Source organism: Paenibacillus barcinonensis, from assembly GCF_003217495.1.
Classification (GTDB): domain Bacteria; phylum Bacillota; class Bacilli; order Paenibacillales; family Paenibacillaceae; genus Paenibacillus; species Paenibacillus barcinonensis.
The window spans coordinates 1-57,671 of the sequence record NZ_QJSW01000011.1 but is presented as its reverse complement, the minus strand read 5'-3'; the positions used below and the strand labels follow the sequence as shown (position 1 = coordinate 57,671).

Below are 57,671 nucleotides of genomic sequence, written 5' to 3'. Positions count from 1 at the left end.
GATGGATGTGCCTGAAAATAACAGCTTGAGGGGAGTTGTTTATTTTATTCAAGGGTTAGAAACGTGGTATATTGGAAAATAGCAATGAAAAGCGAGACTGTTGGTCATGAGTAAGAGAGGGCTGAGTTGAGGAGGAATGCTGTGCATTACGAGGAACAGCTGGTCAGAATGCTACGGCAGCAGGAGCAGATCATGCAGGATTTGAGCCTTGTGCGTGAGCTTCAGTTGCCCGACAGTTATATTGGTGCGGGTTATATTCGCAATTACATATGGGATGAGCTTCATGGGTATGCGAGACGAGAGCTGCACAGTGATATTGATGTGGTCTATTATGATGCGGGTAACTTGTCCGAGGAGCGGGACATCCAGCTTGAGCATAGGCTGCGTGCTGCTACAGGCAATCACAAGTGGTCGGTTAAAAATCAAGCGAGAATGCATCTGCGCAACGGCGATGCACCATATCATTCTACAGAGGATGCGCTGCGCTACTGGCCTGAGCGTGTTACGGCTATTGCTGTGCAGTTGGATGCACAAGACCATATCAGCATTTGTGCTCCTTATGGGCTGGAGGATTTATACACATTGGTTGTGCGCAAAAGCCCGTCTTTCAAGGATGCAGCCTATTATAATAAACGTGTTCTTCAAAAAAATTGGCAGGAACACTGGCCTAAACTGACGATTGTATGTGCATAAGTATTAGGAAGGAGTGGTACTGCATTGATTCTGAAATTTTTACGGGAGAAGGGACGAATTGTTGACTGGATTCTGCTGGCATGTCTAGGATTTTTACTGGTATTCTGGGGCTGGAACTTTGCCGTGCAATTTGTTGCCTTGATTACGGTGACTTTTATGATATTAAGACGGATTGATTATGAGAAACATATCTGGCTCCGGCGCATATTGTTGACCGGGTTCGGCGTTATTGCAGTTTCCTTTGTTGTTATTGAAGCACTTGTGTTCACCCAGCTGGGAGCGAAGGATGTAGAGCAAGCCGACTATGTCATTATTCTGGGCTCGGGCATCAAAGGCACGGAATTAACGTTGACCTTGCAACAGCGTCTTGATGCCAGTCTCGAATACATTCGAAGTCATCCGCAGATCCCGGTGATTGTTTCAGGGGGACAGGGACCTGGTGAATCCATTCCCGAAGCGCTTGCTATGAGAAATTATCTGGTGGATCAGGGCATCGACCCTGCTCAGATCACGATGGAGGATCGCTCGACCACGACACAGGAGAATCTGGCTTTTTCCAAAACAATAATGGATGCTGCGGGTATCGAGCACCCCCGAATTATGATTGTGACGAGTGACTATCATATGTTCAGAGCAAAGTATATCGCCGCCAAAAACGGCTACGCCGCTGAATACGGCATATCCGCTCCTTCGCCCGGCTATTTGAAGCCAATTAATATGATCCGAGAATATTTTGGGACGGTAAAGGCGCTGATTTACTTGTTTGTCCGATAAACGCGCAAGCGGAATGATTCATTTTCTTCATGTATGTAAAGGCAATGCCTGCTTGCAAGTAAGCGGAGCATTGCTTTTTTTCATGTTATACTTACGACATAAATACAAGAGTAAGGCAGGAGTGAACGATGATTACAGCATATCAATTACCCGCTTTGGCGGAGCAAAAGAACGTTTCCAACGACGAGATGCAGGATATTATACGTGTGTTGGCCCAGGCGCCTTTATTATACGATGATGGGCAGCATATTATGGCTCAGGATTACCTGGAGGGTCTGGAGATCGTGCTGATGCATGACACTCGCCGCGCCGCAATGGAGCTGTACGAGCTGGGTGTCAAGGCGTGTCGCCGTTTCCCGGATTCACTGCAATATGAGCAGTTGCAGGATGTGCTTGGACTACAAGCAGAATTATGGCAGGAAGGCATTCTTACGCTGAACGACTGGATGAACTGGCTGAAGCAGATTGGTGAGGGGCAGCGAGCGTTGCCGGTGTATGATTTTGCTGCCATGCTGGGCGAGCTGCCTGAAGGGTACATGATTCATGACTTCCATGATGAGCTTCAATATCGGCTTGAGCAGGATGTTACGAATGCATGGGCAAAGGAAGAGCGAAAGAAGCTGTATGATTCGCTTGGTGTAAGATAAGGTGTCTCAATGCCCCTTAATAGATGGTTAAGGGAGAAGAATGTTTCAAACGGCACCCGAGTGTCTGAATAAAGCTTAGACGTATGATGGTTGAAGCGTTATAGCAAAAAATGTGTGGGCCACGTCAAACGAAATGTTTCATTGTAGTGTTTAATCTGATATAGAGGCAAGATGATGTGATTCATTAGGTAATGGAAGCGACACCTCTACAGAAAGTGAGGGGATACCATGAAAAAGATTGTGCTTGCAGGCGGAACCGGATTTGTAGGTCAGGATTTTGCGTCTAGATTTCAAAAGCTGGGATATGACGTGCTGATCATCTCACGTCAGCCGGGGCATATATCCTGGGAGGATCGAGGAGCGATCACTCAGGCTCTTGAAGGAGCAGCGCTGCTAATTAATCTGGCCGGCAAGTCGGTGAACTGTCGTTATACAGATGAAAACCGCAAAATCATTATGGATTCCAGAACGGAAACGACGCATATTCTTGGAGAAGCATTGCTGGCTTGTGTTCATGCTCCTGAATTGTGGATTAACTCCAGTACAGCAACGATCTACAGACATGCAGAGGATCGTCCGATGACGGAGCAGGATGGTGAGATCGGTTCAGGATTTTCAGTAGAGGTAGCCAAGGCGTGGGAGAAGGCATTCTTCGAATTTCATTTGCCGTCTACACGTCAGGTTGCGCTACGCATTGCGATTGTGCTTGGCAAAGGCGGGGTGATGGAGCCCTTAACGAATCTGGTTCGTTTTGGACTTGGAGGCGCACAGGGCACAGGAACCCAGCAGTTCAGCTGGATTCATATCGAGGATTTGTTTCGTATGGTGTTGTTTTTACAGGAGCATCATCAGTTGCAGGGGGTGTTCAACGCATCATCGCCGCATCCAGTGACGAATCGAGAACTGATGGCAAGCCTCAGGCAGCAGATGGGAGTGCGTGTTGGATTGCCTTCCCCGCGCTGGATGCTTGAGCTGGGAGCGATGTTTATTCGAACGGAAACGGAACTGGTGCTCAAAAGTCGCTGGGTTATCCCCGACAGACTGGAAAGGGAAGGCTTTACCTTTACTTATGCTTCGCTGGACTCCGCGCTCGCTGACATTCTCCAACCGTCAAAGTAGTGTGTGTGCAACAAAATACAAGCACTCGTTCTTTTAAAGACAACTAACACAGGTAAATCCAAAGGGCTACGCAGCGGCATCGTTCAGAACCGTACCAGCGTGAGGGGATGACGGTTGTTTATGTAGTACCGGGAGGGCAGAGCAATCTGCCCTTCTGTTGATTGTGATGATTGACGACAGAGAAGAGGTTGGGCATATGCAGCTTAGAAGAGTAAGAATTGCAGGTACGGGGAAATACCTGCCTCAGATGAAAGTAACTGATGAGGAACTGGATGAGCGTCTCCATGTCCCGGCAGGCTGGGTCAGCAAAGCGACAGGTGTAGGATATCGTTACTATGCCTCGGAAGAGGAGACATCTTCTTATATGGGGGCAAGGGCCGCAGAAGCTGCTCTTGCAGATGCGGGATTATCCTTTGAAGAGATGGATTGTCTGGTATGTACAAGCGGTACGAAGGAACAGCCGCTCCCAAGTACAGCAGTCTTTATCCAGCAGGCGATGGGACAGGAGGACTCGGGTGTGCCTGCATTTGATATGGATGCGACCTGTCTGAGCTTCCTGAATGGACTGGATGTCATCTCTTATATGGTGGATGCAGGACGTTACCGACGTGTTCTGCTCGTAGCTACCGAGATTGCCTCGGTCGGATTGAACTGGAAAGAGCCGGAAAGTGCCGCTTTGTTTGGAGATGGAGCGGCTGCCGTGATCATCGAGCGTGCAACGGAAGATTCAGGTTCAAGGATTGTGCACGCGTCACTGCGCACCTTCAGCCGTGGAGCACGTTTATCAGAAATTGCAGGTGGAGGTACAAGGCAACACGCTGTTAAATATAATGACGAGCAGTCAGCACCTTACCTCTTTCATATGGATGGGCAGGCGATTTTCCGTATGGCGTCCAAGCTGTTGCCGGGTTTCATGGATGAAATGCTTCGTGCCTCCGGGAATCAGATGAAGGATTTCCAGATGGTTATACCGCATCAGGGCAGTGCCATGGCCATGCGTTTGATTCGTAAGAAGCTGGGCATTCCTGAGGATCGGTTCATGGATATTACACGAGGTCATGGCAATACCATTGCCGCTTCCATTCCGATGGGCTTACATGAGGCGATTCGCCAGCAGCGTATCCAGCGCGGTGATCGTGTACTCATGATCGGAACAGCCGCGGGGTTATCTCTGGGAGGACTTATCCTTGACTACTAGATCAATAGAGCATCAGAATCCGTCACTTACACCTGGCAGGGTGCTGCTTACTGGGGGCAGGGCTCCGGTGACACTGGATCTGGCACGTATGCTGCAGAGGTCGGGTCATCAGGTGTATGTTGCCGAGAGCGTGGAACGGCATCTCTGCAGAGCATCCAGCGCGGTGGAGCAGTGTGCTCTTGTTCCATCGCCGCGCCATCAGACCGAGGCCTACCTGTCTGCACTGGAGACGTGGGTGCAGACCTGGCAGATTGATCTGCTTATTCCGATGTGTGAGGAAGTTTTTTATGTGGCTCAGCGTGCTGATCGTTTAAGACAACATTGCCGTGTTCTGGTATCCAGCCCGGAGCAGCTACACGTCCTGCATCATAAGTATGATTTTATTCAGCTTGCGAAGTCTATGGGGCTGTCTGTTCCAGATACCTACCTGATCCAAAGTTCGCAGGAACGTCTGAACATTCAGCATGTTCTGGACAGGTCAGGGGAGTGGGTATGGAAGCCGGTGTATTCCCGTTTTGCAGCCAAAGTGCGCATGCCAACACACGAGCCATATGATCTGCCAGTAGAAGAATGGGTATCTCCAGTTTCTCCTTGGGTAGCACAGCAGTACATTCATGGGCGAGGACTGTGCACATATAGTGTCGTGCATGAAGGGCGATTGGTTGCTCATGCCACCTACGAGAGCAAGTTTCGTACAGGTGACGTAGGCGCCAGCGTTTCTTTTGAGCAGGTGGATCATACAGGTGCTTATGCGTGGGTCAAACAGTTTGTGCAGGAGATAACTTTTACCGGACAGATCGGTTTTGACTTTATTGAAGATATGGAGGGCCAACTGTACGCGATAGAGTGTAATCCGAGAGCGACCAGCGGCATTCATCTGTTTCATCCGGGCGATGGCTTGGTGCGTGCTCTGCTTGAACCAGAGAGGCTCTTGAGCGAAAAGAAAGAGGTTATTCCCGAGTCGCCTGTTAAAGCGATGCTTGCACTACCCATGCTCGGATGTGGCATCCGGCAGATCAGCCGCAGAGTGAACCTGCGGGAATGGATGACGGCCTGGCGTGGTTCAAGAGATGTGGTGTATGCACAGCAGGATACGCGGCCCTTCTTCGAACAGATTGCAGTGGTGCTGGCAGCTTGGCGTAATGCGCGCTCGTTGCGGATCACACTGACCGAGGCGTTGACCCATGACATAGAATGGAACGGTGAACAACAATGAAGAGAGCATTGGTAACGGGAGCTACGGGCTGTCTGGGCAGACATCTGGCTGTTCGGCTTGCCGAGGACGGCTGGGACGTGACGGGGCTGGGGCGTCAGCAAGCGACGGGTGATGCTTTAGTTGCGGCAGGAGTTCGTTTTCATAAGGGAGATATAAGGGACCAGCAGATCGTAGATGAAGTCTGTACAGGTCAGGAGGTTATATTTCACTGTGCGGCGTTGTCGTCGCCATGGGGGAAGTATAGGGACTTTTTCAGCAGTAACGTTCAGGGAACGCGGAATTTGATTAATGCGGCCCTGCGCAGTCAAGTGCAGCGTTTCGTGCATGTATCGACGCCAAGTCTGTATTTTAACTTCATGCCGCGTTATGAGGTTCATGAACATGATCCGCTGCCGACCAGACCAGCCAATCACTATGCGGCTACCAAATATCTGGCTGAACAGATAATTATGGATGCACATCTTCAAGGCTTGCCGTCGATTATGATTCGTCCACGGGCTATCTTTGGCCCGTATGACCAGACGTTGTTTCCGCGTATTGTGGCAGCGAATAACAAACGTGGAGTACCGATGATTGATGGTGGACAGGCACTTATTGACCTGACATGTGTGGATAATGTTGTAGACGCCTTGTTATTATGCCAAAGTGCTCCGGCAGATGCGCTCGGGAGAGCCTACAACATATCCAATGGAGACCCGCGTCCTTTTGCCGAACTGGTGAGCAGGCTGTTTGACATGCTGGATATGCCACTGAGGCATTTGCATATTCCATACAAGGCGGCCTACGGGGTCGCTGCTTTGCTGGAAGGGGTGCATCGGTTCGTACCCGCTCTGGGTGAGCCTTCACTCACCAGATACACGGTTGGGTCCTTGAGTGTGCCGCAGACATTATGCATTAGAGATGCAAAAGAACAGCTGGGGTACATACCTCGGGTGTCTATTGAGACAGGTTTACAGCAATTTGCAGATTGGTGGAGGGATACATCATGCTGACTTCAGCTCCAGTCGAGTTATATTTGGGCGCGGCGGGGTATTGTACACATCCCGAGGTGCTCACGCTGAAGGGGGGGAGCATCAGGCCCGTGCGGTTTCCCGCAGGCTTTGCCTGTATCATTCACCCGGTACATGGCGCGATGCTGCTGGATACAGGCTATAGCTCCCGTTTTTTCGATGAGACTGCCCGGCTGCCTAATGCACTGTATCGTTATATCACCCCTGTTGTGTATCAGGAGGAGGACAGTGCGGTTCATTTTCTAAAACGAATCGGGCTGTGTGCGGCAGACATTCGTTATGTCATTCTTTCGCATTTTCACGGGGATCATATCGCAGGCGCGCGGGATTTCCCGGAAGCGCAGTTTATTTATTTGCCTAAGTCTTATGATGCAGTCCGCTCGCTTGGTCCGATTGCGGCGGTAAAGGCCGGATTTCTGGCTGGCTTGCTGCCGGATGATTTTATCTGGCGGTCTCTTCCGCTGACGGGACAGCCCAAACGGTGGCCTGACATGACCCGAGGTGCAGGAGTCGACACAACTGGAGGGACAGGAACAGAAGCAGCTTCACCGCCAGTATTCCCTTGGGATGAGGTATACGATATTTTCGGGGATGGCAGTCTGTTAGGTGTAGATGTATCGGGTCATGCTGCGGGCATGATGGGAATTTTGCTGCGTACAGAGCAGCATGAATATTTTCTGTGTGCAGATGCGGTGTGGTCGAGCCGGGCTTTTCGTGAACAGCGCAGACCGCATGCCCTTGCGGGCATTATTATGTCCGATCGGCAGGAATACAGGCGGAACTTTGACAAGCTGATTCAGCTGCATCAGCAGTTTCCTTCGCTGCGGATTGTGCCAAGTCACTGCCAGGAGGTGCTAAGCGAATGGGGCGCAGGAGGCACAGTTCTATGAGCAATGCCTTTCGCATTGTAGCTCATTATGCACTTGCACGAGGCCTGCGCAGATGGAGTACACGAGCGCAGCTTGAACGCTGGCAGGAACGCCGAATCAAACGGCATGTAGAGCGTGTTCGGGTGCAATCTCCTTTTTATCAAACATGGTGGAGCGGCATAAGTTCATCAGAGTGGAGACGATTTCCACAGATTGACAAGCCCATTATGATGCAGCATTTTGATACGCTTAATACCGTAGGGATTTCGAAGGAAGAGGCGTTAATTCTTGCAGGAGAGAGTGAGCATACTCGTGATTTCAAGCAGTCTTCCATTCAAGGAATAACCGTAGGGTTATCCTCGGGCACATCCGGCAACCGGGGCATATTTCTGGTAAGTGATCGGGAGCAGGATGCTTGGACGGGCACGGTTCTGGCCAAACTGCTGCCAGGAGGACTGTGGAAGCCGGCCAAAATTGCTTTTTTCCTGCGTGCAAATAGTAAGCTGTATGAATCTGTGAAGCGAGGCAAGCTGCAATTTCAATATTTTGATCTGCTGGAGCAAGTGGATGTGCTTGTTGAACGTTTGCAGCAATACCGGGGTACCGTGTGGGTGGCACCGCCCTCCATGCTTCGCATGCTGGCTGATGCTTATGTGCAAGGCCGCTTGACTCATGTACCGGACAAAATCATCTCCGTTGCCGAGGTGCTGGACCCTCTGGATCGCAACGTGCTGGAGCGTGTCTTCCGGCAGACGATTCATCAGGTATACCAGTGTACAGAGGGCTTTCTGGGTGCGACGTGTGAGCAGGGTACGTTACATCTGAATGAAGACATTGTGCATATTGAAAAAGAGTACCTCGATCCTGCCACCCGGCGGTTTGTGCCTGTGATTACAGATTTCTCCAGAACGTCACAGCCGATTATCCGATATCGGCTGAATGATATCTTGACCGAGGCGGCAGAGCCGTGCGCCTGTGGTTCGTTGTTTACTGCCATTGAGCGGATCGAAGGTCGCTGTGATGATACGCTTTATTTTACACATCAACATGGAGGTAGGGCGGTTACGGTCTTTCCTGATTTTATCAGTCGTGCGGTGATTGCGGCTTCGCCGTTGATTGAGCACTATCGCGTAGTACAGCATGGTAGCGGAAGGCTTGAAGTATCGTTGCAGGTTGGCGAAGAAGCTGAGCAGGTGCAGGTCGCTGTGATGCAAGAATTGAATATATTAGCTGAGCGAATGCAATGTATGCCGCCAGAGGTAGACTTTGTGCCGTACACATTTGAGGCCGGAGTCACTAAGCTGCGGCGGGTGGAGAGACGTGTGGATTAACCGTTGAAGGAATACATTGGGGAGTTGGTGATAATATGACCGCATGGGCCTATAAAATAGGAGAGGATTCCCTGCCAAACAACGCGGATGGCATAGATAAGACAACGGACAGCAAGGCAACGGAGTCCGGGCAAACCATCGGACTACCAGCAAAAAGAGCACATAATTACGGACAACAGCATCCAGTAGCGTTAATTACAGGCACATCCAGCGGCTTCGGTATGTTGACGGCGATCACGCTGGCGAAGCAAGGATACCACGTTGTAGCTACGATGCGTGATCTGAGCCGCAAGGGTGAATTGTCTGACCGGGCAGAGAAAGCGGGGCTTACCGACCGTCTCCATTATGTTCAACTCGATGTGACGGATGCAGAATCAGTCCAGACTGCTGTGGATACTGTAATGCAGCAATATGGACGTATTGACGTGCTGGTGAATAATGCAGGTTTTGCGGTGGGCGGGTTCATTGAGGAGGTGGCGATGGAGGACTGGCGGCGGCAGATGGAGACAAATCTGTTTGGACTTATTGACGTCACACGTACCGTCCTGCCTCTGATGCGCAAACAGCAGAGTGGACTGATTATTAATCTTTCGAGTGTGAGTGGTTTGTCGGGTTTTCCGGGGTATGCGCCTTATGCTGCTTCGAAGTTTGCCGTGGAAGGATTCACGGAAAGTCTGCGCCATGAGATGTCCTCCTTCGGTATCCGGGTGGTGCTGGTGGAACCAGGGGCGTATCGTACACCTATCTGGAATAAAGGTCTTGGTGATATTCATCGGCATGAAGATTCACCTTACAAGCATAAGCTGGACGCAGTCCTGCGGTATTCCAGACAAGCGAGTGAGACGGCACCTGACCCGCAGGAGGTCGCTGATCTGATCGCGCGGATCACCGGGATGCGTGCTCCAAGACTGCGGTATGCGCTGGGCAAGGGCTCGCGACTACTGATTATCGGCAAGGCACTGCTTCCATGGAAGTGGCTGGAGCGGCTCATTGCGCGTGGACTTCAATAGCCGAAGGTGAGCAAACATGTGATGTACGGGAGGCTTTGGAACGAGACCGTAATCGGAAAGACAACGAGAATCACAACTAGAAACATAGTTAACCAGACATATAACAACTTAACCTTGGGGGCGTTCAGGTGAAAATGGCATTTATTTTGTTTGATGGTCTGACATTTCTCGATTTTGCCGGGTTTTATGACGTGGTTAACCGACTTAATGGCTACGAACAAACTAAGGGAACGACATGGGACACCTGTGCGATGACGGATCAGGTTACGGATGAATCCGGTCTGACGTTGAAGGTGGATCGGGTGAAGCCTGATCTGGCGGAGTATGATCTGCTTTTTATCCCTGGAGGTATGGGAACACGTAAGCTCAGATATGATGAGGCTTTTGTCGGGTGGCTGAGACAGGCTGAACCGATACCCGTGAAGGTATCGGTGTGCACAGGCTCTTTATTGCTGGGAGCCGCCGGATTTTTAACAGGTAAACGAGCGACAACGCATCCCTACGCTTATGATCTGCTAGAGCCATATGTTGCTGAAGTTGTACCCAAGCGGATTGTCAAAGATGGTCAAGTTATTACCGCCGGGGGAGTAGCCACTTCGATTGATCTGGGGGTGTACATTGTTGGTCTGTTAGCCGGGCAGGATGCGGCAGCCCATGTCAAAATGCAAATTGATTATCCGTATGACGTGCAGGGAGTGGATGAAGGATGAGTACAAATGCTGAACAAGATGGTTACATCCTGCGCAACATCCTAAGGGACGAATCCGATTTATATTGGCCTTTGCGGCTCAAAGCGCTGAAGATGCATCCCGAAGCTTTTGGCGCATCATATGAATTATCCAGGCAGCTATCTATGAGTGAAGTGCAAGATCGCATACATAACGAGCCTGATGACTATATCCTAGGAGCTTTTACACCTGACGGTACACTTGCAGGCATTATGGGATTTAAAAGGGAATACGGCCTCAAGCTCAGACATAAAGGCTTCATCTGGGGTGTCTATGTGGCACCGAATTATCGGGGGGAGGGGCTGGCATCTCTTTTATTATCGGAAGTGCTGGAACGGGGCAGACATCTGGAACATCTCAAACAGATTAATCTGAGTGTGGTTACCACGAATGCTGCTGCAAGAAGGTTATATGAGCGGCATGGATTTGAGGTGTACGGGATCGAGCGCAATGCGCTGGAGGTAGCCGGGCAAGGATACGATGAGGCGCATATGACGTATGTTTACAGCGGGAGCTCAGAACCGAAGCAGAGTAGGGCGTGATTTGAAACCTACTGAAGTGTATCTTCTACTGCCTGTTCTCCCTCTGCTGTTGTCCGGCATGGCGGAAGTTGTGGTTAACATGGAGCAGCATATCATCCGCCGGAGTGAAGAGAGGTCCCGGATGATCTGGTGCAGTGAGCGGTCAAGCGGAGAAACTGCTGAATAGGTTGATGAAATAGGGGGAAAAGCAGTCATGATCCGTACTTTCATACAAAAAGACCTGCAATATGTCATTGAAGCGCATATCCGTATTTATCGGGACGAGTATAATTATGATGATAGCTTTGCTGCCTTTATCTCTAGTGCGGTACAGACCTTTGCTGATAAGGGAGATTACACAAAAGAAATGTTGTGGATTGTGGAGCTGAACCATAGAACATATGGGTCGATAGGACTGACACGAGTAAACGACACCACTGCTCAGCTACGCTGGTTTCTGCTTGAACCTGAAGCCCGAGGTGCGGGCTGGGGCAGGAGGCTTATTGAGCACGTGATTGCGTATGCGACTCAGCAGGGATATCGTTCTATTTTATTGTGGACCAATTCATCGCTGTACGGTGCAAGAAATTTATATGAATTGTACGGGTTTGAAGTCAAAGAGATTCGAACGCAAATATTATCCGGTCAGGAAATGACGGAGGAGCGATGGGAGCTCGATCTAAGGCTGGGTGGGATAGAGCAATGACAGAGCCTGTGTTAGGAGGTGTGACCATGAAGACAGAACCTGTGTATGCTAAGAACACAATTGCTTTTGTTTGTTTTCAGGGTATATGGCGATGGTACGTCACCGAGCGGGAATACTGGTTTCTGAATGTAGAGATGGAAGAACGGTTTGGCATCCAGGTGTTGCACGAGGATACGGCCAATGCTTTGAGTAAGCTGGTTCATTAAAACATGAGCTTCACCTCCAGTCAGCATGAGCACTAGTTTAAGGTTCCCGGAACCGAAAGAATACGTGATAGAGGTGACATCCTTGACGAGAAAAATTGCTTTTTTTGATTCAGGCATCGGCGGATTAACGGTACTGCATAAGGCATTACAGCAGTTTCCCGAAGAGTCCTATATATATTATGCAGATACCCTGCATGTACCTTATGGAACGAAGTCTGCGGACGAGGTGCGAGGTTATATTCTGGGCTGCATTGAGGCTATTGTAAGCCAAAACGCAGAAGCTATCGTAATCGCATGTAATACAGCAACCAGCCTGGCCGTCAGTGAGCTTCGTTCCCGATACGACATCCCCATCATCGGCATGGAGCCAGCTGTGAAGCCGGCTGTTGAGATGAACCGGGATAACGGCAAACGAGTGCTGGTATTTGCTACAGCTCTGACACTGAGCCAGACAAAGTATAACGAGCTGGTATCCCGTGTGGATGATGAGCACCGGGTGGATTCGCTTGCTCTCCCTGAACTCGTAGAGTGGTGCGAGCAACTGCAGTTTGATCCGGTAACCATTGCAGCGTACTTCCGATCCAAGCTATCCTATTTGGACATGGAACGATATGGAACAGTGGTAATGGGCTGTACGCATTACCCGTTCTACTCTTCAATTCTGCAAGGGGTGCTGCCGGAGCATGTTCGGATCGTAGACGGAAGTGCTGGCACGGTGAATCATTTAAAGCAGCGGCTTGCACTCCAGACTCATCGGCATGACAAGAGCGGGGGAATCGTGGAGGAAGATGTGACTTTTCTCAGTTCATCGGGCCGCATAGAAGATCAGTATAGAATGCGTATTGCACTCCAGTATCTAAAAGAAAATTCATTGTAGCTCAGACAATCGGAGGTGTTGTACATGGAGTCTATTTATCTGATTCGTCACGCCAAAGCCGAAGGACAGGAGCCCTATGCAAGTCTGACAGACGAGGGATACACGCAGGCCGAGAGACTGGCGGAGATGTTATCCAGTCATGGAATTTCTTATATCGTGTCCAGTCCGTGGAAAAGAGCTGTGCAGACGGCTGTGCCTTTGGGCGCAGCCATACAACAGCACATCCATACGGACGAACGTTTGCAGGAGCGTGTGCTTAGTACCAAGGATCTGCCGGACTGGATGGATGTACTGAAACGTACATATGATGATGTGGACTGGGCGGCAGAAGGCGGAGAGTCTTCAAGAATCGCAGCTCGCAGGGCTTTGGCTGTGCTGGAGGAATGCTGGAGCAGACCTGAGCTCCACGGTGTGGTTGTCACACATGGCAATCTGTTATCGTTAATTATTCGTCAGTATGTTCCGTCATTTGGTTACCCCGAGTGGGCTCGGTTGTCTAACCCGGATATCTATGTTCTGAGACGAGAGCATCGGCAGATGGATGAGGGGGGAAGGAAAGAGCACGAGCCTATATTCAGCATACGCAGACTCGCCCTTGACTAATGCCACAAAAAAAGAGCGTTTGGCTTCAGGGTCGTTCAGCCATAACACTCCATTGAATGATTTGAGAGAAAAACTTGCTGTATCGTTTTACAATGCAGCTAATAAAAGTGTGACCCAGCCGGCGAGGAAAGCTACACCACCTAAGGGTGTGACGGCCCCCCATTTTCGTACGCCTGTAATGCTGAGCGTGTAGAGACTGCCGGAGAAAAGTATAATTCCTGCAAATAACAGCCACCCCGCTGTGAGCACGAGAGATGAGGAGGGCAGCTGATCTGCGAACAGTCCGAGCATGATGATGCCAAGTCCGTGGGCGATATGGTACTGTACACCCGTTTCATAAATTTTAATCATATCAGCGGATAACTTGCGTTTGAGCGCATGTGCCCCAAAGGCACCTAGTGCAACAGCCAGAAACATCATCACACTGCCGAGAATAACCAGAGTTTGCATTTTGTTGTCACTCCTTTACAATGTCTATAACTTGCGTAATTGAATCTGCTGAATCGAGTGATCGGCTTCTTTTTTCAGAATTAATCGGGCTCTGCCTTTGGTTGGCAAAATATTTTCATGCAGATTCTTGGCATTGATATCCTGCCAGATTTGATTCGCTGTTTCGATTGTTTCCTCTTCATTAATATTGGCGAATCGTTGGTGGAAGAAGGAATCCTTATTCTGGAACGCTGTCTGGCGAAGCAGCTTAAAGCGTTCTACGTACCAGTGCCGAATATGTTCTTCTTCTGCATCAATGTAGATGGAGAAGTCAAAGAAATCACTTACCAGTAAAGGGGTCTCTCGTTTTACCTGTAATACATTGATGCCTTCAATGATCAGAATGTCGGGCTGGCGAATCCGTTGCTCCTGTCCTTGAATGACATCGTAAGCCAGATGGGAGTAAACTGGAGCCTTGACTTCCGGCTTGCCGGATTTGACATCTCCCATGAATTGAATGAGTGATTTGATGTCATAGCTCTCCGGGAAACCTTTGCGGTTCATGATGCCCTTTTCCTGTAGCACCGCGTTTGGATACAAAAAGCCGTCCGTGGTGACGAGATCAACTTTGGGGTTGTTCCTGCCTCTGGCAAGAAGAGCCTGTAGCAATCGAGCCGCTGTGCTTTTTCCCACGGCAACACTACCCCCGATCCCGATAATATAGGGGGTGTGGAGCGCTTCTTTTTTCATAAAAGAGGCCGTTAGTCGGTTAAGCTCTCGCGAAGCTCTGGCATATAAGTCAATGAAGTGGGTAAGAGGTAAATAAACATCCTCCACTTCCTGAATGGACACTTCTTCGTTCAGGCCTTTCAACTGTTCTAGCTCGGCTTCCGTTAGCGGAAGAGTAACCTGATGCTCTTTGAGTCCAGCCCATTCCTTGCGGTCAAACTCGATGTAGGGTGAGTATAAATTCATGAGATCCCGCTTTCTGTATGTAATGTAATCGGTGACACAATCATTAGTGTAACAAATTTCAGGAAACTGACAACACCTTTACAACCTCTGTTTCATATGAGACGTTATGAATTCAGGGTATAAAGCTACTTAGAATCAGGGTAAAAGCGGCTTATAGGAAAGTGTAACCCAATTAATGTAAAAGTCAACGTATACCATGCGGAAGGGTGACAGCAAATGATCGTATATGAGAGAGAGCATGATTTTGTTTTGACCGCACAGCATGAACATGGAGTCGTTGCAGGAGATATGGCTGCTCACTGGAAAACAGCGTGGCTACCGCCCGGTTCACACCGGGATGAACTTATTCTGGCCGCGAAGGAGCATGATCGGGGCTGGATTGAGCTGGATGCTGCGCCATTGTGGAATGACTATAGTCAGGTTCCGTACTCCTTCCGTGATTATCCACTGCGTCCGCGTTTCGTATTTTATCGCAAGGGGATTGAGGAAGTGAGGCAACACAATGTGTATGCCGGGCTACTGTGCAGTCTGATGTATACAGAGCTGTTTAAGAAAACACTGGGCGCCAATCCTCAGGATGATGAGGATATTCGGCAGTATCTGCTCGAAGAACAGCAGCAGCAGGATGAGCTGAAGCGGGCGCTTGGCGGTGATGCCGCAGCGCTGGAGCAGCGGCTGAAGAATGATGTGGAGACGATGCTGTTCTGTGACCAGTTGAGTCTGTTTTTATGTATGGAGGAGCCAGGTACACCTGCATCACGTTATGATTTTTTCGCAGAGGGACTCAGTTGTGCTTTTGAGAATTGTACTACTCCAACCGTTAAAGCCGAGTGGATATCAGGGGAAAAGGTAGGTTTGTCCTTTTTTCCATTTGATGAAGAGTTTGAAATAACGATGTCTTACAAAGCGGTGCCAAAAGCCAGTATCCGCAAATTCGGAATGCTGCAGGCCTATAGCCGGGCCGACTGGAAAAAACGCCGCGTGGTCATCGCTGCTTTATCCTAAGGATTGCTCTGTTCCATATTGGGGCCGGAATACTATTGAAGCGAGGATACACCAAGATATGAAGCGTCATTCTGACGGGCTCCGATGTTTAACGGCGTCCGTCTTTGATATGCTTGCCTTTTCTCTAATCTGGTGTTCATGTAAATATGATTGAACCCGGATTGTTTAGCAGGAATATATGCATGATCTCCAGAAATCATATGGAATTATGTGAAATGCAGCTTGGTAAGGAGAGATTCAAAATGAACGCTAAGGTCGAGATTTATACGATGTCTATGATATGGAACCCGGATACCGATCAGGTTCTATTAATGAATAGACCAGGCCGCAAAGGGTTTCCCGGATATATTGCACCTGGTGGTAAAGTAGATTTTCCCGAGAGCATTGTGGACGGTGCCATACGTGAAGTTCGTGAAGAGACGGGGCTTCATGTGAAGCAAATTCTGTATAAAGGACTGGATGAGTTTTGTGACCCGGAACAGGGATTGAGATATATGGTGTTTAACTATTTGGTTACCTCTTATGAAGGAGAGCTGCTGACAGACCCGCCTGAGGGTGAGCTGAAATGGGTATCGTTGCAGAAGGCATTGGAGCTACCAATGCAGGACTGGTTTGCAGAGCGGTTTCCGCGATTTTTCGATGCCGGTACGTTTGAACGAAGTGTGATCTGGGAAAAGTCGAGTGGGCAAACCTTGCAGGAGACATTCAAAACATATAGAGATGAAGCGCGCGGTATGCAGATAGAGTAATTCATACAATGGCAGAGTGGAGGCACGACATGGGATATGAGCAGGCACTGAGAGCATATATAGAAGCCACCAATACACATCAGTTTGATCAGGTAAGCAGGCTGCTTGCACCGAATGCACTGTATTGGTTCACAGGCACTTCCTGTACAACGCTCGCGGAGATTCGGGCGTATTTCGAGAATGCGTGGGATACTGTCAAGCACGAAGTGTATCGTGCAGAGGATGTGCAGTGGATAGCTGTGGATCGGCATCAGGCGGTATGTACTTATACATACCACTGGGAAGGATATGTTCGCGGAGATTATGCTTCAGGACAAGGCCGGGCAACCAATGTGTTTGTCCAGAAGGCTGAAGGGGATTGGAAACTGGTTCATGAACATTTAAGTGCGGGAAAATAATGAGCTAAAACACATTAAATGGTGTAAAAACAAGCAGATAGTATCCATATCTATATATTTTGTTCCATATATTATGATATAATGAAGTTTGGTCTTTTTAAAGGAGTGATGTTGAAAATGGGTATTGTCTTTCGTGAAACACTGGCTGGAGTAGAGCTTGAGCAGTTAAGCGGAGGTTTTTTTGATGGATGGCCGAATCCGCCTTCTGCTTCAACGTTCCTCAAAATGCTGGAGCAGTCGTATGCGATTGAACTGGCTGTTGATGAGCAAACCGGGAATGTAGTCGGTTTTATTCAAGCGATCTCGGACGGGATACTCAGTGCGTACATTCCACTTCTGGAAGTGCTGCCCGATTACAAAGCTCAAGGTATTGGAAGTGCTCTTGTACAGCGTATGCTTGAGCGGCTTCAAGGACTGTACATGATTGACCTTTTGTGTGATCCGGAAGTTCAAACCTTTTATGAAAGACAAGCAATGCAGAAAGCGACAGGAATGTGTATTCGTCATTATTCCAATCAAGCAGGGTACATTGACAGCAGACAGAGGAACTAACATAGATTGTGGGACAGCAGAAACATGACGCACGAAACATTCATTTATATAAGTTGAGCTATTCTTTTACACGTTTACGGAGAGGACAGAAAAAACCTGGAAAAGCTTAGCGGTCGCCTTTATCATCTGTCATCGGAGTGATTTGTGTAAAATCATTAATTTAACTTATATAAAACCGAGCTGATTCGGGAAAGAAGATTTGTAGATTTGCCATACATAGTCTTCTGCAAAAGGCATGAAAAAGAATAATCTGGTTGATGAAAAGGTGGGGATTGGCATGAATTTGTCGTTCCGGATATTGGACTGGGATGAAGAAAAACCGTATGAACTCTTGCTGATGGCAGACCCTTCAAAAACGATTGTAGATGAATATTTGAGCAGAGGGGTTTGTTTTATCGCGGAGTATGAAGGAGAGATGGTGGGGGAGTTTGTGCTACTCAAGACTCGTCCCGAGACTGCAGAGATTGTAAACATCGCCGTACAGGAGGAATTGCAGGGGCAAGGTGTAGGTAAACACATGATCAAGGAAGCGATGGAAGCTGCAAGAAGGCTGGGGTGCCGAATATTGGAGATCGGAACGGGCAATTCCAGTTTTCATCAATTGAAATTATATCAACGCTGCGGTTTTCGGATTACCGGTGTGGAGCGGGACTATTTTGTAACCCATTATGAGGAAGAGATTATCGAGAATGGTATTCGCTGTGTGGATATGATTCGTCTTGCAGTTGATCTGGATACCGTAGCAGATGAGGATAAGAGATAGAGGTCTTCAGGATGATAAAAGATAGAGGTCTTCAAGATGATAAAAGATAGAGGTCTTCAAGATGTTGAAGAAAGTACCTCAACCGGGGAGGCACAGGCAAGTGAACAAATACACACATCTAGGCGTATATGGACTGGCTGTGTGGGAGCAATCCTATCTTCTGATTCAGAAGGCTCGGGGTCCCTACGTTGGGAAATGGGATTTGCCGGGCTGAAAAACAAAAGCAAGGTACAAGATCAAAGCCGTCGGATACTTGCATTCGGGAGGCTTTGTTTTGTTTCATGTTGTCTTATCCCAAGACTGTCAGGAGAGAAATCCATTTTCTTGTTGAATGATATGCGAATTGGTTAATGTTATAATGTATGGTTTGTTTTTGTGTAGAATAGACCACAATTGTAAAAAAGAGGCTTAAACGGGATTCAGGTCTTGACTAGGATGTCATTCAGCGTTCGACTTTTTAGTTAAAATCGTGCAAATGACTCGATTCATCTAATTTATGCATCAATTGGACTAAAAATAGGAAATGCTCCTGAGCGCAAAAGTTTATAGAATAGATATTAGAACACGGGCTTCGTTAAAATCAGGGAAGCACGTATACCTTCGAACGGATCAGGACAGTATTCGACATCTGTGCGACGGTAGAAATAATCAATGTTTTACTTTGATTTTGAAAACGCAGACAAACCTTTGACGGGAGCGTCGGAACAACGTTATTACCACGAGCAGCACGACTATTGGACTTCATGAAAAATTTCGCTTAAAATGTTGAACGAACGCGAATTACAGCTTATTCAATGATTTCCGTCAAACCCTATGACAAAATCAAGACGGAGGGAACGTCGATGACGATCGAGAAAGGCAACATGAAACCCTGGGAGAGTTACTATGGCCCCAATATGGGATACGTGCAAGAACAATATGAATTATTCACCCAAGATCCGGGTGCAGTAACGCCGGCATATCGGGAATTGTTTGAACAATGGGGCGCACCGCCGATGTCTGGCAAGAGTGCAGAGTCTCTTTCGAATTCCGGGAACGCCCAAACTGCTTCCGGAAGCGTAGATATCCAGCTATTGCAGAAAGCGGTTACAGCGGGCAAGCTCGTATGGAATATCCGTACGTATGGCCATCTCGCTGCTGATATTGATCCACTAGGAATCAGTGAAGCAACCGACACCTCCTTGCTGGAGCCAAAGCATTTTCAATTAAATGAGGAAGATTTGAAGGCACTGCCTGCTTCCCTGATCTGGGAAGGCGCAGATGGTCAGACAACCACTGGCTGGGATGCGATTCAGCGTCTGCGTCAGATTTATACAGGCCCGATTGCTTATGAATTCAGCCACGTTCATGAAGTACAGGAGCGGGAATGGCTGAATCGTCGTGCGGAATCCCGTACATCACCAGCACCGCTAACGCACAAAGAGCGTACAGCCTTGCTGGAACGCCTGGTTGAAGCGGAACAGTTTGAAGATTTCCTGCACAAAACGTTTGTAGGACAGAAACGCTTCTCCATTGAAGGTAATGATGTGCTCGTGCCAATGCTGGATGAGGCTGTTCGTCTAATGACAGAAGCCGGCTCAAGCCATATTTTGATGGGCATGGCTCACCGTGGACGTCTGAATGTCCTTGCTCACGTGCTTGGCAAGCCATACAGCAAAATTTTCTCTGAATTCCATCATGCTCCAAACAAAGATTTGGTTCCATCCGAAGGTTCAACCGGAATTAATTATGGCTGGACAGGGGATGTCAAATACCATATGGGCGCGAACCGTTTTGTCAAAGACGGAGAGACGGTACAGGCTCGCCTGACACTGGCTAACAACCCGAGCCACCTGGAATATGTCAATCCGGTGGTACAAGGCTTTGCGCGTGCGGCTCAGGATGATCGCCGTGAGCCAGGTTATCCAAAACAGGATGTAACCAAAGCAGCAACCATTCTGATGCACGGGGATGCAGCATTCCCAGGCGAAGGCATTGTGGCTGAAACGTTGAACTTCAAGGCATTGCCGGGATACCAGAATGGCGGAACGATTCACATTATCGTGAATAACCGTCTTGGTTTCACGACAGATAGCAGTGACTCGCGTTCAACATATTACGCAAGTGACCTTGCTAAAGGGTACGAAATTCCGATTGTGCATGTGAATGCAGACAATCCTGATGCTTGTATTGCTGCCATCCGGATGGCTGCCGAGTACCGTAATCGGTTCAAAAAGGATTTCCTGATCGACCTGATCGGATATCGCCGTTATGGGCATAACGAGACGGATGATCCTGAAACGACACAGCCGCTGGTTTACGACAAAGTGAAAAATCATCCGACGGTCAGCCACCTGTATCAGGAGGTCCTCAAGCAGGAAGCAGTCATTGATGATGCGTATATTACGAACATTCGAGATGGCGTAGCGAACCGATTGAAGGAAGCTTATGACCAGATGAAGAAAAACGAAGTGCATGAATATTATCAGCGCAACATTAGCGAGTCTGAGGCGGTTACCGTTATGCCAACTGCGGTTCCGCTGGACCAGCTGCGCAGCATTAATGCAGACCTCTTGAAATGGCCGGAGAACTTTAACGTTTATCCGAAATTGCAACGGATTTTGCAACGTCGCGGCACAGCTCTGAACGAAGGCGAAAAGGTAGACTGGAGCCTTGCAGAAACGTTGGCGTTCGCAACCATTCTGGCAGACGGCAAGCCGATCCGTATCAGCGGTCAGGATGCAGAGCGCGCAACCTTTGCGCACCGCAACCTGGTGCTGCACGATGCAAAGAATGGTGATAAATTCTGCCCGTTGCATCATTTGCCACAAGCGAAGGCATCCTTCGCGATCTATAACAGTCCGTTATCCGAAGAATCTGTTGTCGGATTTGAATATGGGTATAACGTATACTCACCAGATACACTTGTGATCTGGGAAGCTCAATTCGGTGACTTTGCGAACTGTGCACAAGTAATCTTTGACCAGTTTGTATCGGCAGGTCGTGCAAAATGGTCCCAAAAATCAAGTCTGGTTATGCTGTTGCCTCACGCGAACGAAGGACAGGGACCTGAACATACAAGCGCGCGTCTGGAGCGTTTCCTGCAGCTGTGTGCTGAAGATAATATGACGGTGGTTAACCTGTCTAGTGCATCACAGTATTTCCACCTGTTGCGTCGTCAAGCTTCATTAACAGAGACTGAAGATGCACGTCCGCTTGTAATGATGTCACCAAAAAGTTTGATTCGTAACCCTCGTGTGGCTTCACCAGCCGTGGAATTCAGTGAAGGCAAATTCGAGCTTGTGCTGGAGCAACCAGGACTTGGTACCAAACCGAATCAGGTAGAACGCATCATTCTTTGCAGCGGTAAAGTTGCGATTGATCTGGAAGATGCGATTGACAAGGACAAAGAGGCAGACTGGTCCTGGCTGCATATTATCCGCGTAGAACAGCTCTATCCGTTCCCGGCGGAAGAAATCAAACGTGTCCTCGCACGTTTCAGCAAATTGAAAGAGCTGGTATGGGTACAGGAAGAAAACAAAAACATGGGTGCATGGACATACATGGAGCCTCGTCTCCGCGATATCGCACCTGAAGGTGCTACTGTGAGATATGAAGGCCGTCCAGAACATGCGAGTCCTTCCAGCGGTTATCAGCTTGTGCATAGTATGGAGCAGCAATTGTTTATTACTGCAGCGTTGAAGCAAACTACGAAGAATAATATTCCACTGGGGAGGTAACAGCTGTGAGTGAAATTAAAGTACCTGCAATGGGTGAGTCAATAACGGAGGGAACGGTATCCAGATGGATGGTCAAAGAAGGAGACACCGTTAACCAGGGTGATGTTCTGCTTGAACTCGAGACAGATAAAGTCAACATTGAGATTAGTGCTGAGGAGAGCGGTGTGCTTGAGAAAATCATTCGTCAGGAAGGCGAGACCGTTGAGATCGGTGAAACGATCGGTACTCTTTCAGTCGGAACAGGGGGAGGAAGCGCTCCGGCTGCTTCTGAACCGGCAGCGGTTGAGTCCAAACCTGAGGCGCCAGCAGCTGCACCAGCACCCGTAGCTGCGCCGCCTGAGTCATCAGACAGCACCAAAACAGCTTCCCCTTCTGCTCGCAAGCTGGCTCGTGAGCGCGGAATCGAACTGGATCAAGTGCAAAGCAAAGACCCAATCGGACGTGTGTATCAGGAAGATGTGAAAAGCCATGGCAGTCAGCCTTCTGCTCCAGTAGCACCGGCTGCTACAAAAGCTCCGGCTTCAGCGCCTTCCGCTCCAGCGGCCGGAGCTTCTACATTTACCAAACCGGTAGAGCGTCAGCGTATGTCTCGACGCCGGGCAACAATTGCGAAACGTTTGGTTGAGGCGCAGCAGACAGCAGCGATGCTGACAACCTTCAATGAGGTTGATATGACAGCGATCATGGACGTTCGTAAACGCCGTAAGGACAAGTTCAAAGAGAAGCATGATATCAATCTTGGATTCATGTCGTTCTTCACCAAAGCGGTAGTCGGTGCACTGAAAAAGTTCCCTACGATTAATGCGGAGATTGATGGCGAAGACGTCGTGTTGAAAAAGTTCTATGATATCGGAATTGCTGTATCAGCCAAAGAAGGCTTGGTCGTTCCTGTTGTACGTGATGCTGATCGTCTGGGCTTCGCCGAGATTGAAAGAAGCATTGCCGACCTTGCTTCCAAGGCGCGTTCCAACACGCTGGCTTTGTCTGATCTGCAAGGTGGAACGTTTACAATTACCAATGGCGGTACCTTCGGTTCGTTGTTGTCCACTCCGATTCTGAATACACCACAAGTGGGTATTCTCGGTATGCACAAAATTCAGCTTCGTCCAGTGGCGATTGATGCTGAACGGATGGAAAACCGTCCAATGATGTATATTGCCTTGTCATATGATCACCGGATCATTGATGGAAGCGAAGCGGTTCGATTCCTGGTAACGGTAAAAGAACTGCTTGAAGATCCGGAATCCCTGTTGATCGAAGGTTAAGAAGTTTGAATGTCTGCAACGGACTTTATTTCATTCCTATGAGCTTTTGAGATTGAGATTCCGCAATAGAATGGAAAATCCCCTGAGCGGGCACAGTACAGACTGTGCCTTGCTTCAGGGGATTTTGCTTTAATGCAGGTTAGATTTAATGTACCTGCTGCTGGAATTTCTGGGTCGCCTGCTCCTGCTGGTTATCCGGCATATGGCGCTCAAGCCAATCCAGAACATCCAGTGTGACTTCTGTTCGATTGGTTTCGTGAAGCATCTCATGGCGCCCGCCAGGGTATAAACGATATTCTACATCCTGGAGCCCAAGCTTCATATACTGGGAGTACAGATTGAGTACACCTTTGCCACGCAGACCGACAGGATCAAGTTCGCCTGAAAAAAGGAAAACTGCTTTATGCTTGGGGATGCGCTCCATATGCTGCGGAAGATGGATTGCCTGTAGCAGCTTGAAGAAATCGCGAAAAAAACCTGCTGTACAGATGGCCCCGCACATCGGATCATCAATGAAGCGCTGCACCTCATTATGATCACGAGACAACCAGTCAAACGGTGTTGAGGCAGGGCGGAAGGCACGATTGAATCCGCCAAATATGATTGCATTCAGCAGCATACTGCGATGAGCATCTCCCTGAATCCCACATTGGAGTAAGGCCAGCTTTTCTCCAAAACGGAGTAATCCTCGTTTTCCGTTAGTACCAGACAGCAAAAATGCATGGTATCTATCATGCCCCGCATACATCAGATACTGGACCAGAAAGGAACCCATACTGTGCCCCATAAGAAACAGAGGCACCTCTGGATGGGCCTTAGCCGCCAATTCCCCCAGATTGAGCATATCACTAGCCATCCAGCGAAAAGCGTCCACACCAGGATCGCCCAGTAATTCGGGATTCTCCACGGTTTTGCCATGCCCCCGATGATCGTTGGCATATACGGCGTAACCATGCTTGGTAAGATAACCCGCAAATTCGGTATAACGTGCTGCCGTCTCGCCCATACCGTGTGCGATTTGAACAACAGCTCGAATGTGTTCGTCTGCATCGGGAAGCCAGCGGTACACATGAATACGGGCCCCTTCATTGCCCATCAACGTAAAGGTAGATTCCTGCATCTTGTGTTATGCCTCCTTCACAGGTTATCTGTAACTTTATTAGAGTTATCTCCAGGTTTTTCGTTATGCAGTTCTCATCAGGTCTTTGGTTAAAGGTTATGGAAGATAAGAACGTAGTACAGTAGTATTCCCGCTCAATGTATAAGAACCCAGATTGGCTGGCAGCAGGTAACATTGACCTGCTCTCAGGGTCAGATGTTCGTTCTCGGCGCCAGACCAATCCAGTCTGCCTTCGCCTTCGCACACGACCAGAATCGTGAAGCTGTCTGTCGTAGTGTTCAATTCCCAATGATCGGTCACAAGCCCTTTTTCCACAACAAAATACGGACATGCAGCAAGCTGGAGCCATTCTCCCGGCACAGCATGGTTTGTTTTCATGGTTGTGGCTCCTGCGCCTTCATATGCCGTGACATTCAAAGAATCCTGCACATGCAGTTCACGTGGTTTGCCATCCAGTCCAGGACGGTTGTAATCGTAAATACGGTAGGTAGTATCCGAGTTTTGTTGTATCTCGGCCACGACAACACCAGCGCAGAGTGCGTGCACTGTTCCAGCAGGGATGAAGAAGGTATCTCCAGCCTCAACAGGGACTTGACGTAAAGTATCCATCACAGTACCATTCTCCAGCGCTTGTTTCAAAGCGTCCCGATCCACACCCTCGTTCAGTCCATAAATGATATGAGCGCCAGGCTTGGCATCAAGCACATACCACATTTCCGTTTTGCCCAGTTCACCCGGAGGTAGAGCTTCATAATCATCGGTCGGGTGGACCTGAACGGACAGATCGTCATTGCAGTCGAGCAGTTTGATCAGCAGTGGGAATCGTCCCCCTTTTTCGGAAACACCTTTCGTTCCAAGCCAGGCTGTGCCGAATTGCTCCCGGATCTCATCCAGACCTTTACCAGCCAGTGGACCGTTAATAACCTTGGTTGTACCATTAGCATGATCGGCAATCATCCAGCCTTCACCAATATGTCCTTCAGGTGGGGTCAAGCCAAAATGCTCAAGCGCTCGACCGCCCCATACACGTTCTTTGAATTCAGGTTGGAATTGTAATGGATATGGCGTAGACATGGTATCTCTCCTCTTAGTATATGAAATGGTGAATCGCTTTAAACGGTTCCAGGCGGAGCCTGTGTATCCTTACTTTTTCTCGATGCCAATCAGATATGGAGATGTTGTCCGTTGTAGCTGGCGGTAAATGACAACCTGAGCCTGATCAACAGGTAGCGCTGCAGCCCATGCCGATACGGCCTCAGCTTCCTGAGCGCCTCCGTCGTGGCCCGGATACAGTACAGCTGTAATAATACCGCGAGTACGTAACAATGACAGGGCAGACTCAAGAGCTGCGATGGTACTGCTTGTCTCGGTTATGATGGAGGCATCTGCACCTTCAGCAGGCAAATAACCAAGATTAAACATGACGGCCCCTACTTGTCCTGCCCACATCTCTGGCACAGCTTCAGCCATTCGTGCATGACTTAGCTCCAGCAGGGAAATGGAGCCAAGCTTATTGCCCTCGGAGTGCTTGCGTAGGCGTGCCTGAGCCAGTGTGAGGGCTTCACTCTGAATATCAAAGCCAATGACCTGCCCACGAGGGCCTACCTGCTGCGCCAGAAATAATGTATCAGCGCCTGTACCTACCGTGGCATCAATCGCCAGATCGCCTGGCTGCAACCGGGAATTGATCCATTGGTGGGCACAGCTCAATACGGATAAAAAGCCCACTTATGCTCCCCTCCAATACTTACCCTGCCAGGAGTCCCGTTCACGCAGCTCGCGGTCAATGGAGTTCAATACTTCCCACTTGTTGAGTGACCACATTGGCCCGATCAGCAGGTTACGCGGGGCATCTCCTGTGAGACGATGTACAATCATTTCAGGCGGCAGCATTTCAAGCGTATCAACAATCAGTTTAATGTACTCATCCTGCTCAAGGAATCGAAGCAAGCCAGCTTCATACTGCTTCACCATTGGCGTTTTGCGCATCAGGTGCAGCAGATGAATTTTAATTCCCTGCACATCCATATGGGCTACGGCACGCCCGGTATCCAGCATCATTTCATGTGTTTCCTGAGGCAGACCGTAGATAATATGTGTACAAACCCGAATGTTGTGTTTGCGCAGCTTGTGAACAGCGTCCTCATAACATTTTGTATCATGCGCGCGGTTGATCAAATTTGAAGTGGAGTCGTGAATCGTCTGGAGTCCCATCTCTACCCATAGATAGGTGCGTTCATTAAGCTCTGCCAGATACTCAACTACATCATCAGGCAAGCAATCCGGGCGGGTAGCGATGGATAAACCGACCACACCGGGCTGCTGCAAAATCTCTTCAAAATATTCGCGCAATTCTTCTACAGGAGCATAGGTGTTGGTATAAGCTTGGAAATAGCCGATATAGTGAGCTGACGGCCATTTCAGGTGCTGCTTGTCCCGGATGGTATTGAATTGAGTGACAAGGTCCTCGCGTCTGCTACCTGCAAAATCACCCGAGCCTCTTGCGCTGCAGAAGGTGCAGCCGCCTTTGGCTATAGAGCCGTCCCGGTTAGGGCAGGTAAATCCGGCATCCAGCATCACTTTGAACACCTTGTTATTAAATTGCTCACGCATTTCGTAATTCCAGGTGTGGAATCGTTTATCCCCCCACATCAGCGGAGCTTGTAAAGCGGATGCATTCATGTTTAAGGTACTCCTTTAAAATCTGTGTCTTCAATTTTCAATTGGTATATATGGTATGGAAATATCATACTTGAACATGAGCGCTAGACGCTATGCTGTTTTCGTCATTCATTGTATCAAATATCTGAAAAAAAGGGGAATGAAAACGTAAAAAAGGGCTTTAAATTAACCGCTTTCACTTGATACACTTTACACCTTATGTTATATTTAAACTAACGTCAGACACCATCCAGTGAGTAGTTTTCATCGTAGCATTTGAATGAATGCTGACGTCATGGATCATACTATACCGTGAGGTGATATGAATGAATTCACAAGTTAAGAATAATGAATTCCAGCATGTATCCGTTGAATTGACTGCAGAAGAGGCGCTGGCCTTGACTGGTGTTCGTTTTAATGGCAATCCGGAAGTGAAAGCGATTGCGAGAAAAAAAGTTCGCGATGCTTTCGAAAAGACATTTGATTTTTCACACCAAGATAAGGTAGACTATGAACTACTAAAGTAGTTGGACCCCAATTCCAAATAAATCGAAAAGGGAATCTTTGAGATCTGCCCAATCTGGCAGGTCCGAAGATTCCTTTTTCATTGCTCTTTACAATTGGCCGGTTCTTCGGCAAAATGAGTCTGAGACTAGTATGGACAAACGGAGGAATATAATGCGTTTACGTGGCAGAAAAGGGATTCGAGAAAATCTGGAGCAGCAGGAGGATCTTGTTGTACTGGAGCCAAAGCAACATAAGGGCAAGTGGGCTGAGCTGTTTGGCAACGATCATCCGATCTTTGTTGAGTTTGGCATGGGTAAAGGTCAATTCATCAGTCAAATGAGTTATAAATATCCGCAATACAATTTCATCGGCATTGATATGTATGATGAACTGGTACGCCGTGCGAGTGAGAAAGCACGTAACGCCTGGAGTCAGGCTGAAGTGGAGACACCACCGAACCTCAAGCTGGCGCTGGCCAATATTGAACAGATTGAAGATGTGTTTGAACCGAAGGAGCTGGAACGTATCTATTTGAATTTCAGTGATCCTTGGCCAAAAGCGAAGCATGCACGCCGCCGGTTGACACATCCTCGCTTCTTGAAGAAATATGTAGAATTACTGAACCCAAAAGGGCAGATTCATTTTAAGACGGATTCTGAAACACTGTTTGAGTTTTCTTTGAATTCGATCGCTGACTTTGGCCTGCAGATGACAAACCTGTCATTGAACCTGCACCGTGATGGTCTGAACGAGGAGCATGTCATGACCGAGTACGAGCAGAAATTTATGGGCAAAGGTATGAATATTCATCGGGTTGAAGTTATTGTAGGGGAAGAGGCTCTGCGAGAGTACAATGAAATGCGTCTGGACAAGTATAAAGTGCGTGAAGCGACAGATGAGTCTGATGAGAGTCAGGACAAAGAGTAATTATAGAACGGCATCCGGGGCTAATGTTCGGCCCTTGGATGCCGCTTTTTTTGTGTGTATAGAGACCAATCGGGAATCAGTTAGAGCTGGTCAGCGTGAAGCTCTTTTCTACGATAATCGTTAGGGGTCACACCGTTAAATTTTTTGAACATGCGATAGAAATAAGAGCTATTCGTAAAACCGGTTCTCTCGGCAATATCTGCAACAGAGCTTTCGGTCTCTAGGAGTAAATGCTGCGCTTTGGTAATTCGTGTCTCATTGATAACGTCTGTGAGTCCCTTTAAGGTGAGCTGTTTATACAGCCTGCTGACATAAATGGGCGACATAGATAACTCCTCGGCTATGGAGGTCAGACATAGATTCGGATCAGCGTAGTTTCGTTCAATGATATCATTGATTTTGCGAATGAGTTCTTCATGCTTGAGTGTACGCTTTTCCTCCACCTTGGAGCCAAGCTCATCAAACATTCGGTAGAAGTGCTCATGCACCTCGCTGATATCCTCTGCATTTTTCACCGGAAGCATCAGACTACCAGAGACAGAATCCAATCGAAGCTGATTATTTTTCTTGAGGGTGTTGCGTACATGATTCAGTGTCATCGTCAGATGAGATAAGGCAAGTTGAAAGACGTTGAATGGATAGGACACCGTTTCACTGACAATGTCGGTGTAGATTAGTTTGGCTTCCTCCGTTTTGCCAGTCATCAAGCAGTCTACAAGCTGTCTTTCTTTGTTTGCAGGGAAAGTGTATTCCTTGCTCTGATACGCCATGATGTCTGACGTAAAGATGAGACAGCCTGGGCCCATGAACAAGCGGTGTAGGGAGGCCTCGGCTGAACGGGCATAACCTTCAATGCATTGCTCGAGTGACTGCTCATCTGGACCCACTGTACAGGAGATGGAGCATTTGAGATGAGTCATGACGGCAGCTTGCATCATACGCAACAGTTCCTCGATCTGATGAGATGCGCTGCTCGAGAGTGAATCATGCTTGGATTTTTCATTAAACAGGAGTGTGATCAGGTCACCGCCCATGTCTACCGCCTCAGCATGATAATGCAGGTCGGCTGTCTCGGTACAGATATTCATCATAGCGTATTTGACCAATTTGGTATCGTCCCGGTAAGTCTCGCAAAATTCCGTGTAATGGTCAATACGAAGCAGCACCAGTCGAGATGTTCGATGTACGTCAACAGCAGAACCATAGAATTTCATCCGTTCCTCCATCATATTACAGGTGACCGTTTCTCTTCCTTGCAGTGCGCCGCGCAAAAAATCCTGTCTTAACAGGTGAAGACTTCCTCGGCGTTCCGCCTCCATCACACGCATGCGGACAAGCACATTATTAATCGGATGGTATAACTTCCTGGATACCAAATAAGAGAGAATAAGTCCAGCAGCCAGCAGGATAGCGCAGAACAGGAGCGTATGGGTACGCATACTGCGAATGTCTGATGTAATGAGATCATAGGGGGTAATTCGCACGTAACGCCATCCCAGACTGTCTGGAGCAGTATAGGTAATTAGTGATTTATCTCCGTCTACTGGAGCGGTAAAATAAGCAGAATGTTCTGTATCCTGCATAATCGGACGCATGAAGGCTTCATCAGAGAGGTTGTTGAGTAACGGACGATCTCCGAAGTCGGATAACAAATCTCCTTTTTCGTTGACGATAAAGGTTTTGCCGGGTTGATCTGCCGCATTGATATTGGGACTGAGCCAGTCATCCTTAATGTTAACGACAACGGCATAATTCAGCTTGGCATTGTCGTTAATTGTGTCATAACACAGATACGTATAACTGTTTACTTCACTGGCTCCGGTTGAGCCAACCTTATACGTACGCGGAATGGGTACAAAGGGTCTATAGTCATGGAATCGGTCGAGAATGCTTTTAATGCCTTGATCGTCAATCTCGGAGACAGACTGCTGCCCGTTGCGAACACCGTCGGAACTGATAAAAAATTCATCGTTTCTGGAATTGTAGACATAGATGGATTCAATAAAAGGAAGAGACATACGGTAATTATCAAGCTGCTCCATTGCGGACGTGATCTGATAGATGCTTGGCTTGGAATAGAGTAGCAGGGAAGAGATGGTATAGTCCTGATAAATTTGATACGAGAGTGATTTGGCGCTTTCAGTCATTTTGGCTACCTCACGACTGGTCTGGGTGAGACTGTTCATATCTGTACGATAGACCTGCCGCAGAGCAATCCGATTATAATTTACATATAGAATAGCCGAGGCCACAAGCAGTGTTGCTGCTGTACTTAGAATAATGCCAATCAGAATTCGCGCGAATACTTTCTGACTGTCCTCTGAACGTTTGCGCATTGGTTATCCCCCTTGAACCTGCTGATGAATAGGAGTGAACTTATATATTTTCATGTCATTTCACATGAGATATCGGATTGCATAAGTTGTGGAACAGAATTACAAGAGTACCTTGAATTATATAGTATGTATGCGTTTTCATCAATAAAAAACCGGTTTTTCAGTTCATGATCACTACATAAAGTTCAACTTTCGCTGGATTGTTCACTTGCTGAGGAGCATGCACGATATCAACTTTTGTGAACGTACATGCGTTCATTTCATGAATGGTTCAAATTGTTCACAGCTAAATTCACAGTATCGTTCATGATCTGGCAGGAAGCTTCAGTATCCAAATTAAACAATGGCGTTTTACAATAAATCCAGAGCTTCACGATGCATCTCATCACATCTCATCATGTATCATGCACATCGCTACATTACATCATCGTTAAACGCCACAACATTCATCACGCATCGCTGCTACAATTCGGGAGGGATCGAGCCATGCTCAAAGAATTGAACAAAAACAAAATCATGTTTCTCATGCTGCTGCCCACGCTGATCTTTTTTCTAATTAACTCGTATTTTCCGATGGTCGGTATTTATTACGCATTTACCAGTTATGATTTTGCAGGAGGGCTGTTCGGGAGTCCATTTGTCGGGCTGGATAACTTCAAGTTCCTCTGGCAGTCGGGCATGCTGCTGAAACTGACGACCAACACGGTTGGTTACAACCTAGCTTTCATTATATTGGGGAACGGCCTGGCAATCATTTGTGCAATCATGCTCAGTGAAATTCGGGGCAAGCTGTTCAAAAAAATAACCCAGTCCGTCATGTTTCTGCCTTACTTCATTTCTTTTGTTCTATTAAGTGTAATCGCTTACAATATGTTCAACTATGAATCCGGGTTTGTGAACACGGTACTCAAGCGGTTTGAAGCAGGGCCAGTTGATATCTACAATACACCATGGATCTGGGTGTTTCTGATCATTATCTTTTATCTATGGAAAAATCTCGGGTACAGCATGGTCATCTATCTGGCCGCAATTACAGGAATAAGTGACGAGTATTATGAGGCGGCCCGCATTGACGGAGCCAACATCTTTCAACGGATCTGGTACATTACGGTACCGATGCTGAAGCCAACCTTTGTCATCTTGCTGTTGTTCTCGCTTGGCAGCATTATGAAAGGACAGTTTGACCTGTTCTATCAATTAATCGGAAATAATGGCGTGCTTTACAACGCTACGGATATCATTGATACGTATGTTTACCGTTCTTTGAAGGTGACCTTCGATATTGGCATGGCAACCGCAGCAGGGCTGTATCAGTCGTTATTCGGCTTTATCCTGATCATGACCGTCAACTACATCATTCGCAAAATTAATGAAGACTACGCCTTGTTCTAATATATCCGCCCGCGGGGCAGAAGGGAGAACTATATGAGCACACAAACGCATACGCAAAGAGGAATTCGTACCCGCACTCGTGCGAAAGATTCTGAATTCAATCTGGCCTTTCAAGTGATTGCCTACAGTGTCATCATTATTTTGTCATTGATGTGTCTGCTGCCATTCTTGCTTATTTTATCAGGATCATTCAGTAGCAACGAATCCATCGTACGGGACGGCTATCATCTGTTTCCGACACACTTCTCACTGGAAGGGTACAAGATGGTATTTAAATTCCCGACTCAGGTTCTCAAAGCATATGGAGTGACGGTGTTTACGACGGTTGTCGGCACAACACTGGGCTTGTTTTTTATCACAATGGCTGGATTTGTATTGCAGCGCAAAGATTTCAAATATCGCAACAAGTTCTCCTTTTTCATCTACTTCACGACCTTGTTCGGCGGGGGGCTTGTGCCTTGGTACATTATGCTGGCAAACTATTTCAACCTTACGGATACGTATACGGTGTTGATTTTTCCAGGACTGATGACGCCGTTTCTGATTATTTTGATGAAAAACTTCATTCGTTCTGCTGTACCAGATGAACTGATTGAATCCGCGAAGATTGACGGAGCTAACGATTTTAGAATTTATTTCAGCATTGTGCTTAAACTGGCGATGCCGGGCATCGCGACAGTAGGTTTGTTTCTAGCCCTTGGATACTGGAATGACTGGTTTACATCATCCTTGTTTATTAACAACCCGGACATGTACCAGCTGCAATTTTATCTGTACAACACCATGAATACGATTACATTTATTGATCAGATGGCGATTGGTACAGGTGTTACACTCAGTCAGGACGTTCCAACAGAGTCCACCAAGATGGCGATGGCTATTATCGTCACCGGCCCGATTCTCTTCTTGTACCCGTTTGTGCAACGGTATTTTGTCAAGGGACTTACGATTGGAGCAGTCAAAGGTTAGAACGTATACACGCTGGGGACTTCAGGCCTACGTGCTGGTGAGGGTCTGATGCATAGCGAGTCTGCGCTAACATATATAAGGTCTAACACAAAAAGGGAGGATGCGTATGCGTAACAAAATGATTCGGCACCTGTCTCTGGTACTTGCCCTGATGCTGTTTGCCGGGGTGCTGGCCGCTTGTAACAGCGGTTCTGGAGGAAATGCGCAAGGCAGTGAGCAGGGGGGCTCATCCGATAATAAAGGTGAGAAGGTAACGCTGCAATTTTACATGCTGGGGGACGCGCCTAAAGACCTGCCTGTAATTGAATCCGAAATAAACAAGCTGGCAGAGGCAGATTTAAACGTCAATGTAAAATTCAATTACACCTCCTGGACAGACTGGGATCAAAAATATAAACTGCTGCTCTCCTCGGGACAGCCGATCGACTTGATCTTCACAGCGGACTGGACGAATTATCAGTCCTATGCGAAAAAAGGCGCATTCCTGCCCCTGGACGAACTTTTGCCTAAGACACCTGAGCTGAAATCCCATGTCCCAGATGATATGTGGAATGCAGTTAAAATCAACGATAAAATCTACACTGTTCCATCCACATGGATTGAATACGTAACGGAAGGTATTGCGTATCGCGAAGATTTGCGCGAGAAGTATAACCTGCCTAAGCCGGAATCCTTGGAGACGTTGGAGGCTTATCTGGAGGGTATCAAAGCCAATGAGCCAAACATGATTCCGATTGCAGACAGCAATGCAAACCATACACATGGTATTCGTCAGTTGACGTCCAAGCTGGTAAATACAGCAGGACAGCTTCCATACGGACTGGATATTATGTATGACACACCATCCACAGTGACGTCTTACTGGGGCTCTGCACAGCATCTGGAGGATCTCAAAACATACAAACGCTGGATGGATAAAGGCTTTTTCCCGAAAAACGTACTGAACGTGAAGGATACGTCCAATTCCTTGCTTCAAAATGGTAAAGCAGCTGTTATTCTTGCCGGGGAGAACCCAAACAAATTCAACTCTGACGTCATCAAAATTCAGTCTACTCATCCAGACTGGAAGCTGGGATATTTCCCTTATCCAAATGCAAAAGGCTTTGCACAGCCGGTGCATCCAATTCACAACGGCTTTGCTATTCCGCGTAGCAGCAAAAACCCGGAAAGAGCGCTTGCATTCTATGAGAAAATGGTTACCGATAAACGTTATAACTGGCTGACCGAGTATGGTGTAGAAGGCAAAAACTTTGAAGTAAAAGACGGATATTATCATATGATCGGAGATTCGCAAAGCAATGGCTTCCCGCGTGAAGGCATGAATGGTTGGGCATGGCGTAATCCAGAGTTCATGCTTTACGACAAGAGCTTTGATGAGGTACTGACCATGTTCAAAGATCTCGACAAAATTAAAAAGCCGGACATCTTCACTGGCTTTGCGGAAGACTGGACGCCTTATCAGGCAGAGAAAGCCGCTTTGGAGCAAGTGGAGAAGCAGTATTTGTATCCGCTTAACGTAGGCCTCGTTGCTGATGTTGAGGGTGGACTTAAAACCTTTATGGAAAAGGCAAAACAGGCAGGCCTGGAGAAAATTCAGTCTGAGTACACGAAGCAATGGCAGGAGTACTTGAAATCTGCGGGCATACAATAGTCAACAAAGTGCAAATAGAAGAGAGCTTGAATAACAAAAAAAAGGTGCCTTCGCTCTGAAGGCACCTTTTTCAATTGTACGTGTAAGTGTACGTGTTGGGATCATTCTGCTGAGCTACTACTCAGGTTATACGGGGGTCTCCTCTGAGGAGGAGGGCTGTATATCCTGTAGCAGATTCATAATACATTGGGCACTTTCCATAGGATGTACTTTGGCGATCTCGGTCAGATGACGCTGGCGCTTCTGCACGATTTCCGGGTACTGGCGTAGTAGCTTGTTCATCCACTTTACAACCACATCCAGCGAGGTAATGAGTTCGCCTAGACCTTTGGACGTGAAGTAATGTACATTTTCTTCTTCCTGCCCTGGAATGGGGTTATGAAATAACATAGGGATGCCTTTTGCCAAACCCTCACTGCAGGTCATTCCGCCGGGCTTGGTAATCAATAGATCGGATACTTCCATTAATTTGTCAATTTCCGTTGTGTATCCAATAATATGAATGTTTTCTTTTTGAAACAGAGGGTCCTGTTCCATGCTAAACCGTGCTTTGTCATTGCGGCCATGGCAAAAAATGATCTGTACATCCTCATGCCACCGCGCTAACAGCTGATGAACCACTTTATCACTGAGCATTCCCCAGCCACCGCCCATTACAAGCACAGTGGGCATGTTCTTCAGATTGAATCTGGAACGAATCTCATCATGATGGGGGTGTTCCCAGAAGTTTGGATGCACAGGTATGCCTGTGACTTTAATTTTGTCGACTGCAACTCCACGGTGCATCAGCTTGGCCTTTACTTCTTCTGAAGAAACGAGGTACAGATCCACCTCGGGGCTAACCCATGTGCCATGCGCATCATAATCCGTTAGGACGTTGCACAGCGGAACCTGCGTGCCCAGGCGCTTTAATCGGGAGATCACGGCGCTCGGAATCGGATGTGTGCACACAATAGCATTGGGATGCAATTGACGAACAACACTGCGGGTATGGGTGTAGAACAATTTATGCAGTGCAAGAGTAGTCAGTCGATTGATTGGTTTTTTGTATTGCTGCTTATATACGTAACCAATTAGTTTTGGCTGATTGGTTACTGTTTTCTTGTAAGCATTGATAATAAGCGGTGCGACTTTCGGGTTCAGGAAGCTTCCCAGCTCAAGTACTTTCGTTTGCAGATGAGGTGACAACTTCCGTAAATGACTGGACAGTGCATAGGCTGCCTGAGTATGACCTGCACCAAAACCTTCTGATAATAGTAAAATTCTTTTTTTCTCCACGCTTGCTTCACCTGTTCCTGCTAGGTTTTCCTGAGTCTAACATATCGGCTTTAAGCCCAGAATGCAACTGTCGCAAGTGCGACTAAAGTACCGATTGTGGCTCCTGCCAAAACATCGGATGGATAATGAAGCCCCAGATAAATCCGAGAGAATCCGACAATTATAGCCACAGGCAACAATGTGAGCAAAAGAAACGGCTCAGCAGCCATAAAGGGGACTGTAACCGAAAAAATAGCTGTTGTATGCCCTGATGGAAACGAATGATCCGTTAGAGGATTGCGAAAAGTGATGGTATCCGGAATGGCCAAATATGGCCGAATGCGTGGATACAGCTTTTTGGCTATAGCTACAGGGATATGACTTACCGCCAAAGCGATGCAGGCCTGAAGCCCGGTCGTGCTCCATGGAGCCGGTGCGAGAAGCCAGATGAACAGAGATACAGCAATGGAAGCCGTTGCCCCGCCTAGATGGGTGAAATAGTATAGCCAGAAGTTCATAAACCGGTTATGAAGACGGCCATTGATCCACATAAACACATTACGGTCGTACTGTTGAAACTTTAAGATAAAACGGCTCATATTGGCCTCCTGCCAGTCAGGCCGCCCCGAGGGCGGCAGTATTTCCGGGATGTTACCAGTGTCCGGTTTCGCCTTGATTACGATATACCCCCTGTTCAAGGGAATGAAATAAATGTCCTCGAGGTCTCAAGGTTATTTCGGGGTTATGTTTATCATATTTTTAAATGTTGTCCTTTTCAAGATGAACACATGTAAAGAACGTAAATTTCATGTAAAAGAGTGGGTGAAGAACCAATGCTTCTTTTTGACTTCGATTGTTGAAAAAAGCTACAATGATTCAACATGGGCGATTTGAGGTAAAAAAATGTGAGTTTCGATTCAGGTAAAAAAATGTGAGTTACAGATCAAACTTTTTGGGGCCTAATTACGTTATTTGAGGTAGAAGCATGCTTCAACTGCAGCGGGCCGCACAAAAAAGAAGGGACTTTAGAAATAAAAATCAAGAAAACGGCTGAAAATAAGATATAACAGGCATGAATGCAAGGTTGTGGCATGACGGAGTGTATATTCAGCGTTTTAAGTTCACATTTCTGCTTTAGGAAGTAGAATTGGGGTTTTGACAATTAGCTGAAAAGAATACAGAATCAATAAAGCGGTCAACAGGTCGTTGCCATGGAGTTGAAACATTGCCTGAAATATTTGCGTATTACTCAAAAGAACAGGGTCATATTCTGCAATTTACAAAAAAAGATGAGATGCAGAATCAGGAAGAGAACGCTTATGTAATCTGGGTTTTAAAAAAAAGGGGGTAACAGAGAACGATGTTGGACGCTATAATTGTCACGCTGCAGGTCATCTTGGCGCTGCTGGCTGTGTACCAATTCACGTTTTCGCTGTTCGGTCTGTATAAGAAAAAGAAAAAGAAACATTATCCTGCAACAAAATCATTTGCTGTGCTTGTCGCAGCACACAACGAGGAACAAGTAATCGGTGCGCTAATGGAAAATCTGAAGCAACTGGATTATCCACGGGATCTGTATGATGTGTTTGTCATCTGTGACAACTGTACAGACAGTACGGCGGACATTGTCCGTCAACATGGCTGGAATGCTTGTGTTCGTACTAATCCAGACCTCAGAGGTAAAGGATATGCCATCGAATGGATGCTCAAGTATTTATGGGATTTGCCACGCCAATATGATGCGGTTGTAATGTTTGACGCCGATAATTTGGTGGAGCAAAACTTCCTTACTGAAATGAACGATGATCTTTGTAATGGAGCCCGCGTTATTCAAGGGTATATTGATACGAAGAATCCTGAAGATTCCTGGATTACCGCAGCTTATGGTGTATCCTACTGGTACATCAACCGTTTGTGGCAGTTGTCCCGTCACAATCTGAACATGGCTAATTTTCTGGGTGGAACCGGAATGTGTTTTGAAACGAATCTGCTCAAAGAAATTGGCTGGGGGGCGACAAGTCTTGTAGAGGATTTGGAGTTCACCATGCGGAGCGTACAGCGTAACGTATATCCTGTGTTTAACTACGATGCCAAAGTGTTTGATGAGAAACCATTGACCTTCAAAGCGTCAGCAAGACAACGTCTGCGTTGGATGCAGGGTCACTTCACGGTAGCAAGAAGATATTTCTTCCCGTTACTATGGCAGTCCATTAAGGAACGTAGCTTGGTTAAGTTCGACCTGGCTGTGTATGGTGCCAACGTGTATGTCGTACTGCTAACCTTCCTGCTAACCGCTGTGATGTCACTGGACATCTATGTGTTTAATGGCCCGCACATTGCGAACATTTACGGATATTTCCCGTTATGGGTTGGTTTCCTGGCGATCGGAATGAATGTGCTAACGTTCCTGTTGTCGATGGCGCTCGAGAAGGTTACTTTTGCAAAAGTATATCTCTATCTGATCCTGTTCCCGATCTATCTGTTGTCCTGGTATCCGATTACGTTCTATGCGTTCTTTACACAGAACAATAAACAGTGGAGTCACACGCAGCACACTCGTGTTGTGCGTCTGGATGAGGTTCAGAGCAAGCAGGGATAATTTTTGTAGAGGTTAATTCCCGATCATAACCTCATGCCTATGCGTATGTCACAAGGATTGAAAAAATAATGCATTTGGTGTTGACAATGACGATAGGCAAGTGGTATAGTATTCAAGTGTGTTAAACAAATAGCAAATGGAATCACAAGCAGAAGTCCGACTTCTCACCTGACCAACATAAGTTGGCTGGTCAACGATCCCAATAATTTATGAAGTGTATACTCATGAAGAATTGTGTTGATTACAGGGATGTCGGTAGCTAGACCGGCATCCCTTTTATTTTTGTGTAACAGGATATTCAAAATGACCTGGAGGTGGACGGTTATTAGTAAAGATCACATGATTAATGACGAGATTCGGGCGAAGGAAGTACGCCTTGTCGGGGCTGAAGGAGAGCAAATCGGGATTACTCCCATTCGTGAAGCACTTCAAATGGCAATTGACCTGAACTTGGACCTGGTCAATGTGGCGCCACAGGCTAAACCGCCGGTGTGCCGCATCATGGACTATGGCAAATTCCGCTATGAGCAGCAAAAGAAAGAAAAAGAAGCCCGTAAGAACCAGAAAATTGTTGACATTAAAGAAGTATGGTTCCGTTCCAATATTGAGGAGCACGATTATCAAACGAAGCTTCGTAATGTAGTTAAGTTTTTGAAAGAAGGCGACAAAGTGAAATGCTCCGTTCGTTATCGCGGACGTGAAATTGCGCATGCCGCTATTGGTCAACGCATTTTGGAGCGTGTGAAAACGGAAGTTGCAGAACTCTGCACCGTTGAGCGCCAGCCAAAACTGGAAGGCCGCAGTATGATTATGATTCTGGCTCCTAAAGCCTGATAACATTGAAGGAGGAAACACAACATGCCTAAAATGAAAACACACAGCAGTTTGAAAGGACGCTTCAAAATTACCGGTTCCGGTAAAGTCCTTCGTTACAAAGCTCACAAAAACCACTTGCTTTCCCACAAATCCAAACGTGCTAAGCGCGTTCTGAACGGAAACCCGGTAATGGCAGCAGGCGACGTGAGACGTTTGAAACAAGGTTTGGCTAACTTGAAATAGTACATCCGTATGGGGGATCGGCTCAGGCCGAACACATATCACGGATACATTTAATATTTATTTGGGAGGTTCTTTAATATGGCAAGAGTAAAAGGCGGTTTTGTAGTACGTCGTCGTCATAAAAAGGTATTGAAACTGGCAAGAGGTTATTTCGGTTCTAAACACCGCATTTTCAAAACAGCTAACGAGCAAGTAATGAAATCCCTGGTTTACGCATACCGTGATCGTCGCAACACAAAACGTAACTTCCGCAGACTGTGGATCGTTCGTATCAATGCTGCAGCACGTATGAATGGTTTGTCTTACAACAAATTGATCCACGGATTGAAGCTTGCTGGTGTAGACATGAACCGTAAAATGCTGGCTGATCTGGCCGTTAACGACATCAATGCGTTCAACTCTTTGGCTACTGTAGCTAAAGGCAAAATCAACGCTTAAATCTGTATTTGCAAGCCGCCGTACATGGCGGCTTTTTTTACGGACTGAGAATAAGAACGGAACAGGAAGAACAAGCTAAATGTATCGTCAGCGGTCAAATGAACCGGGCGAGAAGCGTTGTGGATGAATATCACAAACTGGCATTACATATACTACAACGGCATAAAAGTGCAAAGAAAACCCCTTGTTTTTCATCGGTTTCGGGCATGGATGATATGTGTTTGTTATTTAACATCACATCGCTATAACGTTAGTGTGTTAAAACGCTAAATTATTAAGCGTTTTCAACAAAAAAAGTACAAAAATAAGTTAACTTTGGTGATTATACATCTGGATTTTAACACTGGTTGATTGTATAATCACCTCTAGTAGGCCAGTCCTAAATTTTTCTTTTCGGGTCATAATGTTCGGCTTTTCGACAGAGGAGCAGCAATCGTGAAGATAAGAATGCGCTTTTAGGGTTGCATTAAGCAGACATTCTTGCTTTAAGTATGCTTTTCTATTTGTTGATTGCGCAATGCAGACAGGATTTGAAAGGGACATATTATTAAGGGGGAAAAAGAGAAATGAAAAAAATGCTCAGCTTGTCTCTGGTGATGTTGCTGGCAGTATCGGTGATGCTCGCAGGATGCGGAAGCAAACCGAAAGAAGAAACAAATGCCGGAGGAAACAACGGTGGTACTTCCACTGAAGCGAAATCCGACCTCAAAATCGGTATGGTTACTGACGTAGGCGGCGTTAACGACAAATCCTTTAACCAATCCGCTTGGGAAGCTCTTCAAGCAACTGAAACTGAAACAGGTGTAGCAGTTAAATACCTGCAAAGTAAATCTGACGAGGAATACATTCCTAACCTGAACGAATTCGTTAAAGGTGGATATGATCTGACTTGGGGTATCGGTTTCCAATTGGCAGATGCTATCAAAACTGTAGCTGAGCAAAACCCTGATTCCAAACTGGCTATCATCGACAGCGTTGTGGATGCACCTAATGTAAAATCCGTAACATTCGCTGAAGAAGAGGGATCTTTCCTGGTTGGTGTTGTCGCTGGTCTGACAACAAAAACAAACAAAATTGGTTTCGTTGGTGGTATGGAGAGCCCGCTGATCAAAAAGTTTGAAGTAGGCTTCAGAGAAGGCGTTAAGGCTGTAAATCCTAAAGCTGAGTTCATTTCAAACTACACAGGTGCTTTTGATAAGCCTGACCTGGGTAAAGCGGCAGCTGCTACATTGTACAACAAAGGCGTAGACATCATTTTCCACGCTTCCGGTGCAACAGGTAACGGTGTGTTCAACGAAGCGATTGCTCGTAAGAAGCAAGGTCAAGCTGTATGGGTAATTGGTGTAGACAAAGACCAATCTCTGGAATTTGGCGATGATGTTACACTGACTTCCATGATCAAAAAAGTAGACGAAGCGGTTAAACGCGTAAACAAAGAAGTTGTTGACGGTACATTCAAGGGCGGCTCCGAGAATCTGACGCTGAAAGAAAATGGCGTAGGTATTGCGGACACTTCCAGTAAAAATGTGTCTCCTGAAATTTTGGCTAAAGTTGACGAATACAAAGAAAAAATCATCAGCGGCGAAATCAAAGTACCTACAGAGTAATAACGTAGAAACATTTGAATCTGCTGTAACATAATCATCAGGCCGGTCTTGACCGGCCTTGTGATTGTAAAAAGAGGAACATTTGATCAAGCCATCATAACATTTGTACAGGTTGGGAATTTGTTCAGCAACGCTCCGGTAGGAGCTTTTTCTTTCGTTTGCGGAACCACACTATATCAGTAATAAGGGTGATTACATGGGTGCAGCAACCCCCGTCGTTGAGTTGAAACAAATAACGAAGCGTTTCCCAGGCATTGTTGCCAACGACGCCATCAGCCTTCAGCTTCGTAAAGGCGAGATTCATGCTCTACTGGGCGAAAACGGCGCTGGTAAGTCAACATTGATGAACATTGTTTTTGGTCTCTATCAGCCGGATGAAGGTTCCATTGAAGTGAATGGCAAACCTGTCATCATCGACAGTCCAAACCGGGCAATCGATCTTGGCATCGGTATGGTGCATCAGCACTTTAAGCTGGTACAGCCGTTCACGGTAACAGAGAACATTATTTTGGGGTCCGAGCCTACAAAGGGTCTCAATATTAACTATAAAAAGGCCGCTGCTGAAGTGCAGCGTTTGTCCGAGCAATATGGACTCAAGGTTAATCCGCATGCCAAAATTCATGATATTTCCGTCGGTATGCAGCAGCGTGTCGAGATTGTCAAAACGTTGTATCGCGGTGCGGACATTCTGATCTTTGATGAACCAACAGCGGTGCTTACCCCTCAAGAAATCAAAGAGCTGATGGTCATCATGAAAAAGCTCGTAGCAGAAGGCAAGTCGATTATTCTGATTACCCATAAGCTGAAAGAAATTATGGAGATTTCGGATACGGTAACGATTATCCGTCGAGGTAAAGTCATTGATTCCGTCAAAACATCGGAAACAAATCCGAATGAGCTTGCAGAAAAAATGGTCGGCCGCAATGTAACATTTAAAGTGGACAAGAAGCCTGCAACACCTGGAGCCAATGTGCTTGAGGTTAGCAAGCTGATGGCCAAAAATAAAGAAGGCATCGCGGTTCTCAACGAATTGAACCTTAATGTACGTGCTGGAGAGATTGTCGGTATTGCCGGCGTTGATGGCAACGGCCAAAGTGAATTGATCGAAGCTCTCACAGGTTTGCGTAAAGTGGACAGCGGATCAATCCGTTTGCAAGGAAAAGAGCTCTCCAATCATTCTCCTCGTCATATTTCAGAGGCGGGCGTTGCGCATATTCCGGAAGATAGACACAAGCATGGACTTGTACTGGACTTCTCCGTAAGTGAGAACATTGTGCTTGAATCGTATTACAAGGAGCCTTATACGCGTAAAGGTTTCCTGAACTTTGAAGCAATCAAAAAACAGGCCAAGCGGCTTGTTGAAGCATTTGACGTGCGCACGCCTAGCATTGAGACGAAAGCACGTTCTTTGTCTGGAGGAAATCAGCAGAAAGCCATTATCGCCCGTGAGGTGGATAAAAACCCTGAATTGCTGATTGCAGCCCAACCGACTCGTGGTTTGGATGTTGGGGCGATTGAGTTTGTGCAGAAGCAATTGATTGCACAGCGTGATCAGGGCAAAGCCGTTCTCCTCATTTCATTTGAATTGGATGAGATCATGAACGTTTCGGACCGCATTGCGGTGATCTACGAAGGGCAGATCGTAGGTGAGGTGCTGCCAGAAGAAACCAATGACAGGGAGCTCGGCTTGATGATGGCGGGCAGCACCCAAAAGAGAGGTACTGCGCATGAATAAGGTGTTAAAATGGTTTACCAGGGATTCATTTATTTTGCCGATCGTGGCAATTTTGATGGGACTTGTTCTCGGTGGAATTGTTATGCTTGTCGGCGGTTATAACCCGATTGAGGCGTACAGTGCATTGTTTAAAAAGGTATTTGGGGATATGTACAACCTCGGTGAAGCTGTACGGGAAATGACTCCACTGATCATGACAGGTTTGGCATTTGCCTTTGCCGCTCGTGCTGGATTGTTCAACATCGGGGGCGAAGGACAGTTTCTGGTCGGCATGACAGCAGCTACTTTTGTCGGTGTTAAATTTGCAGGTTTGCCAATTTATATTCACGCACCGCTGGCTTTGATTGCAGGAGCTGTATTTGGCGGGCTTTGGGCTGCGATTGCAGGTTATTTAAAGGCTACTCGTGGAGTCAATGAAGTTATCAGTAGTATTATGCTGAACTGGATTGGACTGTATTTAGCTAATCTGATTGTGCGTCAGTTTCTGCTGCTACAGGGAGAGAATCGCTCCGTGAACATTAGCGATTCCGCCTCAATCAGTCTGACTTGGCTTTCTGAATTGATGGGTAATTCCCGTGTTCACTTAGGAACGTTGATTGCTCTGGTTGTAGCAGTGCTCTTCTATATTTACATGTGGAAAACGAAACAGGGCTTTGAAATTCGTGCTGTAGGTTATAACCCGAATGCAGCGGAGTATGCCGGGATGCATGTCAACCGGAATATCGTCAAAGCGATGTTTATCAGCGGTATGCTCGCAGGTCTTGGCGGGGCGTTCCAGGTACTTGGGGTATTCCAGTATCAGACGGTAATGTCAGGCTCGCCAGGTACTGGTTTTGACGGTATTGCGGTTGCCTTGATTGGTCTGAATCATCCGTTTGGAGTGCTGCTCGGTGCGCTGCTCTTTGGTACGCTCACATACGGTTCGGCAGGTATGAGCTTTGCTGCGGATGTACCACCTGAGATTATTCGGATTGTCATCGGTTCGATTATCTTCTTCATTGCTGCACAAGGCATCGTGCGCTGGGTACTTAAACCGTTCTATTCCAAGCGCAAGAAAGAGAAGGTGTTGTAGATGGACTTGTTGACAATCGGGCAAATTATCAATACGACGCTTGTCTTTGCTACGGCATTGATTTTTGCTTCCCTCGGCGGGATTTTCTCGGAAAAATCAGGGGTAACAAACCTCGGTCTTGAAGGCTTTATGGTGTTTGGTGCCTTTGCAGCCGGTATCGGTGCTCACTATGCTCAAGAAGCGGGTATGGATGGTACAACCTCGGCCTGGATGGGTGTTTTACTTGCTATTGTTCTTGGCGTGCTTGTTTCATTGATCCATGCTGTGGCGTCCATAACCTTTAAAGCGGATCAGATTATTAGTGGTATCGTAATCAACTTTTTGGCAGCAGGAAGTACGTTATATCTGGTAAAACTGTTGTTCGAAGGTTCAGGCGATTCACCCTTGGTACAGGGGTTTAGCAAATTTAGTGTGCCTTTGCTGCAAGATATCCCTTTGCTTGGAGAAGCTTTCTTCAAGAATATGTATCCAACAACGTATCTTGCGATTTTGTTTGTATTCCTGACCTATTACATTTTGTTTAAAACACCATTTGGACTGCGTTTGCGCTCTGTTGGTGAACATCCAAGTGCGGCAGATACAGTAGGTATTAAAGTACGTCGTTACCGTTATGTTGCAGTTATGATCAGTGGTGCGCTTGCAGCTATTGGTGGCGCGGCAATTACACTGACAACGACTGGCACATTCTCACACAATACGGTTTCCGGTCAAGGTTATATTGCTATTGCGGCGATGATCTTTGGTAAATGGAATCCGATCGGTGCTTTTGGAGCGGCGGTATTCTTCGGATTCTCTCAAGCTATTCGTAACTATGTTCAACTGTTTGAATGGTCGCAGAGTATTCCCCAGGAAATTATTTTCATGCTGCCTTACCTGCTCACCATTATCGTGCTTGTGGCTGCGGTTGGACGTTCGTCGGCTCCATCAGCGCTGGGTGAACCATATGATCCAGGTAAGAGGTAACAGATATACTAATTTGATTTTGTGTGCAATAAATGAACTATAAGCATACGAAAGGTCCGCATTTATGCGGGCCTTTTTTTGTATAAGAGCACCCAACTTTTGCGGTAGGGACAAAGAAACAGGCGAATCCAGTCATGGACGAATACACTGTTTTGAATGATCCGAGGAGGAGGGATAGTATGAAAAGACACGTTACGCGTACTGAAGCGATGAAACTCATAGGCAAAAACATTGTTGCGATCAAAAAAGATGGTACTCGGGTTACAGGAAAGCTGATCAAGGTATCTGGCGATAAGCTGGTTCTCAAGCGTGTAGGTGGGAAAAAAGTGCGTACCAAAGCTATTTTGCCACTGGTGTTGTTTGACTTGCTTGCCATTGCGACATTGCCTTATGCGTTTGGTCCTGGTCCCGGATTTGGCCCTGGATTCGGCCCCGGTCCAAAACCTGGGCCTGGGTACGGCCCTGGGTATGGACCAGGTTACGGTCCGGGGCCTGGGTATGGTCCGGGTCCAGGCTACGGACCTTACGGTCCCGGTCCAAGACCACCAGGATTTTTCTAGGAGTATAGTCTTTTTTCCATTTCGTAGCAGCGACTCATCCCGATATATCGTAGAGTTTGATAACCATTTTTTTGGTAAAAATGACATCCCTTTGTGTTGCCCTCATCTACCATGACTTTTGATCTTCGGCAGCCGCGAGACAATGCAAAGCTTTCGGCTTTATGAAGTAAAGTCTGGCCGTATCGTTTACGCTGCTCTTTCGTGCTGACGGCCATCATATCCACATAAAGCAATTCGCCATGCATGAGGAAATGGATGAAAGCTATAGCGGCTTTGTCAGGCTCCGGCGAGATCACAAAGGTCATACCCCTGTTCATCCGCAGGGGTATTTCTTTGCGTATTTTGTTAATTTCCTTCTCACTCATATGAGATAGAGGAACAAGTTGGGTATCAATCAGTTTTAGAATTGCGTTATCATCCAGCTTGGATGAACGTTGACGAATGATCATACGGAGCCTCCTTTCGGGGCCAGTCGTGTGGCCTGTATATCCTATGCCCGAGACGAGACAAAAGGTGACTGTATGAAGTTTAGAAGTTGGGGCAATCTAGGAATGAAATATTAGCCGGAACGAGTTCTGTGCATTTTTATTAAAACAGGTATTGACTTATCGGTTAGAGGAATCATATAATGTTCCTAACATTTAACGAGAATATTTCATCGGCTATGAAGAGGACGAAGTTTTAAGGGCTCTTTTGCTCAGAGAGTGGATGGATTTGCTGAAACCACCACCATTACCCCTTATATACGAGCTCACCTCGGAGCTGTTTTCCTGAAAAGCATTGGATCGTCAAATCCTTGCCTATTAGGGGAAATCGTAAGTCTGCGTTACAGACAACAGGTATGGGAGACGACTTTGTTCGTTTGGACATCGTTTTGTTATACCTGGTAAGGTCCGTTATTGCGAAATTTCGGACAAAGTTGGGTGGTACCACGGAAGCGATAACCTTTCGTCCCTCGCAAGCATGAACTTGTTTGCAGGGATGGAAGGTTTTTTTTGTAACTTTAAATGTCAGAATGGTGTAAATTCCGAGAGGAGGATGACTGATGGGAGCTCATATTCCAGAAGTACGATCAACAGATGCATTACGTGAAAAATGGATGAAGCCGGAGGTCATTAGCGGCTCCGAGATTCTGCTGAGAAGTTTGCTGCTTGAAGGTGTTGAGTGTGTATTTGGTTATCCAGGCGGCGCCGTATTGTATATCTATGATGCGATGTATGGCTTTGAAGATTTCAAACACGTTCTTACGCGTCACGAACAAGGAGCAATTCATGCAGCTGATGGTTATGCACGTGCCAGCGGCAAGGTTGGTGTCTGTATCGCAACTTCGGGTCCAGGTGCAACAAACCTTGTAACCGGTATTGCAACAGCTTATATGGACTCCGTTCCTTTGGTTGTTATTACAGGTAATGTTGTTTCTAGCCTGATTGGCTCGGATGCTTTCCAGGAAGCGGACATTACGGGCATTACAATGCCAATCACCAAACACAGCTATCTGGTCAAAGATGTAAAGGATCTGCCGGGTATCATTCATGAAGCGTTCCACATTGCGAACACAGGCCGTAAAGGACCAGTCCTGATTGACATTCCGAAAGACGTGTCTGCAAACAAAACGTTGTTTGAACCACACACGGAACCTGTTATATTGAGAGGGTACAATCCACGGACGGTACCAAACAAGCTGCAAGTTGACCGTTTGGCACAAGCGATTCAGGAAGCTGAACGTCCAATGATTCTTGCTGGCGGCGGAGTAGTTTACTCCGGTGGACACGAAGCACTTTTCGAATTTGTAGAGAAGACAGGCATCCCGATCACCACAACACTTCTCGGACTCGGCGCTTTCCCAAGCGGGCATGAGCTTTGGACTGGAATGCCGGGAATGCACGGAACCTACACGTCGAACATGGCGATTCAGCAATCCGACCTGCTCATCAACATCGGTGCTCGATTCGATGACCGGGTAACGGGTAAGCTGGACGGATTCGCACCACATGCGAAAATTGTTCATATCGACATTGATCCGGCAGAAATCGGCAAAAACATTGCGACAGATATTCCGATTGTAGGCGATGTGAAAACGGTACTGGAGATCGCAAACAAGGAAGTTGGACGTGCTGAACGTGCAGATGCCTGGAGAGATCAGATCAAACAATGGAAACAGGAAAAGCCTTACACCTATACGGATTCGGATGAAGTGCTGAAACCGCAATGGGTTGTTGAATTGTTAAACGACACCACTAAAGGTGAAGCGATTGTTACAACGGATGTAGGTCAGCATCAGATGTGGGCGGCGCAGTATTACAAGTTTAATCAGCCGCGTTCATGGGTAACGTCCGGTGGACTGGGAACGATGGGCTTTGGATTCCCTTCGGCAATTGGTGCCCAGATGGCAAATCCGGACAGACTGGTTATCTCGATCAACGGAGACGGTGGAATGCAGATGTGTTCGCAGGAGCTGGCTATCTGTGCAATCAACAACATTCCGGTTAAAATCGTAATTATCAACAATGAGGTTCTTGGTATGGTACGCCAGTGGCAGGAACTGATCTATGAAAATCGTTACAGCCATATCGACCTGGCAGGAAGCCCGGATTTTGTGAAGCTGGCTGAAGCATATGGTGTTAAAGGGCTGCGTGCAACAAACAAAGAAGAAGCTGAGCGCGCTTGGCAGGAAGCTTTGGACACACCTGGACCAGTCGTTGTAGAATTCGTAGTACGAAAAGATGAAAATGTGTATCCGATGGTTCCGCAGGGAGCGACAATTGATCAAATGCTGATGGGGGATGGCGAAGAATGATAAGACATACGATTTCCATATTGGTTAATGACCAGCCTGGCGTCCTCCAGCGTGTATCCGGATTGTTTGGTCGTCGCGGCTATAACATTGAGAGCATTACGGTAGGACAGTCTGAAGAGCCTGGACTATCCCGGATGGTCATTGTTACCATTGGTGATGACAAAACTCTCGAGCAGATTGAGAAGCAGCTGTACAAAATTATTGATGTCATCAAGGTAGTTGATTTTAGCCTGAAGCCGATGGTTGCTCGTGAACTCGCGCTGATCAAGGTGAAGGCAGAACCTTCCGAGCGTCCGGAAATTTTGGGTGTGGTAGAAACATTCCGCGCATCCGTTGTAGATGTTGGACCAACAAGTCTGATGATTCAGGCGGTTGGAGATACGGATAAAATTGATGCCATGATTGAATTGCTCAAGCCATATGGCATTCGTGAATTGTCCCGTACAGGTGTTACTGCATTGGTACGTGGCAACGTATAAAGGTATAATGGTTTCAGGACGGGCTGAGACATGCATGAACACGATGGTATCATTGTGAAAGTGCACGGTTAGTTGAACAAGAAGGCTATCTGTTGAACATATGTCAGTCCGCTATCTGCTGTAAGGTAACATTTTAGTGATGTAACGCTTGAAAAGACAGCCACACCCCCGCATTAACGAGCGGGTGTCTGAACGGATCATGCATCGCGGCTTCAGCAGCGAACAGTCTGTTCTGGCTACTTGCTGGGTCAGGATTACAGGACAGGTCCATTGAGACACCCGCTCATTAATGAAGGGTTCTTTACAATACAAAGGAGGACTTATAACATGCCAGTAACTACTTATTATGAACAGGATGCAGAGCTTAGCGTATTGAAAGGAAAAACGATCGCGGTGATCGGATATGGTAGCCAAGGTCATGCTCAGGCGCAAAACCTGCGTGACAGCGGATTGAACGTAGTCATCGGACTTCGTGAAGGTAAATCTTTTGACGCTGCTAAAAATGATGGATTTGAAGTTTTGTCTCCGGCTGAAGCAACTAGCCGTGCTGATGTGGTTCAAATCTTGCTGCCCGATGAAACACAAGCTTCTGTATACAAAAACGAAATCGAACCAAACCTGAAAAAAGGCGCAGCATTGCTCTTCTCTCACGGTTTCAACGTTCACTTCGGCCAAATCGTTGCTCCTAAAGACAGCGATGTATTGCTGGTAGCTCCTAAGTCCCCTGGTCACATGGTACGTCGTACCTATGTAGAAGGATTCGGTGTTCCTGGTCTGATCGCCATTGAAAAAGATGCAACAGGTAAAGCGAAAGACATCGGTCTCGCTTATGCTAAAGGAATCGGTTGTACACGTGCAGGCGTTATCGAAACTTCTTTCCGTGAAGAAACAGAAACAGACTTGTTCGGTGAGCAAGCGGTTCTGTGTGGCGGTGTAAGTGCCCTCGTTAAAGCTGGATTCGAAACGTTGACAGAAGCTGGTTATGCTCCAGAAATGGCGTACTTCGAGTGTCTGCACGAATTGAAGCTGATCGTGGACATGATGTACGAAGGTGGACTTGCAAGCATGCGTGATTCCATCAGTAACACAGCTGAGTACGGTGACTATGTAACTGGACCTCGCGTGGTAACTGAAGATACGAAGAAAGCAATGAAAGAAGTGCTTTCCGATATTCAACAAGGTAAATTCGCACGTGACTTCATCCTGGAAAACCAATCCGGCCGTGCATTCCTGACAGCTACACGTCGTAACGAAGCTGAACACCCAATCGAAGTGGTTGGCGGACAATTGCGTGAAATGATGCACTGGATCAAGAAGTAATAACGGCTTTTGAAATAACAAGCAACTTACAGCGTGAACTGGAAATAGCGGCCGTGCTTATGCGTGAGCCGCTATTCTGGTTTGTGGAAACATATCGAAGCAGGAGGTGCGAGGCGTGCGTAAAATTTACGTTTTTGATACAACGCTGCGTGATGGAGAGCAATCTCCGGGAGTCAATCTGAACACTCGTGAGAAGGTGGAGATTGCCCATCAACTGGAGCGACTTGGCATTGACCGGATGGAAGCGGGTTTCCCGGCGGCATCTCCAGGCGACTTGGCCGCAGTCAACGCCGTAGCGAAAGCGGTTAAAAATGTTACAGTGATTGGCTTGTCCCGCTCCAGAGAGCAGGATATTGATGCGGTTAAAGAAGCGCTTAAAGGTGCACAGGACCCGTGTATTCACGTATTCCTGGCGACCTCGCCCATTCATCGTCAGCATAAGCTGCGTATGGATAAGGGCCAGGTGCTGGATACGGCACGCTCTGCAATCCGTTATGCGAAGAAAACATTTTCCAAGATCGAATTCTCTTTAGAGGATGCAGGTCGTACAGAATATGATTTTCTCGTGGAAATGGTCAATATGGCGGTTGAAGAGGGCGCTTCTGTCGTGAATATTCCCGATACAGTCGGATATCTGAGTCCATACGAATATGGAAATATTTTCAAACACCTGAAAGAGAACGTTCACAACATTGATAAAGTACAGCTGAGTGCGCACTGTCACAACGATTTGGGTATGGCAACAGCGAATACGCTTGCTGCGATCCTGAACGGAGCGGATCAGATTGAAGGCACCATCAACGGGATTGGGGAGCGTGCGGGCAACACGGCGATTGAAGAGATTGCTATGGCGCTGGAGACACGTCAGGAGTTTTTCCAAGCCAAAACGACGCTGCAATTGTCCGAAATTGCACGTACCAGCCGTTTGGTTAGCCGTCTGACGGGCATGGTTGTTCCGGGGAACAAGGCGATTGTTGGTGCAAACGCATTTGCACATGAATCCGGTATTCACCAGGATGGCATGCTTAAGGAAAAAACAACGTATGAGATCATGACACCAGAAACGATTGGTTTGAAAGAGAGCAAGCTGGTGCTGGGTAAACACTCTGGCCGCCACGCGTTCCGCGAACGCCTGATTGATCTGGGGTATGAACTGGATGAAGAAGCGCTGAATCGAGCGTTTGCACAGTTCAAAGATTTAGCCGATAAGAAAAAAGAAGTTACGGATGAGGATCTGCTTGCGGTAATCGAAGAGAAGCTGCAGGATGCACCTGAGGTGTACAAACTGGAATCAATCTTTGTAACGTATGGTGACGAGTCTGTACCTGCGGCCAAGGTGCGCATTACTACGTTGGATGGCCAAACGGTCGAGAAGCAGGCAGAAGGTAATGGTTCGGTGGATGCGATCTACAATGCGATTGATCAGGTGAGCGGAGAAGAGGTTACGCTGTCTGATTATTCCATTAAATCCGTTACACATGGCAAAGATGCGCTTGGTGAAGTTCATGTTGTATTGACGCAAAACCAGGTCTCTGTTCAAGGACGGGGTGTAAGCACTGATATCCTTGGCGCAAGTGCGCGTGCATATGTGGACGGCTTGAACCAACTGATCGAGAAACGTAAAACGTACACGAATCGTGTAAATGTAAATTTATAGATGATGAGCACTTGAGCACCTAAAAAGTCTGACTCGCTGGAGTCTGCTGTTCGTGTCATATCAACGCGGTTAACACGTTGATATAATATAAACAGTCCAGCAGGGTCAGACTTTTCTCATGACAACCTTATTTTATTAAATTACCATGCGTACGCGTTAGGCGCGTGCCCGCCAGGGCCAGGGAAAATCTCATCCAGACGTTGAAGCGTTGATTCATCCAGTGTCAGTTCAAGGCATTTCAATGCCGTTTCGAATTGCTCGAGCGTGCGTGGACCGATGATTGGTGCTGTAACTGCCGGATTGGCTGCAACCCAGGCAAGGGCTACCGTGTCCTGAGGCTCGCCCAGATCATGGCATAGAGCTGCGAAATCCTCTAGCTGTGACTGCTGCTGTTCAATGCGCTCTGCGATGCCGCCGCTGCGAGTGCCTTCAAGCTTCTGTAGCGCATTACGTCCCAGGAATCCCCCATCCAGCGGGCTCCACGGGATAACGCCAAGACCTAACGCTTTGGCAGCTGGCAGTACCTCCAGCTCAGGAAGCCGGCAGTTCAGGCTATATTTATGCTGCTCGGACACGAGTCCGAGGAAATGGCGGTTTTTGGCTTCACTTTGGGCGAGAGCGATCTGCCAGGCGGCGAAGTTGCTTGAACCCACATATCCGATTTTCCCCTGATATACGGCATGTTCAAATGCTCCCCACAGCTCGTCCCACGTAACGGCAGGATCAACATGGTGCATCTGATAAAGCTCGATATGATCTGTTTGCAGACGCTGAAGCGAACCTTCAAGATGGCGTCTGATTTTGTATGCAGAAAGACCAGCCTCGTTGTTCGGTCCGTCTGTCTCATCATGCATGGAGCCATAGACTTTGGTGGCAAGCACAACCTTTTCTCGCCGTCCGCCGCCCTGCTTGAACCAGCGGCCGATAATCTCTTCGGTCAGACCGGAATTTTCTCCCCAGCCATAAATGTTAGCGGTATCAAAAAAGTTCACGCCGGCATCCAGTGCTGCATCCATGATGCGGAAAGCTTCTTTTTCGTCCGTAGCAGGTCCAAAGTTCATCGTTCCAAGACAGATGCGGCTGACTTTAAGGCCTGATTTACCCAGATACGAGTATTGCATGGTTTAACATCCCTCCAGCATTCCTGATTTTGACTCAGGTATATTTTACCCTACACTGTTCTGAGGAACAATACGCAAGCAGGCATGTTTGGCCTCCAAGCAAGCGTACAAACCAAGTCTTATAGGCAAAAGCTATTAAAGTCATAGATTGTATATCTTGGTCAAATGACTGTAGAATATGATACAAAGAAGAGAGTTATTAATGAGACGAAGCTTAAACAGCAAGCAAGAGACTATAAGAATGATTGAATAAGAGGGAGTGTACAACCTATGGCAGACGTGAAAAAAATTGCGGTAATCGCAGGTGACGGAATTGGTCCTGAAGTGGTGGCCGAGGCTGAGAAAGTTCTGAAACGTACAGAGGAAGTGTTCGGTTATCGTTTTGAAACAGAGCATGCTCTGTTTGGCGGTATTGCGATTGACGAGAAGGGCACACCGCTGCCGGAAGAGACTTTGACAGTATGTAAAAATGCAGATGCAGTGCTGCTCGGCGCAGTTGGCGGACCGAAATGGGACAATAACAGCAAGGAGCTGCGTCCTGAAACTGGTTTGCTGGGTATCCGCAAAGCGCTTGGCTTGTTCTCCAACCTGCGTCCGGCTGTCGTATTTGACTGCTTGAAAGACGCCTCCACACTGAAGCCTGAGGTGCTTGAAGGCACTGACCTGATGGTTGTTCGTGAACTGACTGGCGGTATTTATTTCGGGGAGAAGTTCAGACGTGAAAGTGCTCAGGGAGAAGAGGCTGTGGACACTTGTGCTTACAACGTCGCAGAAGTTGAGCGCATCGTTCGCCAAGCATTCGAGATCGCTCAGGGACGCCGCAAAAAGCTGGCTTCCGTCGACAAAGCAAACGTGCTGGAAACGTCCCGCCTCTGGCGTGAAGTGGTTAACCGGGTAGCCCCGGATTACCCGGACGTTGAACTGGAGCACGTGCTTGTAGACAACTGTGCAATGCAGCTGCTGCGCCGTCCAGCAAGCTTTGACGTTATCGTAACGGAGAATATGTTTGGTGACATTTTGAGTGATGAAGCGGCAATGCTGACGGGTTCCATCGGTATGCTTGCCTCCGCATCCCTGGGCGAAGGAAGCTTCGGGCTGTATGAGCCAGTTCACGGCTCTGCACCGGATATTGCTGGTCAAGGATTGGCGAACCCGATTGCAACCATTCTGTCGCTGGCCTTGATGTTCCGTACAACGTTTGGATACGCAGAAGGTGCAGATGCCATTGAAGAAGCGGTAGCCAACGTATTGAATGCGGGCCACCGTACAAGTGATATCGCTGTAGACAAGAGCAAAGCCATCAGCACTACAGAGATGGGCGATCTGATTGTCGCAGCTATTCAGAAAAAAGCCTAAGCGTGCCAGTTTAATTCCCTATAACAAGATGTCATAGAAGAATCAACATTCTGTGATATATAACAGACAGCCCTTTGCTTCCCATGTTAAACCACCTATGTTGGTTCCGATCATGGAAAAAACAGAGGGCTGTTCTTTTGCGATGTTGGCACGAAAATTTCTTATTTATAATAATTATAAAAAAATAACGTTTATAATCTTGACTTTGAGAAGTACGGATGATAACATTTTATATGTACTTGAGAACAAGTATCAAACTGATTAATGACAGGACAAGCGCCCTGCGTGCATCCTGATGATGAGCAATCTATAGGGTTGCTTACATAATCCCAAAGGAGGAATTTTTAGTTATGGCAGAACGTTTGGTTGGTAGACCAGCACCAGATTTCGCAATGGAAACAGTATCGGGAGACGGACAAGATTTTGGTTCCGTTAAATTGTCCGATTACCGTGGCAAATGGCTCGTATTCTTCTTTTATCCTTTGGACTTCACATTTGTGTGCCCAACTGAAATTACAGCTTTGAGCGACGCTTCCGAGCAATTCAAAGCTTTGGATACAGAAATCCTTGGCGTGAGCGTAGACTCCGTACACAGCCACAAAGCATGGATCAACACACCAAAAGACAGCAATGGCCTCGGTCAGTTGAGCTTCCCGCTCGCTTCTGACATCACGAAGCAAGTTGCTAAAGATTACGGCGTTCTGATCGAAGAAGAGGGCGTAGCATTGCGCGGTCTGTTCATCATTGATCCAGAAGGCGAATTGAAATATCAAGTGGTTAACCACAACGATGTAGGCCGCAGTGTTGAGGAAACTCTTCGCGTACTGCAAGCACTTCAATCCGGCGGATTGTGTGCAATGAACTGGAAACCAGGCGACAAAAACCTGTAAGCCGTGTTTACTTGAACTCTTTATGTTCAAGCCCTCATCCCACTCGGGATTGAGGGCTTTTTGCAACCTTTTTCAAAGATAGAGCGTTATCTTAATCAAAGTGTTTGAACAAGCTTTCAGACGTGTTAATAATGTAATAGAAGATTATCTTTATTTTGGGTAGAGGAAAGAGGAATTGAAGGCTTGTAAGGCGAATAGGGTATGGAAACCCGGTAATTATTCCGGTGCTCCGCATTTATAATTTATTTATAAATGTGATACACTGTTTGAACACGATTCCCTTTCGAACGTTGTTGAAGTGCACGGGATGGCGTAATAAATACATTCCGGCACCTAATAAGGAGGGTGAACAAAAATGAGTTACTGTTGTGGGGCTAGTATGGTGGGAACGAAGGGCACGCTGAAGCATTACCGCACCCAGGTTCATAATGTTCCCCTGCTGTTTTGTCCGGTGTGTCACCGGGTTGAGGTGCATTACAAGGTTGAGAATGAGTATGAGATTCTTGCTGAGTATGCGCATGGCGATGGAGCTTCCGAGATTGATTTTCAAGACTATGTCACAGAAGACGAGGATGCGATCTTCGAAAATTGCGTCAATCGTGAAAGTGAAGATGCGATGGTGATTGTACAACGTCAGATTGATATGTCACTGGATCTGCTACGGCTCGCCAAGGAAATGCAGGATGAGAAGTGGGAGAGCGAGTTGAAACGTCGTCTTGCCGTCATGAGTCAACGCAAGTTGAAAATTCAGCATAACAAAACGGGACTATAGATTTGTAACGAGACATAATATGCACGCATTACATTCAATATAACGATACTAGACGAAGCTGAATTACCTTTAAGGTGAGGAGGCTTCGTTTTTTTGTGGTTTATGTCCGTATTTGCTACCATTTTTGCAAAATAATTTCCATTCGACACTTTCTCCGATTGACTCTCTTCCCCAAACTTGTCTATGATAAAAACAGACTTGAAAAAGAGACGGAGCAATGCTTTAAGTTTTCGTCTGGCAATGAGAGAAGTTTGGAAAGGAACCCGGTAATGAACTTAAATCGGCCCTTCCTGTTTCTGTGATGATATGATGTCCGTATGGCAATGTTTATCATTTACGTGAAAAGGAGGAACCTGAATTGATTAGTGAATTTCAGGATACAGTGCCTCAGCGAGCAGATGTACCTCCTCAAGTGCATCTGGATTACAATAAGTATGAAAATGTTTTGGAACACATGGATAGCGGAATTATGCTGTTTGACAACCGTGGTATCTTGACGTTTATTAATGTTCAGATGGCCAAGTTGCTGGAACTGCCCAGAGATCTGTTAAGTGGATGTACGTTGATGCAGATGCTCAGTCTACCTCAGATGAGTCGATTCAAGAAAAAGAAAATTTTAAGAATTTATCGGGAGACAATCTTTCACCGTAAGCGTTACCATGAATTGACAGATGAATACGGAAGGCACTGGCTCGTGACGGTTACCTACGGTGATCAGATGGATGGTGATTTTCTATTTAGCGTGAAGGATGTATCGGATTACAAACAGATTGAGCAAACCGCCTATCAGAATGACAAGCTGGCAATGCTTGGACGTATCTCTGCCTCCATTGCCCATGAGATTCGCAATCCGTTAACCGCTATTCGTGGTTTCATCCAGTTGCTACGTCCCCATCTGCTGCAGCTTGGCAAAGACGAATATGCACGAATAATATTAACGGAGATTGATCGGGCTAACGATATTATTTCACGCGTGTTGAATAACCAATAAAAGGTAGAAAAAGAACCGCAGCCTCGGTAAAATGTTTGTACCCCTACAAACTCCGAAAGGTGGCGGTTCCAT

56 protein-coding genes and 1 pseudogene are annotated in these 57,671 nt (G+C 47.1%); 46 read left to right on the top strand and 11 right to left on the bottom strand.

The window, feature by feature from the left end:
* Positions 1–141: 141 nt before the first annotated feature.
* The 17 genes from DFQ00_RS17015 to DFQ00_RS16940 all read left to right on the top strand — a co-directional run bounded on the left by DFQ00_RS17015 (position 142) and on the right by DFQ00_RS16940 (position 13,508).
* Positions 142–693, top strand: coding sequence for a nucleotidyltransferase family protein (locus tag DFQ00_RS17015; protein WP_244213891.1), 552 nt, complete (start codon positions 142–144; stop codon positions 691–693).
* 24 nt (positions 694–717) lie between these two features.
* Positions 718–1,467 (top strand): YdcF family protein, encoded by a 750-nt coding sequence (locus DFQ00_RS17010; protein WP_110897691.1) that lies wholly within the window; start codon positions 718–720, stop codon positions 1,465–1,467.
* Between the two features lie 128 nt (positions 1,468–1,595).
* Entirely contained in the window at positions 1,596–2,114 is a 519-nt protein-coding gene (locus tag DFQ00_RS17005) for a hypothetical protein (protein WP_110897690.1), read from the top strand.
* Positions 2,115–2,342: 228 nt separating this feature from the next.
* Positions 2,343–3,233 carry a TIGR01777 family oxidoreductase gene (locus DFQ00_RS17000; RefSeq protein ID WP_110897689.1) on the top strand — a complete coding sequence of 297 codons (891 nt, stop codon included), beginning with the start codon at positions 2,343–2,345 and terminating at the stop codon, positions 3,231–3,233.
* 196 nt (positions 3,234–3,429) lie between these two features.
* Positions 3,430–4,431, top strand: a complete 1,002-nt coding sequence (locus tag DFQ00_RS16995; RefSeq protein ID WP_110897817.1) for a beta-ketoacyl-ACP synthase III — start codon at positions 3,430–3,432, stop codon at positions 4,429–4,431.
* On the top strand, positions 4,421–5,647 hold the full coding sequence (locus DFQ00_RS16990; protein WP_244213890.1) for an ATP-grasp domain-containing protein: 1,227 nt from the start codon (positions 4,421–4,423) through the stop codon (positions 5,645–5,647). The genes DFQ00_RS16995 and DFQ00_RS16990 overlap by 11 nt, the downstream gene beginning before the upstream one ends.
* Complete coding sequence (locus tag DFQ00_RS16985; protein ID WP_110897688.1) at positions 5,644–6,639, top strand: NAD-dependent epimerase/dehydratase family protein; 996 nt, start codon at positions 5,644–5,646, stop codon at positions 6,637–6,639. Before DFQ00_RS16990 ends, DFQ00_RS16985 begins: the two co-directional genes overlap by 4 nt.
* On the top strand, positions 6,633–7,547 hold the full coding sequence (locus DFQ00_RS16980) for an MBL fold metallo-hydrolase (protein ID WP_110897687.1): 915 nt from the start codon (positions 6,633–6,635) through the stop codon (positions 7,545–7,547). Before DFQ00_RS16985 ends, DFQ00_RS16980 begins: the two co-directional genes overlap by 7 nt.
* Entirely contained in the window at positions 7,544–8,857 is a 1,314-nt protein-coding gene (locus DFQ00_RS16975; protein WP_110897686.1) for a F390 synthetase-related protein, read from the top strand. Before DFQ00_RS16980 ends, DFQ00_RS16975 begins: the two co-directional genes overlap by 4 nt.
* 35 nt (positions 8,858–8,892) lie before the next feature.
* Positions 8,893–9,867: an SDR family oxidoreductase gene (locus tag DFQ00_RS16970; RefSeq protein ID WP_110897685.1), complete on the top strand. Its 975-nt coding sequence runs from the start codon at positions 8,893–8,895 to the stop codon at positions 9,865–9,867.
* Positions 9,868–9,995: 128 nt separating this feature from the next.
* The gene (locus DFQ00_RS16965) at positions 9,996–10,577 is read left to right on the top strand and encodes a DJ-1/PfpI family protein (protein ID WP_110897684.1); all 582 of its coding nucleotides are present in this window, start codon (positions 9,996–9,998) and stop codon (positions 10,575–10,577) included.
* Positions 10,574–11,137, top strand: a complete 564-nt coding sequence (locus DFQ00_RS16960; protein WP_110897683.1) for a GNAT family N-acetyltransferase — start codon at positions 10,574–10,576, stop codon at positions 11,135–11,137. Before DFQ00_RS16965 ends, DFQ00_RS16960 begins: the two co-directional genes overlap by 4 nt.
* A 1-nt stretch (position 11,138) precedes the next feature.
* A complete protein-coding gene (locus DFQ00_RS28850) occupies positions 11,139–11,303 on the top strand; it encodes a hypothetical protein (protein WP_167433750.1) in 165 nt (54 codons plus the stop codon).
* Positions 11,304–11,330: 27 nt separating this feature from the next.
* A complete protein-coding gene (locus DFQ00_RS16955; RefSeq protein WP_110897682.1) occupies positions 11,331–11,822 on the top strand; it encodes a GNAT family N-acetyltransferase in 492 nt (163 codons plus the stop codon).
* A 26-nt stretch (positions 11,823–11,848) separates the two neighbouring features.
* Positions 11,849–12,028: a hypothetical protein gene (locus DFQ00_RS16950; protein ID WP_146236182.1), complete on the top strand. Its 180-nt coding sequence runs from the start codon at positions 11,849–11,851 to the stop codon at positions 12,026–12,028.
* An 82-nt stretch (positions 12,029–12,110) separates the two neighbouring features.
* A complete protein-coding gene (murI, locus tag DFQ00_RS16945; RefSeq protein WP_244213889.1) occupies positions 12,111–12,905 on the top strand; it encodes a glutamate racemase in 795 nt (264 codons plus the stop codon).
* 24 nt (positions 12,906–12,929) lie between these two features.
* Positions 12,930–13,508, top strand: coding sequence for a histidine phosphatase family protein (locus tag DFQ00_RS16940; RefSeq protein WP_110897679.1), 579 nt, complete (start codon positions 12,930–12,932; stop codon positions 13,506–13,508).
* An 87-nt stretch (positions 13,509–13,595) separates the two neighbouring features.
* On the opposite strand, the gene DFQ00_RS16935 is transcribed toward DFQ00_RS16940, so the two are convergent.
* Together DFQ00_RS16935 and coaA are read right to left on the bottom strand one after the other, a co-directional pair.
* Positions 13,596–13,958 carry a DUF423 domain-containing protein gene (locus DFQ00_RS16935; protein ID WP_110897678.1) on the bottom strand — a complete coding sequence of 121 codons (363 nt, stop codon included), beginning with the start codon at positions 13,956–13,958 and terminating at the stop codon, positions 13,596–13,598.
* 24 nt (positions 13,959–13,982) lie between these two features.
* Positions 13,983–14,912 (bottom strand): type I pantothenate kinase, encoded by a 930-nt coding sequence (gene coaA / locus DFQ00_RS16930; protein WP_110897677.1) that lies wholly within the window; start codon positions 14,910–14,912, stop codon positions 13,983–13,985.
* Positions 14,913–15,128: 216 nt separating this feature from the next.
* Here coaA and DFQ00_RS16925 point away from each other — a divergent pair, with 216 nt between their 5' ends.
* From DFQ00_RS16925 to odhB, 7 genes are all read left to right on the top strand, one after another.
* Positions 15,129–15,917, top strand: coding sequence for a DUF3891 family protein (locus DFQ00_RS16925; protein ID WP_110897676.1), 789 nt, complete (start codon positions 15,129–15,131; stop codon positions 15,915–15,917).
* 242 nt (positions 15,918–16,159) lie between these two features.
* On the top strand, positions 16,160–16,666 hold the full coding sequence (locus tag DFQ00_RS16920; RefSeq protein WP_110897815.1) for an 8-oxo-dGTP diphosphatase: 507 nt from the start codon (positions 16,160–16,162) through the stop codon (positions 16,664–16,666).
* A 29-nt stretch (positions 16,667–16,695) separates the two neighbouring features.
* Complete coding sequence (locus tag DFQ00_RS16915) at positions 16,696–17,064, top strand: YybH family protein (protein WP_110897675.1); 369 nt, start codon at positions 16,696–16,698, stop codon at positions 17,062–17,064.
* Positions 17,065–17,181: 117 nt separating this feature from the next.
* Positions 17,182–17,616 (top strand): GNAT family N-acetyltransferase, encoded by a 435-nt coding sequence (locus DFQ00_RS16910; protein WP_110897674.1) that lies wholly within the window; start codon positions 17,182–17,184, stop codon positions 17,614–17,616.
* Positions 17,617–17,893: 277 nt separating this feature from the next.
* The gene (locus DFQ00_RS16905) at positions 17,894–18,379 is read left to right on the top strand and encodes a GNAT family N-acetyltransferase (protein WP_110897673.1); all 486 of its coding nucleotides are present in this window, start codon (positions 17,894–17,896) and stop codon (positions 18,377–18,379) included.
* A gap of 842 nt (positions 18,380–19,221) precedes the next feature.
* Positions 19,222–22,098, top strand: a complete 2,877-nt coding sequence (locus DFQ00_RS16895) for a 2-oxoglutarate dehydrogenase E1 component (protein WP_110897672.1) — start codon at positions 19,222–19,224, stop codon at positions 22,096–22,098.
* 5 nt (positions 22,099–22,103) lie between these two features.
* Complete coding sequence (gene odhB / locus DFQ00_RS16890; RefSeq protein WP_110897671.1) at positions 22,104–23,363, top strand: 2-oxoglutarate dehydrogenase complex dihydrolipoyllysine-residue succinyltransferase; 1,260 nt, start codon at positions 22,104–22,106, stop codon at positions 23,361–23,363.
* Positions 23,364–23,508: 145 nt separating this feature from the next.
* Here the strand turns inward: odhB and DFQ00_RS16885 are convergent, their stop codons facing one another.
* The 4 genes from DFQ00_RS16885 to mnmL form a co-directional block, all read right to left on the bottom strand.
* A complete protein-coding gene (locus tag DFQ00_RS16885; protein WP_110897670.1) occupies positions 23,509–24,483 on the bottom strand; it encodes an alpha/beta fold hydrolase in 975 nt (324 codons plus the stop codon).
* A 96-nt stretch (positions 24,484–24,579) separates the two neighbouring features.
* On the bottom strand, positions 24,580–25,557 hold the full coding sequence (locus DFQ00_RS16880; protein WP_110897669.1) for a type I phosphomannose isomerase catalytic subunit: 978 nt from the start codon (positions 25,555–25,557) through the stop codon (positions 24,580–24,582).
* Positions 25,558–25,626: 69 nt separating this feature from the next.
* Positions 25,627–26,211: a tRNA 5-(aminomethyl)-2-thiouridylate-methyltransferase MnmM gene (gene mnmM / locus DFQ00_RS16875; protein WP_110897668.1), complete on the bottom strand. Its 585-nt coding sequence runs from the start codon at positions 26,209–26,211 to the stop codon at positions 25,627–25,629.
* Positions 26,212–27,165, bottom strand: coding sequence for a tRNA modification radical SAM protein MnmL/YtqA (mnmL, locus tag DFQ00_RS16870; protein WP_110897667.1), 954 nt, complete (start codon positions 27,163–27,165; stop codon positions 26,212–26,214).
* Positions 27,166–27,470: 305 nt separating this feature from the next.
* On the opposite strand from mnmL, the gene DFQ00_RS16865 reads away from it, so the two are divergent.
* Complete coding sequence (locus DFQ00_RS16865) at positions 27,471–27,671, top strand: hypothetical protein (RefSeq protein WP_110897666.1); 201 nt, start codon at positions 27,471–27,473, stop codon at positions 27,669–27,671.
* A gap of 151 nt (positions 27,672–27,822) precedes the next feature.
* Positions 27,823–28,578, top strand: coding sequence for a tRNA (guanosine(46)-N7)-methyltransferase TrmB (trmB, locus tag DFQ00_RS16860; protein ID WP_110897665.1), 756 nt, complete (start codon positions 27,823–27,825; stop codon positions 28,576–28,578).
* Between the two features lie 80 nt (positions 28,579–28,658).
* Here the strand turns inward: trmB and DFQ00_RS16855 are convergent, their stop codons facing one another.
* Entirely contained in the window at positions 28,659–30,914 is a 2,256-nt protein-coding gene (locus DFQ00_RS16855) for an AraC family transcriptional regulator (protein ID WP_110897664.1), read from the bottom strand.
* 486 nt (positions 30,915–31,400) lie between these two features.
* On the opposite strand from DFQ00_RS16855, the gene DFQ00_RS16850 reads away from it, so the two are divergent.
* The 3 genes from DFQ00_RS16850 to DFQ00_RS16840 all read left to right on the top strand — a co-directional run bounded on the left by DFQ00_RS16850 (position 31,401) and on the right by DFQ00_RS16840 (position 34,926).
* Positions 31,401–32,306, top strand: coding sequence for an ABC transporter permease (locus DFQ00_RS16850; protein WP_110897663.1), 906 nt, complete (start codon positions 31,401–31,403; stop codon positions 32,304–32,306).
* Positions 32,307–32,339: 33 nt separating this feature from the next.
* Complete coding sequence (locus DFQ00_RS16845; protein WP_244213888.1) at positions 32,340–33,275, top strand: carbohydrate ABC transporter permease; 936 nt, start codon at positions 32,340–32,342, stop codon at positions 33,273–33,275.
* Between the two features lie 100 nt (positions 33,276–33,375).
* On the top strand, positions 33,376–34,926 hold the full coding sequence (locus DFQ00_RS16840; RefSeq protein ID WP_425271035.1) for an ABC transporter substrate-binding protein: 1,551 nt from the start codon (positions 33,376–33,378) through the stop codon (positions 34,924–34,926).
* Positions 34,927–35,052: 126 nt separating this feature from the next.
* On the opposite strand, the gene DFQ00_RS16835 is transcribed toward DFQ00_RS16840, so the two are convergent.
* Both DFQ00_RS16835 and DFQ00_RS16830 read right to left on the bottom strand, forming a co-directional pair.
* The gene (locus DFQ00_RS16835; protein WP_110897661.1) at positions 35,053–36,204 is read right to left on the bottom strand and encodes an MGDG synthase family glycosyltransferase; all 1,152 of its coding nucleotides are present in this window, start codon (positions 36,202–36,204) and stop codon (positions 35,053–35,055) included.
* A gap of 50 nt (positions 36,205–36,254) precedes the next feature.
* The gene (locus tag DFQ00_RS16830) at positions 36,255–36,782 is read right to left on the bottom strand and encodes a phosphatase PAP2 family protein (protein ID WP_110897660.1); all 528 of its coding nucleotides are present in this window, start codon (positions 36,780–36,782) and stop codon (positions 36,255–36,257) included.
* Positions 36,783–37,543: 761 nt separating this feature from the next.
* Here DFQ00_RS16830 and DFQ00_RS16825 point away from each other — a divergent pair.
* The 9 genes from DFQ00_RS16825 to DFQ00_RS29230 all read left to right on the top strand — a co-directional run bounded on the left by DFQ00_RS16825 (position 37,544) and on the right by DFQ00_RS29230 (position 46,216).
* Positions 37,544–38,782, top strand: coding sequence for a glycosyltransferase family 2 protein (locus DFQ00_RS16825; protein WP_110897659.1), 1,239 nt, complete (start codon positions 37,544–37,546; stop codon positions 38,780–38,782).
* Between the two features lie 339 nt (positions 38,783–39,121).
* A complete protein-coding gene (infC, locus tag DFQ00_RS16820; protein ID WP_110897658.1) occupies positions 39,122–39,616 on the top strand; it encodes a translation initiation factor IF-3 in 495 nt (164 codons plus the stop codon).
* 24 nt (positions 39,617–39,640) lie between these two features.
* On the top strand, positions 39,641–39,841 hold the full coding sequence (gene rpmI / locus DFQ00_RS16815; RefSeq protein ID WP_062320217.1) for a 50S ribosomal protein L35: 201 nt from the start codon (positions 39,641–39,643) through the stop codon (positions 39,839–39,841).
* Positions 39,842–39,919: 78 nt separating this feature from the next.
* Positions 39,920–40,279, top strand: coding sequence for a 50S ribosomal protein L20 (gene rplT / locus DFQ00_RS16810; protein ID WP_017689664.1), 360 nt, complete (start codon positions 39,920–39,922; stop codon positions 40,277–40,279).
* 566 nt (positions 40,280–40,845) lie between these two features.
* A complete protein-coding gene (locus DFQ00_RS16805) occupies positions 40,846–41,886 on the top strand; it encodes a BMP family lipoprotein (protein ID WP_110897657.1) in 1,041 nt (346 codons plus the stop codon).
* Positions 41,887–42,082: 196 nt separating this feature from the next.
* Positions 42,083–43,621 carry an ABC transporter ATP-binding protein gene (locus DFQ00_RS16800; protein WP_110897656.1) on the top strand — a complete coding sequence of 513 codons (1,539 nt, stop codon included), beginning with the start codon at positions 42,083–42,085 and terminating at the stop codon, positions 43,619–43,621.
* Positions 43,614–44,693 (top strand): ABC transporter permease, encoded by a 1,080-nt coding sequence (locus DFQ00_RS16795; protein ID WP_110897655.1) that lies wholly within the window; start codon positions 43,614–43,616, stop codon positions 44,691–44,693. The genes DFQ00_RS16800 and DFQ00_RS16795 overlap by 8 nt, the downstream gene beginning before the upstream one ends.
* Complete coding sequence (locus DFQ00_RS16790) at positions 44,694–45,656, top strand: ABC transporter permease (protein ID WP_110897654.1); 963 nt, start codon at positions 44,694–44,696, stop codon at positions 45,654–45,656.
* Between the two features lie 179 nt (positions 45,657–45,835).
* On the top strand, positions 45,836–46,216 hold the full coding sequence (locus DFQ00_RS29230; RefSeq protein WP_110897653.1) for a hypothetical protein: 381 nt from the start codon (positions 45,836–45,838) through the stop codon (positions 46,214–46,216).
* On the opposite strand, the gene DFQ00_RS16780 is transcribed toward DFQ00_RS29230, so the two are convergent.
* Entirely contained in the window at positions 46,213–46,662 is a 450-nt protein-coding gene (locus DFQ00_RS16780) for a GNAT family N-acetyltransferase (protein ID WP_425271037.1), read from the bottom strand. The genes DFQ00_RS29230 and DFQ00_RS16780 overlap by 4 nt on opposite strands.
* Before the next feature lie 599 nt (positions 46,663–47,261).
* Here DFQ00_RS16780 and ilvB point away from each other — a divergent pair.
* The 4 genes from ilvB to DFQ00_RS16760 all read left to right on the top strand — a co-directional run bounded on the left by ilvB (position 47,262) and on the right by DFQ00_RS16760 (position 52,469).
* Positions 47,262–49,013: a biosynthetic-type acetolactate synthase large subunit gene (gene ilvB / locus DFQ00_RS16775; RefSeq protein ID WP_110897651.1), complete on the top strand. Its 1,752-nt coding sequence runs from the start codon at positions 47,262–47,264 to the stop codon at positions 49,011–49,013.
* A complete protein-coding gene (ilvN, locus tag DFQ00_RS16770; protein ID WP_110897650.1) occupies positions 49,010–49,492 on the top strand; it encodes an acetolactate synthase small subunit in 483 nt (160 codons plus the stop codon). Before ilvB ends, ilvN begins: the two co-directional genes overlap by 4 nt.
* Before the next feature lie 327 nt (positions 49,493–49,819).
* The gene (ilvC, locus tag DFQ00_RS16765) at positions 49,820–50,812 is read left to right on the top strand and encodes a ketol-acid reductoisomerase (RefSeq protein ID WP_090922211.1); all 993 of its coding nucleotides are present in this window, start codon (positions 49,820–49,822) and stop codon (positions 50,810–50,812) included.
* A 115-nt stretch (positions 50,813–50,927) separates the two neighbouring features.
* On the top strand, positions 50,928–52,469 hold the full coding sequence (locus DFQ00_RS16760) for a 2-isopropylmalate synthase (protein ID WP_110897649.1): 1,542 nt from the start codon (positions 50,928–50,930) through the stop codon (positions 52,467–52,469).
* A 140-nt stretch (positions 52,470–52,609) separates the two neighbouring features.
* On the opposite strand, the gene DFQ00_RS16755 is transcribed toward DFQ00_RS16760, so the two are convergent.
* Complete coding sequence (locus DFQ00_RS16755) at positions 52,610–53,590, bottom strand: aldo/keto reductase (RefSeq protein ID WP_110897648.1); 981 nt, start codon at positions 53,588–53,590, stop codon at positions 52,610–52,612.
* 270 nt (positions 53,591–53,860) lie between these two features.
* Between DFQ00_RS16755 and leuB the strand changes: the two genes are divergently transcribed.
* The 4 genes and pseudogenes from leuB to DFQ00_RS16735 form a co-directional block, all read left to right on the top strand.
* Positions 53,861–54,946, top strand: coding sequence for a 3-isopropylmalate dehydrogenase (gene leuB, locus DFQ00_RS16750; protein WP_110897647.1), 1,086 nt, complete (start codon positions 53,861–53,863; stop codon positions 54,944–54,946).
* Between the two features lie 350 nt (positions 54,947–55,296).
* The gene (locus DFQ00_RS16745; protein WP_110897646.1) at positions 55,297–55,836 is read left to right on the top strand and encodes a peroxiredoxin; all 540 of its coding nucleotides are present in this window, start codon (positions 55,297–55,299) and stop codon (positions 55,834–55,836) included.
* 355 nt (positions 55,837–56,191) lie between these two features.
* Positions 56,192–56,608 carry a hypothetical protein gene (locus DFQ00_RS16740; protein ID WP_110897645.1) on the top strand — a complete coding sequence of 139 codons (417 nt, stop codon included), beginning with the start codon at positions 56,192–56,194 and terminating at the stop codon, positions 56,606–56,608.
* Between the two features lie 358 nt (positions 56,609–56,966).
* A pseudogene (locus tag DFQ00_RS16735) lies at positions 56,967–57,593 on the top strand (histidine kinase dimerization/phospho-acceptor domain-containing protein); the annotation flags it as partial.
* Between the last annotated feature and the right edge of the window lie 78 nt (positions 57,594–57,671).

Excerpts from the sequence above, each read along its gene's own strand:
- DFQ00_RS17005 (WP_110897690.1), top strand. The coding sequence starts at position 1,596 with ATGATTACAGCATATCAATTACCCGCTTTGGCGGAGCAAAAGAACGTT.
- DFQ00_RS17000 (WP_110897689.1), top strand. The coding sequence starts at position 2,343 with ATGAAAAAGATTGTGCTTGCAGGCGGAACCGGATTTGTAGGTCAGGAT.
- DFQ00_RS16995 (WP_110897817.1), top strand. The coding sequence starts at position 3,430 with ATGCAGCTTAGAAGAGTAAGAATTGCAGGTACGGGGAAATACCTGCCT.
- DFQ00_RS16985 (WP_110897688.1), top strand. The coding sequence starts at position 5,644 with ATGAAGAGAGCATTGGTAACGGGAGCTACGGGCTGTCTGGGCAGACAT.
- DFQ00_RS16980 (WP_110897687.1), top strand. The coding sequence starts at position 6,633 with ATGCTGACTTCAGCTCCAGTCGAGTTATATTTGGGCGCGGCGGGGTAT.
- DFQ00_RS16975 (WP_110897686.1), top strand. The coding sequence starts at position 7,544 with ATGAGCAATGCCTTTCGCATTGTAGCTCATTATGCACTTGCACGAGGC.
- DFQ00_RS16970 (WP_110897685.1), top strand. The coding sequence starts at position 8,893 with ATGACCGCATGGGCCTATAAAATAGGAGAGGATTCCCTGCCAAACAAC.
- DFQ00_RS16960 (WP_110897683.1), top strand. The coding sequence starts at position 10,574 with ATGAGTACAAATGCTGAACAAGATGGTTACATCCTGCGCAACATCCTA.
- DFQ00_RS16955 (WP_110897682.1), top strand. The coding sequence starts at position 11,331 with ATGATCCGTACTTTCATACAAAAAGACCTGCAATATGTCATTGAAGCG.
- DFQ00_RS16950 (WP_146236182.1), top strand. The coding sequence starts at position 11,849 with ATGAAGACAGAACCTGTGTATGCTAAGAACACAATTGCTTTTGTTTGT.
- DFQ00_RS16940 (WP_110897679.1), top strand. The coding sequence starts at position 12,930 with ATGGAGTCTATTTATCTGATTCGTCACGCCAAAGCCGAAGGACAGGAG.
- DFQ00_RS16935 (WP_110897678.1), bottom strand. The coding sequence starts at position 13,958 with ATGCAAACTCTGGTTATTCTCGGCAGTGTGATGATGTTTCTGGCTGTT.
- coaA (WP_110897677.1), bottom strand. The coding sequence starts at position 14,912 with ATGAATTTATACTCACCCTACATCGAGTTTGACCGCAAGGAATGGGCT.
- DFQ00_RS16925 (WP_110897676.1), top strand. The coding sequence starts at position 15,129 with ATGATCGTATATGAGAGAGAGCATGATTTTGTTTTGACCGCACAGCAT.
- DFQ00_RS16920 (WP_110897815.1), top strand. The coding sequence starts at position 16,160 with ATGAACGCTAAGGTCGAGATTTATACGATGTCTATGATATGGAACCCG.
- DFQ00_RS16915 (WP_110897675.1), top strand. The coding sequence starts at position 16,696 with ATGGGATATGAGCAGGCACTGAGAGCATATATAGAAGCCACCAATACA.
- DFQ00_RS16910 (WP_110897674.1), top strand. The coding sequence starts at position 17,182 with ATGGGTATTGTCTTTCGTGAAACACTGGCTGGAGTAGAGCTTGAGCAG.
- DFQ00_RS16905 (WP_110897673.1), top strand. The coding sequence starts at position 17,894 with ATGAATTTGTCGTTCCGGATATTGGACTGGGATGAAGAAAAACCGTAT.
- DFQ00_RS16895 (WP_110897672.1), top strand. The coding sequence starts at position 19,222 with ATGACGATCGAGAAAGGCAACATGAAACCCTGGGAGAGTTACTATGGC.
- DFQ00_RS16885 (WP_110897670.1), bottom strand. The coding sequence starts at position 24,483 with ATGCAGGAATCTACCTTTACGTTGATGGGCAATGAAGGGGCCCGTATT.
- DFQ00_RS16880 (WP_110897669.1), bottom strand. The coding sequence starts at position 25,557 with ATGTCTACGCCATATCCATTACAATTCCAACCTGAATTCAAAGAACGT.
- mnmL (WP_110897667.1), bottom strand. The coding sequence starts at position 27,165 with ATGAATGCATCCGCTTTACAAGCTCCGCTGATGTGGGGGGATAAACGA.
- DFQ00_RS16865 (WP_110897666.1), top strand. The coding sequence starts at position 27,471 with ATGAATTCACAAGTTAAGAATAATGAATTCCAGCATGTATCCGTTGAA.
- trmB (WP_110897665.1), top strand. The coding sequence starts at position 27,823 with ATGCGTTTACGTGGCAGAAAAGGGATTCGAGAAAATCTGGAGCAGCAG.
- DFQ00_RS16855 (WP_110897664.1), bottom strand. The coding sequence starts at position 30,914 with ATGCGCAAACGTTCAGAGGACAGTCAGAAAGTATTCGCGCGAATTCTG.
- DFQ00_RS16850 (WP_110897663.1), top strand. The coding sequence starts at position 31,401 with ATGCTCAAAGAATTGAACAAAAACAAAATCATGTTTCTCATGCTGCTG.
- DFQ00_RS16845 (WP_244213888.1), top strand. The coding sequence starts at position 32,340 with ATGAGCACACAAACGCATACGCAAAGAGGAATTCGTACCCGCACTCGT.
- DFQ00_RS16840 (WP_425271035.1), top strand. The coding sequence starts at position 33,376 with ATGCGTATGCGTAACAAAATGATTCGGCACCTGTCTCTGGTACTTGCC.
- DFQ00_RS16830 (WP_110897660.1), bottom strand. The coding sequence starts at position 36,782 with ATGAGCCGTTTTATCTTAAAGTTTCAACAGTACGACCGTAATGTGTTT.
- DFQ00_RS16825 (WP_110897659.1), top strand. The coding sequence starts at position 37,544 with ATGTTGGACGCTATAATTGTCACGCTGCAGGTCATCTTGGCGCTGCTG.
- infC (WP_110897658.1), top strand. The coding sequence starts at position 39,122 with ATGATTAATGACGAGATTCGGGCGAAGGAAGTACGCCTTGTCGGGGCT.
- rpmI (WP_062320217.1), top strand. The coding sequence starts at position 39,641 with ATGCCTAAAATGAAAACACACAGCAGTTTGAAAGGACGCTTCAAAATT.
- rplT (WP_017689664.1), top strand. The coding sequence starts at position 39,920 with ATGGCAAGAGTAAAAGGCGGTTTTGTAGTACGTCGTCGTCATAAAAAG.
- DFQ00_RS16805 (WP_110897657.1), top strand. The coding sequence starts at position 40,846 with ATGAAAAAAATGCTCAGCTTGTCTCTGGTGATGTTGCTGGCAGTATCG.
- DFQ00_RS16800 (WP_110897656.1), top strand. The coding sequence starts at position 42,083 with ATGGGTGCAGCAACCCCCGTCGTTGAGTTGAAACAAATAACGAAGCGT.
- DFQ00_RS16795 (WP_110897655.1), top strand. The coding sequence starts at position 43,614 with ATGAATAAGGTGTTAAAATGGTTTACCAGGGATTCATTTATTTTGCCG.
- DFQ00_RS16790 (WP_110897654.1), top strand. The coding sequence starts at position 44,694 with ATGGACTTGTTGACAATCGGGCAAATTATCAATACGACGCTTGTCTTT.
- DFQ00_RS29230 (WP_110897653.1), top strand. The coding sequence starts at position 45,836 with ATGAAAAGACACGTTACGCGTACTGAAGCGATGAAACTCATAGGCAAA.
- ilvB (WP_110897651.1), top strand. The coding sequence starts at position 47,262 with ATGGGAGCTCATATTCCAGAAGTACGATCAACAGATGCATTACGTGAA.
- ilvN (WP_110897650.1), top strand. The coding sequence starts at position 49,010 with ATGATAAGACATACGATTTCCATATTGGTTAATGACCAGCCTGGCGTC.
- ilvC (WP_090922211.1), top strand. The coding sequence starts at position 49,820 with ATGCCAGTAACTACTTATTATGAACAGGATGCAGAGCTTAGCGTATTG.
- DFQ00_RS16755 (WP_110897648.1), bottom strand. The coding sequence starts at position 53,590 with ATGCAATACTCGTATCTGGGTAAATCAGGCCTTAAAGTCAGCCGCATC.
- leuB (WP_110897647.1), top strand. The coding sequence starts at position 53,861 with ATGGCAGACGTGAAAAAAATTGCGGTAATCGCAGGTGACGGAATTGGT.
- DFQ00_RS16745 (WP_110897646.1), top strand. The coding sequence starts at position 55,297 with ATGGCAGAACGTTTGGTTGGTAGACCAGCACCAGATTTCGCAATGGAA.
- DFQ00_RS16740 (WP_110897645.1), top strand. The coding sequence starts at position 56,192 with ATGAGTTACTGTTGTGGGGCTAGTATGGTGGGAACGAAGGGCACGCTG.